General features: G+C 74.3%; 52 protein-coding genes and 1 pseudogene (2 of these 53 cut by a window edge). 27 read left to right on the top strand and 26 right to left on the bottom strand.

Translation table 11 applies throughout. The features are described 5' to 3' along the window. The 3 genes from ACN9MM_RS06690 to ACN9MM_RS06680 form a co-directional block, all read left to right on the top strand. Nucleotides 1-160 carry the end of an ABC transporter substrate-binding protein gene (locus ACN9MM_RS06690; protein ID WP_426362781.1) on the top strand. It extends 1418 nt beyond the left edge of the window, so only the last 160 of its 1578 coding nucleotides appear in the window; the start codon falls outside the window, past its left edge; it ends in the stop codon at nucleotides 158-160. Nucleotides 161-241: 81 nt separating this feature from the next. Then, nucleotides 242-925: a uracil-DNA glycosylase gene (gene ung / locus ACN9MM_RS06685; RefSeq protein ID WP_426362780.1), complete on the top strand. Its 684-nt coding sequence runs from the start codon at nucleotides 242-244 to the stop codon at nucleotides 923-925. 70 nt (nucleotides 926-995) lie between these two features. After that, entirely contained in the window at nucleotides 996-1469 is a 474-nt protein-coding gene (locus ACN9MM_RS06680; protein ID WP_426362779.1) for a hypothetical protein, read from the top strand. A gap of 49 nt (nucleotides 1470-1518) precedes the next feature. On the opposite strand, the gene ACN9MM_RS06675 is transcribed toward ACN9MM_RS06680, so the two are convergent. From ACN9MM_RS06675 to ACN9MM_RS06665, 3 genes are all read right to left on the bottom strand, one after another. After that, nucleotides 1519-2007, bottom strand: a complete 489-nt coding sequence (locus ACN9MM_RS06675; protein ID WP_426362778.1) for a hypothetical protein — start codon at nucleotides 2005-2007, stop codon at nucleotides 1519-1521. A gap of 130 nt (nucleotides 2008-2137) precedes the next feature. Further along, nucleotides 2138-2665 carry a DinB family protein gene (locus ACN9MM_RS06670; RefSeq protein ID WP_426362777.1) on the bottom strand — a complete coding sequence of 176 codons (528 nt, stop codon included), beginning with the start codon at nucleotides 2663-2665 and terminating at the stop codon, nucleotides 2138-2140. A gap of 77 nt (nucleotides 2666-2742) precedes the next feature. Continuing rightward, nucleotides 2743-3360: a TetR/AcrR family transcriptional regulator gene (locus ACN9MM_RS06665; RefSeq protein WP_426362776.1), complete on the bottom strand. Its 618-nt coding sequence runs from the start codon at nucleotides 3358-3360 to the stop codon at nucleotides 2743-2745. A gap of 119 nt (nucleotides 3361-3479) precedes the next feature. Here ACN9MM_RS06665 and ACN9MM_RS06660 point away from each other — a divergent pair, with 119 nt between their 5' ends. Together ACN9MM_RS06660 and ACN9MM_RS06655 are read left to right on the top strand one after the other, a co-directional pair. After that, nucleotides 3480-4814 carry an FAD-dependent monooxygenase gene (locus tag ACN9MM_RS06660; RefSeq protein ID WP_426362775.1) on the top strand — a complete coding sequence of 445 codons (1335 nt, stop codon included), beginning with the start codon at nucleotides 3480-3482 and terminating at the stop codon, nucleotides 4812-4814. A 60-nt stretch (nucleotides 4815-4874) separates the two neighbouring features. After that, nucleotides 4875-5780, top strand: a complete 906-nt coding sequence (locus ACN9MM_RS06655) for a Gfo/Idh/MocA family protein (RefSeq protein ID WP_426362774.1) — start codon at nucleotides 4875-4877, stop codon at nucleotides 5778-5780. A gap of 7 nt (nucleotides 5781-5787) precedes the next feature. On the opposite strand, the gene ACN9MM_RS06650 is transcribed toward ACN9MM_RS06655, so the two are convergent. Beyond that, entirely contained in the window at nucleotides 5788-6231 is a 444-nt protein-coding gene (locus tag ACN9MM_RS06650) for a nuclear transport factor 2 family protein (protein ID WP_426362773.1), read from the bottom strand. Nucleotides 6232-6462: 231 nt separating this feature from the next. Between ACN9MM_RS06650 and ACN9MM_RS06645 the strand changes: the two genes are divergently transcribed. After that, nucleotides 6463-7056, top strand: coding sequence for a flavin reductase family protein (locus ACN9MM_RS06645; protein ID WP_426362772.1), 594 nt, complete (start codon nucleotides 6463-6465; stop codon nucleotides 7054-7056). 204 nt (nucleotides 7057-7260) lie between these two features. Next, entirely contained in the window at nucleotides 7261-8055 is a 795-nt protein-coding gene (locus ACN9MM_RS06640) for an SGNH/GDSL hydrolase family protein (RefSeq protein ID WP_426362771.1), read from the top strand. Between the two features lie 87 nt (nucleotides 8056-8142). Here the strand turns inward: ACN9MM_RS06640 and ACN9MM_RS06635 are convergent, their stop codons facing one another. The 3 genes from ACN9MM_RS06635 to ACN9MM_RS06625 all read right to left on the bottom strand — a co-directional run bounded on the left by ACN9MM_RS06635 (nucleotide 8143) and on the right by ACN9MM_RS06625 (nucleotide 10194). Continuing rightward, nucleotides 8143-8412, bottom strand: a complete 270-nt coding sequence (locus tag ACN9MM_RS06635; RefSeq protein ID WP_426362770.1) for a hypothetical protein — start codon at nucleotides 8410-8412, stop codon at nucleotides 8143-8145. 55 nt (nucleotides 8413-8467) lie between these two features. After that, a complete protein-coding gene (locus ACN9MM_RS06630; RefSeq protein ID WP_426362769.1) occupies nucleotides 8468-9343 on the bottom strand; it encodes an undecaprenyl-diphosphate phosphatase in 876 nt (291 codons plus the stop codon). Between the two features lie 95 nt (nucleotides 9344-9438). Next, a complete protein-coding gene (locus ACN9MM_RS06625) occupies nucleotides 9439-10194 on the bottom strand; it encodes a TVP38/TMEM64 family protein (RefSeq protein WP_426362768.1) in 756 nt (251 codons plus the stop codon). Nucleotides 10195-10291: 97 nt separating this feature from the next. Between ACN9MM_RS06625 and ACN9MM_RS06620 the strand changes: the two genes are divergently transcribed. The 3 genes from ACN9MM_RS06620 (at nucleotide 10292) to ACN9MM_RS06610 (ending at nucleotide 12969) form a co-directional block, all read left to right on the top strand. Beyond that, nucleotides 10292-10993 (top strand): DNA alkylation repair protein, encoded by a 702-nt coding sequence (locus ACN9MM_RS06620; protein ID WP_426362767.1) that lies wholly within the window; start codon nucleotides 10292-10294, stop codon nucleotides 10991-10993. Between the two features lie 48 nt (nucleotides 10994-11041). Continuing rightward, nucleotides 11042-11911: a patatin-like phospholipase family protein gene (locus ACN9MM_RS06615; protein WP_426362766.1), complete on the top strand. Its 870-nt coding sequence runs from the start codon at nucleotides 11042-11044 to the stop codon at nucleotides 11909-11911. Between the two features lie 212 nt (nucleotides 11912-12123). Continuing rightward, complete coding sequence (locus ACN9MM_RS06610; protein ID WP_426362765.1) at nucleotides 12124-12969, top strand: spermidine synthase; 846 nt, start codon at nucleotides 12124-12126, stop codon at nucleotides 12967-12969. On the opposite strand, the gene ACN9MM_RS06605 is transcribed toward ACN9MM_RS06610, so the two are convergent. After that, a complete protein-coding gene (locus ACN9MM_RS06605) occupies nucleotides 12931-14268 on the bottom strand; it encodes an MFS transporter (RefSeq protein WP_426362764.1) in 1338 nt (445 codons plus the stop codon). The two genes, ACN9MM_RS06610 and ACN9MM_RS06605, sit on opposite strands and share 39 nt — an antisense overlap. Nucleotides 14269-14470: 202 nt before the next feature. Further along, nucleotides 14471-15631 (bottom strand): hypothetical protein, encoded by a 1161-nt coding sequence (locus ACN9MM_RS06600; RefSeq protein WP_426362763.1) that lies wholly within the window; start codon nucleotides 15629-15631, stop codon nucleotides 14471-14473. A 106-nt stretch (nucleotides 15632-15737) separates the two neighbouring features. Here ACN9MM_RS06600 and ACN9MM_RS06595 point away from each other — a divergent pair, with 106 nt between their 5' ends. Together ACN9MM_RS06595 and ACN9MM_RS06590 are read left to right on the top strand one after the other, a co-directional pair. After that, the gene (locus tag ACN9MM_RS06595; RefSeq protein WP_426362762.1) at nucleotides 15738-16190 is read left to right on the top strand and encodes a DUF4442 domain-containing protein; all 453 of its coding nucleotides are present in this window, start codon (nucleotides 15738-15740) and stop codon (nucleotides 16188-16190) included. A gap of 184 nt (nucleotides 16191-16374) precedes the next feature. After that, complete coding sequence (locus tag ACN9MM_RS06590; RefSeq protein ID WP_426362761.1) at nucleotides 16375-17025, top strand: DedA family protein; 651 nt, start codon at nucleotides 16375-16377, stop codon at nucleotides 17023-17025. Between the two features lie 93 nt (nucleotides 17026-17118). Here the strand turns inward: ACN9MM_RS06590 and ACN9MM_RS06585 are convergent, their stop codons facing one another. Beyond that, nucleotides 17119-17646 (bottom strand): gamma carbonic anhydrase family protein, encoded by a 528-nt coding sequence (locus tag ACN9MM_RS06585; RefSeq protein WP_116162174.1) that lies wholly within the window; start codon nucleotides 17644-17646, stop codon nucleotides 17119-17121. A gap of 131 nt (nucleotides 17647-17777) precedes the next feature. On the opposite strand from ACN9MM_RS06585, the gene ACN9MM_RS06580 reads away from it, so the two are divergent. Further along, nucleotides 17778-18545 (top strand): acyltransferase, encoded by a 768-nt coding sequence (locus ACN9MM_RS06580; protein ID WP_426362760.1) that lies wholly within the window; start codon nucleotides 17778-17780, stop codon nucleotides 18543-18545. Between the two features lie 8 nt (nucleotides 18546-18553). Here ACN9MM_RS06580 and ACN9MM_RS06575 read toward each other — a convergent pair whose 3' ends face one another. Then, a complete protein-coding gene (locus ACN9MM_RS06575) occupies nucleotides 18554-19417 on the bottom strand; it encodes an EamA family transporter (RefSeq protein WP_426362759.1) in 864 nt (287 codons plus the stop codon). Between the two features lie 104 nt (nucleotides 19418-19521). On the opposite strand from ACN9MM_RS06575, the gene ACN9MM_RS06570 reads away from it, so the two are divergent. Together ACN9MM_RS06570 and ACN9MM_RS06565 are read left to right on the top strand one after the other, a co-directional pair. Beyond that, a complete protein-coding gene (locus ACN9MM_RS06570; RefSeq protein WP_426362758.1) occupies nucleotides 19522-20094 on the top strand; it encodes a helix-turn-helix domain-containing protein in 573 nt (190 codons plus the stop codon). 132 nt (nucleotides 20095-20226) lie between these two features. After that, complete coding sequence (locus ACN9MM_RS06565; RefSeq protein ID WP_426362757.1) at nucleotides 20227-20793, top strand: YbaK/EbsC family protein; 567 nt, start codon at nucleotides 20227-20229, stop codon at nucleotides 20791-20793. A 34-nt stretch (nucleotides 20794-20827) separates the two neighbouring features. On the opposite strand, the gene ACN9MM_RS06560 is transcribed toward ACN9MM_RS06565, so the two are convergent. The 3 genes from ACN9MM_RS06560 to ACN9MM_RS06550 all read right to left on the bottom strand — a co-directional run bounded on the left by ACN9MM_RS06560 (nucleotide 20828) and on the right by ACN9MM_RS06550 (nucleotide 24514). Further along, complete coding sequence (locus ACN9MM_RS06560; protein WP_426362756.1) at nucleotides 20828-21268, bottom strand: CoA-binding protein; 441 nt, start codon at nucleotides 21266-21268, stop codon at nucleotides 20828-20830. Between the two features lie 112 nt (nucleotides 21269-21380). After that, complete coding sequence (locus ACN9MM_RS06555; protein WP_426362755.1) at nucleotides 21381-22958, bottom strand: carboxylesterase/lipase family protein; 1578 nt, start codon at nucleotides 22956-22958, stop codon at nucleotides 21381-21383. A gap of 68 nt (nucleotides 22959-23026) precedes the next feature. After that, nucleotides 23027-24514, bottom strand: a complete 1488-nt coding sequence (locus ACN9MM_RS06550; RefSeq protein WP_426362754.1) for a long-chain-fatty-acid--CoA ligase — start codon at nucleotides 24512-24514, stop codon at nucleotides 23027-23029. Nucleotides 24515-24715: 201 nt separating this feature from the next. Between ACN9MM_RS06550 and ACN9MM_RS06545 the strand changes: the two genes are divergently transcribed. The 4 genes from ACN9MM_RS06545 (at nucleotide 24716) to ACN9MM_RS06530 (ending at nucleotide 31292) form a co-directional block, all read left to right on the top strand. Then, nucleotides 24716-26104, top strand: coding sequence for a PucR family transcriptional regulator (locus ACN9MM_RS06545; RefSeq protein WP_426362753.1), 1389 nt, complete (start codon nucleotides 24716-24718; stop codon nucleotides 26102-26104). A 56-nt stretch (nucleotides 26105-26160) separates the two neighbouring features. Next, entirely contained in the window at nucleotides 26161-26787 is a 627-nt protein-coding gene (locus ACN9MM_RS06540) for a YigZ family protein (protein WP_426362752.1), read from the top strand. Nucleotides 26788-27078: 291 nt separating this feature from the next. Next, the gene (locus ACN9MM_RS06535) at nucleotides 27079-28248 is read left to right on the top strand and encodes an exonuclease SbcCD subunit D (protein WP_426362751.1); all 1170 of its coding nucleotides are present in this window, start codon (nucleotides 27079-27081) and stop codon (nucleotides 28246-28248) included. Further along, nucleotides 28245-31292: an AAA family ATPase gene (locus tag ACN9MM_RS06530; protein ID WP_426362750.1), complete on the top strand. Its 3048-nt coding sequence runs from the start codon at nucleotides 28245-28247 to the stop codon at nucleotides 31290-31292. Before ACN9MM_RS06535 ends, ACN9MM_RS06530 begins: the two co-directional genes overlap by 4 nt. A gap of 57 nt (nucleotides 31293-31349) precedes the next feature. Here ACN9MM_RS06530 and ACN9MM_RS06525 read toward each other — a convergent pair whose 3' ends face one another. From ACN9MM_RS06525 to ACN9MM_RS06515, 3 genes are all read right to left on the bottom strand, one after another. Beyond that, nucleotides 31350-31799, bottom strand: coding sequence for an Lrp/AsnC family transcriptional regulator (locus ACN9MM_RS06525; RefSeq protein ID WP_426362748.1), 450 nt, complete (start codon nucleotides 31797-31799; stop codon nucleotides 31350-31352). A 69-nt stretch (nucleotides 31800-31868) separates the two neighbouring features. Then, complete coding sequence (locus ACN9MM_RS06520) at nucleotides 31869-33572, bottom strand: DUF885 domain-containing protein (protein WP_426362747.1); 1704 nt, start codon at nucleotides 33570-33572, stop codon at nucleotides 31869-31871. A 49-nt stretch (nucleotides 33573-33621) separates the two neighbouring features. Beyond that, nucleotides 33622-34119, bottom strand: coding sequence for an Lrp/AsnC family transcriptional regulator (locus tag ACN9MM_RS06515; RefSeq protein ID WP_426362746.1), 498 nt, complete (start codon nucleotides 34117-34119; stop codon nucleotides 33622-33624). A gap of 59 nt (nucleotides 34120-34178) precedes the next feature. Between ACN9MM_RS06515 and ACN9MM_RS06510 the strand changes: the two genes are divergently transcribed. Continuing rightward, nucleotides 34179-35405, top strand: a complete 1227-nt coding sequence (locus ACN9MM_RS06510; RefSeq protein WP_426362745.1) for a trans-sulfuration enzyme family protein — start codon at nucleotides 34179-34181, stop codon at nucleotides 35403-35405. Here the strand turns inward: ACN9MM_RS06510 and ACN9MM_RS06505 are convergent. The 5 genes from ACN9MM_RS06505 to ACN9MM_RS06485 form a co-directional block, all read right to left on the bottom strand. Next, nucleotides 35317-36774, bottom strand: coding sequence for a GNAT family N-acetyltransferase (locus ACN9MM_RS06505; protein WP_426362744.1), 1458 nt, complete (start codon nucleotides 36772-36774; stop codon nucleotides 35317-35319). The two genes, ACN9MM_RS06510 and ACN9MM_RS06505, sit on opposite strands and share 89 nt — an antisense overlap. Before the next feature lie 76 nt (nucleotides 36775-36850). Further along, nucleotides 36851-39700 carry a DUF6493 family protein gene (locus ACN9MM_RS06500; protein ID WP_426362743.1) on the bottom strand — a complete coding sequence of 950 codons (2850 nt, stop codon included), beginning with the start codon at nucleotides 39698-39700 and terminating at the stop codon, nucleotides 36851-36853. Between the two features lie 181 nt (nucleotides 39701-39881). Beyond that, on the bottom strand, nucleotides 39882-41486 hold the full coding sequence (locus tag ACN9MM_RS06495; protein ID WP_426362742.1) for an alkaline phosphatase D family protein: 1605 nt from the start codon (nucleotides 41484-41486) through the stop codon (nucleotides 39882-39884). Nucleotides 41487-41682: 196 nt separating this feature from the next. Further along, nucleotides 41683-43092: a PLP-dependent aminotransferase family protein gene (locus ACN9MM_RS06490; RefSeq protein WP_426362741.1), complete on the bottom strand. Its 1410-nt coding sequence runs from the start codon at nucleotides 43090-43092 to the stop codon at nucleotides 41683-41685. 149 nt (nucleotides 43093-43241) lie between these two features. Then, nucleotides 43242-44315 (bottom strand): saccharopine dehydrogenase family protein, encoded by a 1074-nt coding sequence (locus ACN9MM_RS06485; RefSeq protein ID WP_426362740.1) that lies wholly within the window; start codon nucleotides 44313-44315, stop codon nucleotides 43242-43244. Between the two features lie 125 nt (nucleotides 44316-44440). On the opposite strand from ACN9MM_RS06485, the gene ACN9MM_RS06480 reads away from it, so the two are divergent. The 4 genes and pseudogenes from ACN9MM_RS06480 to ACN9MM_RS06465 form a co-directional block, all read left to right on the top strand. Next, nucleotides 44441-45400: a helix-turn-helix domain-containing protein gene (locus ACN9MM_RS06480; RefSeq protein ID WP_426362739.1), complete on the top strand. Its 960-nt coding sequence runs from the start codon at nucleotides 44441-44443 to the stop codon at nucleotides 45398-45400. A gap of 329 nt (nucleotides 45401-45729) precedes the next feature. Then, on the top strand, nucleotides 45730-46338 hold the full coding sequence (locus tag ACN9MM_RS06475) for a DUF485 domain-containing protein (RefSeq protein ID WP_426362738.1): 609 nt from the start codon (nucleotides 45730-45732) through the stop codon (nucleotides 46336-46338). Continuing rightward, on the top strand, nucleotides 46335-47954 hold the full coding sequence (locus tag ACN9MM_RS06470; protein ID WP_426362737.1) for a cation acetate symporter: 1620 nt from the start codon (nucleotides 46335-46337) through the stop codon (nucleotides 47952-47954). The genes ACN9MM_RS06475 and ACN9MM_RS06470 overlap by 4 nt, the downstream gene beginning before the upstream one ends. 135 nt (nucleotides 47955-48089) lie before the next feature. Next, a pseudogene (locus tag ACN9MM_RS06465) lies at nucleotides 48090-48926 on the top strand (EamA family transporter); the annotation flags it as partial. A 42-nt stretch (nucleotides 48927-48968) separates the two neighbouring features. Here the strand turns inward: ACN9MM_RS06465 and ACN9MM_RS06460 are convergent. After that, nucleotides 48969-49799 carry an alpha/beta fold hydrolase gene (locus ACN9MM_RS06460; protein WP_426362736.1) on the bottom strand — a complete coding sequence of 277 codons (831 nt, stop codon included), beginning with the start codon at nucleotides 49797-49799 and terminating at the stop codon, nucleotides 48969-48971. A gap of 154 nt (nucleotides 49800-49953) precedes the next feature. Here ACN9MM_RS06460 and ACN9MM_RS06455 point away from each other — a divergent pair, with 154 nt between their 5' ends. Together ACN9MM_RS06455 and ACN9MM_RS06450 are read left to right on the top strand one after the other, a co-directional pair. Then, entirely contained in the window at nucleotides 49954-50853 is a 900-nt protein-coding gene (locus ACN9MM_RS06455) for an RNA polymerase sigma-70 factor (RefSeq protein ID WP_426362735.1), read from the top strand. 259 nt (nucleotides 50854-51112) lie between these two features. Further along, nucleotides 51113-51853, top strand: coding sequence for a GntR family transcriptional regulator (locus ACN9MM_RS06450; protein ID WP_426362734.1), 741 nt, complete (start codon nucleotides 51113-51115; stop codon nucleotides 51851-51853). 147 nt (nucleotides 51854-52000) lie between these two features. On the opposite strand, the gene ACN9MM_RS06445 is transcribed toward ACN9MM_RS06450, so the two are convergent. Beyond that, a complete protein-coding gene (locus ACN9MM_RS06445; protein ID WP_382871725.1) occupies nucleotides 52001-53158 on the bottom strand; it encodes an ROK family transcriptional regulator in 1158 nt (385 codons plus the stop codon). Between the two features lie 151 nt (nucleotides 53159-53309). Between ACN9MM_RS06445 and ACN9MM_RS06440 the strand changes: the two genes are divergently transcribed. Beyond that, entirely contained in the window at nucleotides 53310-53792 is a 483-nt protein-coding gene (locus ACN9MM_RS06440; RefSeq protein WP_426362733.1) for a hypothetical protein, read from the top strand. On the opposite strand, the gene mug is transcribed toward ACN9MM_RS06440, so the two are convergent. Together mug and purB are read right to left on the bottom strand one after the other, a co-directional pair. Then, nucleotides 53789-54283 (bottom strand): G/U mismatch-specific DNA glycosylase, encoded by a 495-nt coding sequence (gene mug, locus ACN9MM_RS06435; RefSeq protein WP_426362732.1) that lies wholly within the window; start codon nucleotides 54281-54283, stop codon nucleotides 53789-53791. The two genes, ACN9MM_RS06440 and mug, sit on opposite strands and share 4 nt — an antisense overlap. A gap of 62 nt (nucleotides 54284-54345) precedes the next feature. Continuing rightward, on the bottom strand, nucleotides 54346-55580 hold the 3' portion of the coding sequence (purB, locus tag ACN9MM_RS06430) for an adenylosuccinate lyase (protein WP_382860501.1). 208 nt of this gene lie beyond the right edge of the window; only the last 1235 of its 1443 coding nucleotides appear in the window; its start codon lies beyond the right edge, outside the window; the stop codon is at nucleotides 54346-54348.

The following is a 55580-nucleotide window of genomic DNA, read 5'->3' as shown; positions in this document are numbered from 1 at the left end:
GGAGGCCCAGGAGATCATGGTCCAGGACGTCCGGCTGCTGCCCCTGTGGCAGGGCAAGCTGTACATCGCGGCCGGCGAGGACATCGGCGGCGGCGAGCGGGCCCTCGACCCGCAGACGGTCATGCAGATGTGGGAGCTGAGCCGCCGGGCCAGCTGGTAGGAGGCCTGCGGGGGCCACTGTCAGTGGCCCCCGATAGGTTCTCGGACGGAGAAACAGGAACGTCCACCGGAGGTTGTGACCGTGACCGACACCAGCATGCTGCCCGAGTCCTGGCGGGGTGTCCTCGGCGAGGAGCTGCAGAAGCCGTACTTCGCCCAGCTCGCCGAGTTCGTCGAGGAGGAGCGCGCGAGGGGGCCGGTCTTTCCGCCGAAGGACGAGGTCTTCGCCGCCCTCGACGCCACCCCGTACGACAAGGTGAAGGTCCTGATCCTCGGTCAGGACCCGTACCACGGCGAGGGGCAGGGTCACGGCCTCTGCTTCTCCGTCCGCCCCGGCGTGAAGACCCCGCCCTCCCTGCGGAACATCTACAAGGAGATGCAGGCGGAGCTCGGCCACCCCATCCCGGACAACGGCTATCTGATGCCGTGGGCCGAGCAGGGCGTCCTCCTGCTCAACGCCGTCCTGACGGTCCGCTCCGGCGAGGCGAACTCGCACAAGAGCAAGGGCTGGGAGAAGTTCACGGACGCGGTGATCACCGCCGTCGCGTCCCGCCCCGACCCCGCCGTCTTCGTCCTGTGGGGGAACTACGCGCAGAAGAAGCTGCCGCTCATCGACGAGGAGCGGCACGTCGTGGTGAAGGGCGCGCACCCCTCGCCGCTGTCGGCGAAGAAGTTCTTCGGATCGCGGCCGTTCACCCAGATCGACGAGGCCGTCGCGGCCCAGGGGCACGAGCCGATCGACTGGCGCATCCCGGACCTCGGCTGAGCCTCGGCCCGATCCGGGCCGGGGGCCGCTAGCGTCGTCACTCCCAGTGGGTGAGCGGGTGGAGATCGCGGTGACCGAGCAGCAGCAGGCGTCGGACGACGGTGTCATGACCAGGATCGGGCAGGCCATGATGCTGCTGCACGGTGGCGACCGCGAGGAGGCCAGGAACCGCTTCGGGGACCTGTGGCAGCAGATCGGCCCGGACGGCGACCCCCTGCACCGCTGCACCCTCGCGCACTACATGGCGGACGCCCAGGACGATCCCGACACCGAGCTGGCCTGGGACCTGCGGGCGCTGAGCGCGGCCGAGGGCCTCGCGGAGGAGCGGCTCGCCGCGCACGACTCGGCGGCCGCCCTGCGGGCGCTGTACCCGTCGCTCCATCTGAACCTGGCCGCCGACTACGTCAAGCTCCAGCGGCCCGACGCCGCGCGGGTCCATCTCGACCGGGCGCGCGCGGCCTCGGACCACCTCGACGACGACGGCTACGGGAACGGGGTGCGGGCCGCGATCGGGCGCCTGGAGCTGCGGCTCAGGGGCGTGTGACCCGGCCCTCGACCCGGCAGGTGACCCGGCCCGGCCTTCCGGGAGGGGCTCACCGGCCGTACGCGCCCTGGCAGATCCTCGCCTGGTCGCTGCCGGGGGTCCAGCCCCCGTACCGCTCGCCCAGGTCGCAGACGTCGACGAGCGTGACGGGCGGGTTCCTCGGCAGCCCCCTGAGCTCCGGCAGCTCGGGAAGGTCCGGCCGGGCCGCCGGGCGCGGGCGCTCGCGCCGCTCCGGTACGGACGCCGGGTGCGGGGCCTGCGCGCGGGGAGGCGTGGCCGCCCGCCGGTGCTGCCCCGAGGGGGGCGTCGTGCGGGGCGCGGGGGACGGCGGGCGCGTGGGGAGCGCCGCTTCGAGGGCCTCGCGGGCCGGGCCCTCGACGATCTGCGGTGCCACGTCCCCTGCGGGGCGTACGGTGTCGGCCACGGGCGCGGGGGACGGGGTGGGCGCCGACGGCGGGGCGTCCACCGAGACGCAGCCCGCCAGGGCGGCCACCGCCGCCCCGACCAGGATCTTCGCTGTTGTTCGGGTTCCATGCACCCGCGCAACTCTGCTGGTCCGCCGGCGATCTTCGTACCCCTACCGGCGGGGAATGCCCCGCACGGGTGAGGCGCGCGGGGCCCGGTCTTGACCGGCCGGCCGGGCGGATCGCCTCCGCCCGGTGGCGGGGTCAGTCGCCGGTCGCGCCGTCGATCCGCTCGCGGATGAGGTCCGCGTGGCCGTTGTGACGGGCGTACTCCTCGATCATGTGGAGGTAGATCCACCGGAGGTTGAAGCGTTCGCCGCTGCGGTGGTCGCCCGCGCCCAGGTCGTCGAGGCCTCGCCCGGCGGCCAGCGTGCGCGCGTGCCCGATCTCGGCCTGCCAGGTGGCGTGGGCCTCCTCGTAGGTGTCCTCGTCCGTGACGTGGAGGTCCCGGTCGTGGTCCTCCTGCGTCGAGTAGATCCACGGCGCCTCCTCGCCGGCCAGGACGCGGCGGAACCAGCCGCGCTCGACCTCGGCCATGTGCCGGACCAGGCCGAGCAGGTTGAGGTCCGACGGCGGGGCGGACAGGGTGCGCAACTGGGTGTCGTCGAGTCCCTCGCACTTCATCGCGAGGGTCGCCCGGTGGAAGTCGAGCCACTGCTCCAGCGCCTCGCGCTCGCCCGTGGTGGTGGCCGGGTCGACGCGGGTGACGGATTCGGTGCGTTCGGTGGTCATGGGCGGCATCGTCCCCCATGATCGCGGGCGGCGCCAGGGGTTTCGCGGAGAGCCCGGGCCCGCTCCGGCCGCTCGGGTCAGGGCCGGTCCCCGAGCATGCCGCGCAGCAGTTCGTCGAAGCCGGTGCGCAGTTCCGCGCGGCTCGGGACGGCCGCGTGGAAGGAGCCCGCCGCGCAGGAGAACATCATCCCCTCGGTCCAGGCGATGAGGGAGAGCGCGTGCCTCTGCGGCTCCGGCGAGCCGGCCGCCGTCATCATCGCGATCAGCGGGGTGTGGAAGGTCGCGCCGGCCGCGTCGAAGAAGCTCCGGAGCTCGGGGCGGCGGGTCGCCTCCAGAGCCAGCTCGTAGCGGGAGACGAGCAGGGAGCGGTGGTCGGTCAGATAGCGGTGCAGGGAGAGGGCGAGGGCGTCGACGAGCGCCTCGCCGCCGCTCTCCGGGCCGGGCAGCTCGTGCGGGGTGAGGACGGCGGCCTCCCGCTGGACCTGGCGCCGCACGGTCGTCTCCAGGAGCGCCTGCCGGGTGCGGGCGTGGTTGGACGTCGAGCCCTGAGGGAGTCCCGCGTGCTCGTCCACGGCGCGGTGGGTCAGGCCCCGCATCCCGCGCTCGACCAGGAGGGCGAGGGCGGCGTCGCCGATCCGCTCGGCGCGGGAGGGGGGCGACTCCGGGGCCGAGGTCCCGGCGGTGGGTGAGGTCATGGGGACAACCTACTACCGGCCCCTACCGATGCGACTACACCTGTAGTACGGTCACGGTGTCGAGCTCACTACAGCTGTAGTGAGCGGTCGATCCGTCCGTCCCGAAACGAGGAGCAGCCATGGAACAGCACCGCGCCGTCGTCGTCGGAGCCGGCATCGGTGGACTCGCCGCCGCCGTCGCCCTGCACCGGCGCGGCTGGCAGGTCACCGTCCTCGAACGCGCCGCCGACCTCACCCCCGTCGGCGCCGGCATCGCCCTCGCCCCCAACGCGCAGCGCGCCCTCGACGTCATCGGCCTCGGCGACCGCGTCCGCGGGCTCTCCGCGTGGCAGGGCGACGGCGGCATGCGCACCCCTGGCGGCCGCTGGCTCGCCCGCACCGACGCCAAGGCCGCCGCCGACCGCTTCGGCGGACCCCTCGTGCTCCTGCACCGCGCCGTGCTCGTCGAGATCCTGACGTCGGCCCTGCCCGAGGGCGCCGTCCGCACCGGAGTCTCCGCGGTCGTCACCGACCCGGGCGACGACCACCGCCCCGCCCGCGTCACGGTCACCGGCTCCGCCCGCGTCACCGTCACCAGCTCCGGCACTGGCTCCGGCACTGGCACCAGCTCCGGCACTGGCTCCGGCACTGGCACTGGCTCCGGCTCCGGCTCCGGCACCGGTGCGGGCGCCGGCGCCGCGAGCGAGCTGGAGGCCGAGCTCGTCCTCGCCTCCGACGGCATCCACTCGGCAACCCGCCGGACGCTCTTCCCCGACCACCCCGGCCCCCGCTACTCCGGCAGCACCAGCTGGCGCGTCGTCGTCCCCGCACCCGCGCGGCCCTTCGCCCCGCACGAGACCTGGGGCGCCGGCAGGCTGTGGGGCAGTCAGCCCCTCAAGGGCGGCCGGGTCTACGCGTACGCCATGGCCGTCGCCCCCGCCGGCGCCCACGCGCCCGACGACGAGAAGGCCGAACTCCTCCGGCTCTTCGGCGACTGGCACCACCCCGTCCCCGAGATCCTCGCCGGCGTCACCCCCGACCGGATCCTGCGGCACGACGTCCACCACCTGCCCGACCCGCTGCCCGCCTTCCACCGCGGCCGGGTGGCCCTCCTCGGCGACGCCGCGCACGCGATGATGCCGAGCCTCGGCCAGGGCGGGAACCAGGCGATCGAGGACGCCGTCGTCCTCGCCCACCACGCCGGGGACGCCTCCGGATTCCAGCCGGGCCGCGCGCTCGCCGCGTACACCGCCGACCGGCTGCCGCGCACCACCGAGATCGTCCGCAGGGCCGCCCGCACCGGCGCGATCACCATGCTGTCCGCCCGCCCCGCCGTGGCCCTGCGCGACGCGGCCGTCACCGCCGTCTCCCGCTTCGGACCCGGCCTCGCGCTGCGCGGCTTCGACGGCATCTGCGACTGGCACCCGCCCGTCGGCGCGGTCCCTCCGGCCGGGCGCGTGATCCACCCCGCGTAAGCTGACCGGCGCGAAAGGCCCGAACGGCCGGGTCCGGCGAACGACGACAAGGGAGACCCCGTGAAGGTTGGCTGCATCGGACTCGGCGACATCGCGCAGAAGGCCTACCTTCCGGTCCTCGGCACCCTCCCCGGGGTCGAACTGCACCTCCAGACCCGCACCCCCGCGACCCTGGAGCGGGTGGCCGACACCCTGCACCTGCCCGCCGACCGACGTCACACGGACCTCGACTCGCTGCTCTCCGCCGGGCTCGACGCGGCCTTCGTCCACGCCTCCACCGCCGTGCACGCCGAGATCGCCGGCCGGCTCATCGAGGCCGGCGTCCCCACGTACGTCGACAAGCCCCTGGCGTACGAGTACGCCGACTCCGAGCGGATCGTGGAGCTCGCCGAGAAGCGCTCGGTCAGCCTCGCCGTCGGCTTCAACCGGCGCCTCGCGCCCGGCTACGCCCAGTGCCTGGAGCACCCGCGCGAGCTGATCCTCCTTCAGAAGAACCGGATCGGCCTGCCCGAGGACCCCCGCACCTTCGTCCTCGACGACTTCATCCACGTCGTCGACACCCTGCGCTTCCTGCTCCCCGGCGAGATCGAGCACGTCGACGTGCGGGCCCGGATCCGGGAGGGCCTCATGCACCACGTGGTGCTCCAGCTCTCCGGCGACGGCTTCACCGCCATCGGCATGATGAACCGGATGAACGGCTCCACCGAGGAGGTCCTGGAGGTGTCCGGGCAGGACACCAAGCGCCAGGTCCTCAACCTCGCCGAGGTCGTCGACCACAAGGGGCAGCCGACCGTGCGCCGCCGCGGCGACTGGGTGCCCGTCGCCCGGCAGCGCGGCATCGAGCAGGCGGCCCTCGCCTTCCTCGACGCGGTCCGGGAGGGCCGGGTGCTCAGCGCCCGCGACGCCCTGCTCACCCACGAGCTCTGCGAGCGCGTCGTCCGCGAGTCGCTCGCCCAGGCCGGCTGACCGCGGGTCAGGCGCGGCGCCAGCGTTCGTCGACGACGACCGAGGCGAGCCGCCAGCCGTCCGCGGTGCGGCGCGCGCCGAAGGCGTAGCGCCCGCCGCAGACGAAGTCCTCGCCGGAGGCGAACCGCATCGGGTTGACGTAGTCGGCGCCGACGTCCGCCCGGTCCCCGGTCTCCGGGTAGCCGCCCGGCTCCCGGAACCGCACCCGCCGGTTCACGATGAGGTGCTGGCGTACGGGAAAGAGGGGCAGGGTCGAGGCGAGCCACTCCGCGACCTCCGTCGCGGGCCCCTCGATCCCGCCCGAGCCGCGGTAGTCGGCCCTGCCGTCCGGGGTGAACAGGCCCCGGTAGGCGCTCCAGTCGCCCTCGTCCACGGCCGCCGCGTAGCCGGTGATCAGGTCGTCGAGGGCGAATCGGTCCATCACGGTCGCGAGGTCCACGCGCTGCGTCATCGGCTCAGTGTCGGCCAGCGGACGCCAGGGGCCAAGGGCCGTGCGCGCCGGATGTGCGCGGGTTCGCCGGGCGCCGGGCGCCGGGGGTCGGGCGCCGGAGGCCGGGAGCTGGAGGCCGGGAGCCGGGAGCCGGGAGCCGGGAGCCCGGGGCCGGTGGGCGTCCGGGTTCGACGGGCGCCCAGGGGCCGGCGGGGGTCCGGCCGCTCCCGGGCGCCGTTCATACTGGCCGCCATGCGCGTGAACATCGATCCCGAACTGACCGACCGCACCTCCTTCTACCGGCTGCTGACCGCCACCGTCGTCCCCCGGCCCATCGCCTGGGTGTCCACGGCCTCGGCCGACGGGACGGACAACCTCGCCCCGCACTCCTTCTTCACCATCTCCTCGGTGACCCCGCCGGTCGTCCAGTTCACCTCGGTCGGGCGCAAGGACACCCTGCGCAACGTCGAGGAGACGGGGGAGTTCGTGGTGAACCTCGCCCCCGAGGGGCTTTTCGAGCGGATCAACGCCACCGCGACGGACTTCCCGCGCGGGGTGAGCGAGTTCGACGCGTGCGGCGTCGAGCGGGAGCCGAGCCTGCGGGTGAAGCCGCCGCGGGTCGCGCAGTCGCCGGTGGCCCTGGAGTGCGAGCTGCACAGCACACTGCGGATCGGGGACTCGACGGTCGTCTTCGGCCGGGTCGTGCACGCCGCCGTCGACGAGTCGGTCATGGTCGACGGCCACCCCGAGATGACCCTGATGCGCCCGCTGACCCGGCTCGGCAGGAACGAGTGGGGCACCCTGGGCGGGATCGAGGAGATCGCCAGGGTGCCGTACGGGGGCTGAGCCGCTTGCCGCAGCCGTCCGAGCCCCCTGTCGCCCGACGGGCGCAGGGGGCGGAATCGGGACGAGTCTACGCGCGGAGAACTAAACATGCGCGCAAAGCGGACGACATCCGTACCGGGGGCTACCCGTTGGTATCTCCGCCCTGCTAGAAGTGTCGCGTTCAACCAACTCACCTCCCACGCTCCGGATTTGAGGCTGATCGCCATGCTCTGGCGAAGATTCGTGCTGTCTGCGTCAACCGCGCTCGCGGTGGTCGCCGCGGCCCTCGGAACAGCCGAGCCGGCGGCCGCCGCCGGCCACCGCTACGTGGCCCTCGGAGACTCGTACTCCTCCGGCGTGGGCGCGGGCAGCTACCTCTCGGACAGCGGCGACTGCCGTCGCAGCACGAACGCCTACCCCCGCTTGTGGGCGGCAGCCAACTCCCCCTCCTCGTTCTCCTTCACCGCGTGCTCCGGTGCGACCACCGGAACCGTCCGCAGCGGCCAGCTCGGCCCTCTGAACTCGTCCACGACCCTCGTCAGCGTCACGGCGGGCGGCAACGACGTCGGGTTCGCCGACATCATGCAGACGTGCGTGCTCAACAGCGAGACCACCTGCGTCGCGGCCGTCGACGCCGCCGTCGCCAAGATGAACAGCACGCTGCCCGGTGGCCTCTCCGCCCTGTACGGAGACATCCGCGGCCGCGCACCCCAGGCGCACGTGGTGGTCCTCGGGTACCCCCGGTTCTACAGACTGTCCGGAAGCTGCATCGCCGGACTCAGCGAGACCGAGCGGGCGGCCATCAACCGGGGTTCCGACACCCTCAACGGCGTTCTGGCGAAGCAGGCGGCCAACGCGGGCTTCACCTTCTCCGGTGTCGTGGACGAGTTCACGGGTCACGAGATCTGCTCCGCGGACTCCTGGCTGCACAGCCTGACCGTACCGGTCTACAACTCCTACCACCCCAAGGCCGCCGGGCAGTCGGGCGGATACCTGCCCGCCTTCCGTTCGGCCGTCTGACCCCTGACGGCAGGCGCCCCCGAACCGGTGAAGGGACCGGACCGGCCGCTCGGCGGCTCGGTCCGGTCCCGTGTCACATCGGGTCGGTCAGCGCGCGGTCTCCTTCCCGGGCCGCTTCGCGGTCTTGTCGCGACCGTCTCCGTAGCCGTTGTCGCGGTGTCCGTGATCACTGTCCTTGCAGCCGCCGAAGCCATGGCCGAAGTCCAGGTCGACGTCGTAGCCGTAGCCCTTGGGCGGGCAGACGGCGGGGACGCGGAGCCGGACCGGCGGGCTCTCGACGGTGCCGCCGTCGGGATCGGTGCCCGTCGCCCGGGCGGTGTTGGTGACGTGTCCGGTCTGGGCTTCGGCGGCGGTCACGGGGGTCGATGTCGCGCCGGCCCCCTCGGCGCCCGTGGCCTGGGTGACGTCCTCGCTAACCGGCGGACTCGCCGGCGTGCGGGCTCAGCACGCCGGCCGAGACCAGCACGATGAGCAGGATGCCGAGCAGGATCCGGTAGATCACGAACGGCATGAACGACTTCGTCGTGATGAACTTCATGAACCAGGCGATCACCGCGTAGCCGACGGCGAAGGCGACGATCGTGGCGAAGACCGTCGGGCCCCAGGAGATGTGGCCGCTCTCGGTCGCGTCCTTGAGCTCGAACACGCCCGAGGCCAGCACCGCCGGGATCGCGAGCAGGAACGAGTACCGGGCCGCCGCCTCACGGGTGTAGCCCATGAACAGACCGCCGGAGATCGTCGCGCCGGACCGGGAGACGCCCGGGATCAGGGCCATCGCCTGGCAGACGCCGTAGATCAGGCCGTCCTTCACGCTCAGGTCCTTGAGCGTCTTGCGCTCGCGCATCGCGCGGTGCCGGCCGCCGATCTCGTCCCGGGCGGCCAGCCGGTCGGCGATGCCGAGGACGATGCCCATCACGATGAGGGTGGCCGCCGTGATCCGCAGATCGCGGAAGGGGCCCTCGATCTGGTCCTTGAGCGTGACGCCGAGGACACCGATCGGGATCGAGCCGACGATCACCAGCCAGCCCATCTGGGCGTCGTGGTCGGACCGCATCGACCTGTCGGTGAGGGAGCGGAACCAGGCCGAGACGATCCGCGCGATGTCCTTGCGGAAGTAGATCAGGACCGCGGTCTCCGTGCCGATCTGGGTGATCGCGGTGAAGGCCGCCCCCGGGTCCTCCCAGCCGGCGAAGGCCGCCGTGAGGCGGAGGTGCGCGCTGGAGGAGATGGGAAGGAACTCCGTCAGCCCCTGGACGAGTCCCAGGATGAACGATTCGAACCAACTCATGGGGCTAGGGCCGTCCCGTTATGTACGTGTGCGGTCAGAAGGTCGTGCGCAGAGTACATGCCGAAGATGACGTGCTCGTGGCGAGGAGCGTGGCGCTACGGGAGGGCCGGCTCCCGCACCGGCTCGGGCTCCGGGGCCGGCGCCTGGACCGCGGCCCGCAGGCCGTGCCGCTTGCGCCAGGCCACCACCGCCGCGCCGAGGCCCGACAGGACGATGAACCCCGCCGAGAAGAGGAACGCCGGCGAGCCCGGCTCACCTGCCCGCGCACCCGCCACCACGTACGCCGCCGTGTTCGGCAGGGAACCGAGCGCCGTCGCCAGGAGGAACGGCACGTACCTCATCCGGGAGACGGCCGCGCAGTAGTTGGCCGCCGCGAACGGCACCCCCGGGAACAGCCGGATCGCCAGCATCGAACGGAACCCGTGCCGGCTCAGCTGCCCGTCCGCCGCCGTCAGCCAGCGGCCCCGCACCAGCGGCCGCAGCGCGTCCTGCCCCAGGAACCGCCCGAGGGTGAACGCGATGCCCGCGCCGAGCACCGTCCCCGCGACCGCCCCCGTCAGGCCGGCCGCGGTGCCGAAGAGCGCTCCCGCCGCCAGATTGAGCACCGGACGCGGGACGAAGGCGGCCGCGCACACCCCGTACGCGAGACCGAAGAGCAGCACGGGACCGGCGCCGCTCGTCCGCGCCGGCCAGCCCGAGGCGAGCATCCGCTGGGGCTCGTACAGCACCACGAGGGTGGCCGCCGTGAGCAGCAGCACGGCGAGCAGCGAGAGCCGCGAGCGGGGTGCGAGCAGGGCCCGGGAGCAGCGGACGGCGAGGGAGCCCGGCGGCCGGGTGGCGGGAGCGAGCATTCGGGGAGCGTAACGGACGCGTCCGTAGGAGCGCCGTAATGTGCGTCATGTCCGTCCGGGCGCGCACCCGGAGACGCGCCGCGACCGAGAGGGCCCCATGACCGACACCGCGCCGCCCGCGAGCGCCCTCGCCGACACCGTCCTGGAGCGGCTCACCACGGTCTACCCGGCCGCCGGGAACCCCTTCCGGGCGCAGGAGATGGTCGCGTACATGAAGGGCGCGGCCCCCTTCCTCGGCATCCGCACGCCCGAGCGCCGCACCCTGTCCCGTACGGTCCTCGACGGCACCCCGCGCCCCGACGAGACCGACTGCGCGGCGATCGCCCTGCGCTGCTTCGCCCTTCCCGAGCGCGAGTACCACTACTTCGCCGTCGACTACCTCCGCCGGCACGTGAAGCGCTGCTCGTCCGGCTTCCTGCCGGTCGCCCGGCGCCTCGTCACCACCGTCTCCTGGTGGGACACGGTCGACCACCTCGCCGCCCACGTCGTCGGCGGCCTGGTGGCGGCCGACCCCGCGCTCGCCGGCGAGATGGACGCGTGGATCGACGACGAGGACCTGTGGGTCGCCCGCACCGCCCTCCTCCACCAGCTCCGCTTCAAGGAAGCCACCGACGCCGACCGGCTCTTCGCCTACTGCCTGCGGCGATCGGCCCACCCCGACTTCTTCATCCGCAAGGCCATCGGCTGGAGCCTGCGCGAGTACGGCAAGACCGCCCCCGCCGAGGTCCGGTCCTTCGTCGCCGCCCACGGCTCCCGGCTCGCCCCCCTCTCGGTCCGCGAGGCCCTCAAGAACCTCTGAGCCCACCCCGGGTGCCGGGAGGCCCAACTGCTGCGTCAGACTCGGTACATGACGCGTACGGGGAAGCGGGCGGGGGAGCGGACGGCGCTGGTGCTCGGGGCCGGTGGGCTCGTCGGGGCCGGGTGGGAGACCGGGGTGCTGCGCGGGCTCCTCGACGCGGGGGTCGACCTGACCACCGCCGATCTGGTCGTCGGCAGCTCCGCGGGCGCGGTCGTCGGTGCGCGGGTCGCCTCCGGGCGGGCCGGGGTCGACGCCCTGTACGAGGAGCAGCTCGACGGGGAGGCCGCCGAGCCCGCCGCACGGCTCGGCCTCCCGACGATCCTCCGGTACGCCGTCGCCGTCCTGCGGTCCCGTACCCCCGAGGAGTACGGGCGCAGGCTCGGCCGGATCGCCCTGGCCGCGCCCACCGTCTCCGAGGACGACCGCCGCGCGACCGTCGCCCGCCGGCTCCGCGGCGCCGGCGACTGGCCCGCCACGCCTCTGCTGATCACCGCGGTCGACGCCGCGACCGGTGAACTCACCGCCTACGACGAGGACGGCGGGGTCCCGCTGACCGACGCCGTCACCGCGAGCTGCGCCATCCCCGGCGTCTGGCCGCCGGCGACCATCGGCGGACGCCGCTGGCTCGACGGCGGCATCCACTCCACGGCCAACGCGCACCTCGCCGCCGGCTACGACCGGATCGTCGTCGTCGCGCCCAGCGCGCAGGGGAGCAAGGTCGTGCTCTCGCCGGCCCGGCAGGGCGCGGACCTCGTCGCGGGCGGCGCGCGGGTCGAGGTGATCACTCCCGACGCCGCCTCCCGCAAGGCGATGGGCCGCAACGCCCTCGACCCCGCCCACCGCGCGGCGGCCGCCCGCGCGGGTCGTGCGCAGGCCGCGTCGCACGCCGCGGCCGTCGCCGCGGTGTGGACGTCCTGACGGGCCGTCCGAGTAGGGGGGGCCGGTAGGGGCGGGCCCGCGGCGGCGGGCCCTGCGGGGGCGCGAGCGGCGGCCTGGGGGACCGGCATGGCCCGCGGGGTCCCCCCCGCAGGGTGGCTTTCCCCGGGGTGGTCCGCGGCGTTCGCCCGCAGGGGCGGCCCGCTCGGGTGGCCCGCCGCGGTCGCTCCTCGGCGTGGCGGCACAATGAACGCGTGAACGAGCACATTCCCGTCATCCGCGAGGTCGATCAGGGCACCGCGCGCCTCATGCCCGACGTGGACCGGGAGCGGGCCTGGCTGCTCACGGTCGACGGCGCGCCCCAGTCGTACGTCGACCTGGACGATCCCTCGTACCTGGAGTTCGAGTACGCGCGGCGCCTCGCCCACGTCGTCGACGGCGCCGCCGAGCCCGGGACGCCCCTCGACGTCCTGCACCTGGGCGGCGGCGCGCTCTCGCTGCCCCGGTACGTCGCCGTCACCCGGCCCGGCTCCCGTCAGGACGTCGTCGAGGCGGACCGGGGGCTGCTGGCGCTGGTCGAGGAGCACCTGCCGCTGCCCGAGGGGTCGGGGACCACCGTGCACGGCGCGGACGCACGCGCCTGGCTGGAGGCCGCGCCGGACGCCTCGGCCGATCTGATCGTGGGCGACGTGTTCGGAGGTTCGCGGGTCCCCGCGCACCTCACCTCCGTCGAGTACGCGCGCGAGGTACGGCGCGTGCTGCGGCCCGGCGGGCTCTACACCGCCAACCTCGCCGACGGGGCGCCGTTCCCCTTCCTCCGCTCCCAGCTCGCCACCTTCGCCGCCGTCTTCCCGGAGCTGGCGCTCGTCGCGGAGCCCGCGGTGCTGCGCGGCCGGCGCTTCGGGAACGCGGTCCTCGTCGCCTCCGGCCGGGAGATCGACATCGCCCACCTCGCGCGCCGCGCGGCGGCCGACGCCTTCCCCGCGCGCGTGGAGCACGGGGAGACGCTCGACCGGTTCACGGGCGGCGCGGAACCCGTCCTCGACACCGGGGCCGTACCGTCACCCGTTCCCCCTGAGGGCGCCTTCGGCATCGGCTGACGGGGCCGGGGCCTCCCCGGTCCCGGCCGGGGAGCCCGCGACCCCCTTCGTGTGCGGGCGCCGCGTCAGGTTCCGCACGTCCGGCACGAACAGGACCAGCGCGGTGACGAGCACCATGAGCGCCGCCGCGCCCCACAGCGCCTCGCTGCGGCCGAAGGCGCTCTCCGCCGGGCCCGCGAGGGCCGTGGACAGCGGCAGCAGGGCCGTCGAGCCGAACCAGTCGTACGCGGAGACCCGGGACAGCTTCTCCTCCGGGATCTCCTGGTGCATGGTCGTCATCCACGAGACGCCGAAGACCTCGATCGCGACCCCGCTCACGAACATCGCCGCCGTCAGGCCCGCCGCGTCCATCGGCACGGCGAGCGCCGCCGAGGGCAGCGCGATCGGGAAGACGCAGAGGGTTCCGACGAAGAGCATCCGGCGCGGCTTCCACCGGGTCATCAGGACCGCGCCCGCGACCGTTCCCGCCCCGTACGCGGCGAGCGCGATGCCCCAGGGGCGGGAGCCGCCCAGCTCGTCCCGGGCGACCAGCGGCCCGTACACCGACTCGACGGCGCCGATCAGCCCGACCACCACCGAGAACTGGGCGACGATCGACCACAGCCAGGGCCGGCCGACGAACTCCTGCCAGCCCTCCCGCAGATCCGCGAAGAGCCCGCCACCGGGGGCGCGGTCCGGGATGCCGCTCACGTCGAGGAACGCCCGCAGGCCGCCCGCGACGGCGAAGGCGACCGCGTCGATCGCGAGGACCCAGCCCGGTCCGACGAACGCGACGAGCGCGCCGCCCAGCGCGGCACCGCCGATGGCGGCGCCGTGCATCGCCATCCGGAAGACGGCGAACGCACGGCTCGCCTGCTCCCCGCTGACGGTGGCCATGAGCATGCCCTCGGCCGCCGGGTTGAAGAAGGCCTGGCCGGTGCCGCAGAGCGCGGTGAGCACCATCATCTGCCAGATGCGGGCCTCGCCGGAGAGCACGAGGACGGCGAACGCGGCCTGCGAGACGCAGTTGAGGGCGTTGGCCGCGACCATGACCCGGTGCCGGGGGACCCGGTCGGCCACCGCGCCGCCGATGAGCAGGAAGAGGACCAGCGGCAGGAACCGCGCCATGGCCACGAGACCCACGTCGCCCGCGTCGCCCCCGGAGTCGAAGACCGCCCAGGTCGTGGCGATCAGCGCGCCGTGCGTGCCGAGGTTGGTCACGATCGTGGCGGCCGTGAGCAGGAGGTAGTTGCGGCCCGCCCACTCGGGGCGGCGGGAGCGGGGCGGGGCCTGACGGGGGGAGGCGGCGGGTGTGGTCACCCCGGGACTATCCCTGGCTCCTCCCCGTACTGCCAACCCGATATCCGGACGGTCCGTCAGGGCGGCCGTCACGGACCCGGAACACCGGGACCCCAGGGATCACGGGACCACCGTGACCACCGGATCACCGGATCACCGGATCACCGGATCACCGGACCACCGGCCACCGGGACCGGCGTGGCCGGGCCCGGTGGCCGGAGGGTCAGGCGGAGGGGGCGAGCCGGACCGTGGAGAGGATCTGCCGGATCGTCGCGTCGGGCAGCTCGTCCTTGACGCCGTCGGCCCCGTAGAGCACCCAGGTCGAGAAGTCGCCCGCGGTGTTCTTGAAGGTGAAGGCGTAGGACTTGCCGTCCGTCTCGCACTTGTTGCGCTTCTTCACGCCCGGCGCCGTGGCGGTCGCCAGGCTGCCGGTGAGACCGGACTTCGTCGTGTACGGCACGGGCTTGGTGATCTTGATGGTGCTCTGCGGCATGTGCTGCGCGTAGCCGCCCCACACCCACGTCCCGGCCTCGCCGCGCGCCGCGGACGCGGTGTCCTTGGCGCCCTGGCCGCCCTTGGTGCCGGCCGAGGCCAGGCCCCAGGTCTCGTCGGTGCCGTTCTTGTCGACGTCGTACGTGCACCACTTGCTCTTCAGGCGCGTCGGCCCGGACATCGTGACGAGCGGGCTGCCGTCGTTCTTCTTCTCGTCCTCGAAGAAGGTGATCGCGCCCGGCTTCATCACCTCCCACTCCGGCGGTACGTCGAAGAGGGTGCCGTACTTCGGGTTGTAGACGACCTTCCAGCCAGGGACCGTCGGCTGCTGCGCCGCGCCGTCGCGCGGGTTGGAGATCCCGGACGACTGGCTCGGGGCGGGTGCCGGGTCGGACGAGGGGTCCGCGGAGGCGGTGGCCGTGACCGACGGCTTGGGGTCGTCGGCGGTGTCCTTCTTGTCGTCGTCGTTGCCGAGCACCAGGAATCCGGTGACTCCGGCCGCGACGACCACGGCGGTGGCGGCGACGATCGCCACGAGCGTCGTCTGCTTCTTCTTCCCGCCGTCGGGTCCGCCGGGTTGGCCGGGGCCGGGCACGGCGTACTGCTGCGGAACGGTCGGCTGCTGGTACGGGTTCGGGTAACCCGGCTGCTGGGCGTACCCCTGCTGCGGATACCCCGGCTGTGCGGGCGGCTGCTGCTGCGGGTAGCCCGGCTGTGCGGGCGGCTGCTGCTGCGGGTAGCCGGGCTGCGTCGGCGGCTGCTGCGGGTAACCCTCCTGGGCAGGCGGCTGCTGATACGGGTTCGGCTGCTGGTACCCCGACTGCTGGTAGGGGTTCTGACTCTGGTCCTGCGGGTTCTGCTCGCCCCCGGGCGGCTGCTGTCCTGGCCACATGGCCAGTAACCATAGAGGTGCGGGGGCCGCGCGACCACGCCCGCCCCCGGGCCGGGGCCGGGCAGGGGATGGCCAAGGCTGCTACTCGTGGGTAACATCACGGTCCATGAGCGCAGACCAGATGTCCGTCGGCGAGATGCTCGCCGCCACGGTCCCCATGGCCGGAACCCTCAAGCTGGAGTTCCTGGAGACCACCGCCGAGCGCGCCGTCGTGCGCCTCCCGGACCAGCCCGCCTACCACAACCACCTCGGCGGCCCGCACGCCGGAGCGATGTTCACGCTGGCCGAGTCCGCCAGCGGCGCCATCGTGCTCGCCGCCTTCGGCGACCAGCTGGGCCGCGCGGTGCCGCTCGCCGTCAAGGCCGAGATCGGCTACAAGAAGCTGGCCATGGGCGTCGTCACGGCCACGGCCACCCTCGGCCGCCCCGCCGCGGAGATCGTCGCCGAACTCGACGCCGGGGAGCGCCCCGAGTTCCCGGTGCGGATCGACATCACCCGCGAGGACGGCGCCGTGACCGGCGAGATGACCGTCGTCTGGACCCTGCGCCCGAACTCCTGACCCAGGACGCCGCGCACCGCCCCCGCCCCCGGACCCGCTCCGGGTGCGGGGGCGGCCGTGCTCCCGGGGGTGCCCCCTCGCATTCGTGGTCCGTCCGCCCCGACCGGGTAGGCTCCCCGGCATGCCCGCCGACCTGCGTGCCGGGCCATCGAGCAGCTGAGCAGCCGACACGGGAGGAACCGCGTTGCACGTCCAGGAGTGGCTGGAGACGATCCCCGCGGTCGCCGTCTACGTCCTCGTCGGAGTGGTGATCGGGCTGGAGAGCCTGGGCATCCCGCTCCCCGGCGAGATCGTGCTCGTGAGCTCGGCGCTGCTCGCCTCGCAGCACGGCGACATCAATCCGTACGTGCTCGGCGCCTGCGCCACCGCCGGCGCGATCATCGGCGACTCGGTCGGATACGCGATCGGGCGCAAGGGCGGACGGCCGCTCCTCGCCTGGCTGGGCCGGAAGTTCCCGAAGCACTTCAGCGAGGCGAACATCGGGCTCGCCGAGAGCTCCTTCCAGAAGTGGGGCATGTGGGCCGTCTTCTTCGGCCGGTTCATCGCCCTCCTCCGCATCTTCGCGGGACCGCTCGCCGGTGTGCTGAAGATGCCGTACTGGAAGTTCCTCGTCGCCAACGTCCTCGGCGGCATCCTGTGGGCCGGCGGCACCACGGCCGTCATCTACACGGTCGGCGTCGTCGCCGAGGCCTGGCTCAAGCGCTTCTCCTGGCTGGGCCTCGTCCTCGCCGTACTGATCGGCATCGCCTCGATGCTGGTCGTCAGGAACCGCGCCAGGAAGGCGGCGGCGCAGCGGGCCGAGGCGCCGGAGCCGGAACCGGTCCCGGCGGACTGAGCGCGGACCGCAGGTCGGCGGACTGAGCGCGGACCACAGGCGTACGCGAGAGGGCGGCACCCGGGAGACGGGTGCCGCCCTCTCGCGTACGGCTCAGTCCTCGAAGGCCTCGGCGTGACCCTTGGCGAGCAGCAGGTACATCTCGGCGTTCAGCTGGATGCCCGCCTTCTCCTCGTCGGTCAGCGGGCGGCGCACCTTCGCGGGCACACCGGCGACCAGCGAGCCCGGCGGGATCTCCATCCCCTGGGGGACGAGCGCCTGGGCGGCGACGAGCGAGCCGGCACCGATCCGGGCCCCGTTGAGGACCGTCGCGCCCATGCCGACGAGCACGTCGTCCTCGATGACGCAGCCGTGCACGGTCGCGTTGTGGCCGACGGTCACCCGGTCGCCGATCGAGACGGGGAAGCCGGGGTCGACGTGGACCGTGCAGTTGTCCTGGATGTTGGAGTCCTCGCCGATCGCGATCGGACCGCAGTCCGCCCGCAGCACCGCGTGGTACCAGATGCTGGCGCGGGCGCCGAGCGTGACCTCGCCGAGCACCACGGAGGTCGGGGCGGTGAAGGCGGTCGGATCGATCTGCGGCTCCTTGCCGCCCACTCCCTTGATCAACGCCTCTGTCATGGTTCGCTCCTGATCGTCAGCCGTCGTGTCACGCCCGGGGGTGCCCCCGGGCGCAGCCTATGCCGTGCTCATGACGGACATCACAGCGCACCGCACTGATCAGGCACGACGGCGCCGACTACGGTGGCCGGGTGCCCAGGAACAGAAACACGTTCTCCTCTCTCGCCGCCTGGCGGCGCCGGGTCCTCGCCCGTGCCGTGCAGGGCGGCTGGCGCTGGGTGCAGCAGGCCGGCTCCGTCACCGCCGAGCACCCCGGGAAGCTGCGGTTCCGCCGCCTCGGGGCGGGCACCCGGCTCGCCTTCCCGCAGGGCACGGTCTTCGGCGAGCCGTGGATCGAGATCGGCGAGTGCTGCATCATCGCCGAGCAGGTCACGCTGACGGCGGGCATGCTGCCGGACCTCGACCTGGGGACGGACACGGTCCTCACCCTCGGGGACGGGGTCGTCCTCGGGCGGGGCAGTCACGTCATCGCCGACGCGAAGGTGACGATCGGCTCGGACACGTACTGCGGCCCGTACGTCTACATCACCTCGACCAACCACAGCTACGACGACCCGGACGAGCCCGTCGGCCGTCAGTGGCCCCGCTCGGAACCCGTCTCCATCGGGCCCGGCTGCTGGCTCGGCACGGGTGCGGTCGTCCTGCCCGGCGCGCGCCTCGGCCGCAACGTCGTGGTCGCGGCGGGCGCGGTGGTACGCGGCGAGGTCCCGGACCACTCGGTCGTGGCGGGCGCGCCCGCCAAGGTCGTCCGCAGTTGGACCCGGGAGGCCGGCTGGCAGCCGCCCCTCCGCACCCCCGCCCCGATCCCGATCCCGGAACACGTCACCCCGGAGCAGCTGGCCGCGCTCGCGGCCTGGGAGGCGCAGCGCGCGGGCGAGTCGGAGTCCGTCCCGTCCTGACCCGACCGCTAGCCGGTCGCCAGCAGGACCGTGCCCACCAGGGCGAGGCCCGCGCCCGCCGCCTGGACGGCGCGGAGCCGCTCCTTCAGGACGCCGCGGGCCGCGAGAGCCGTGACGACCGGGTAGAGGCTGGCGAGGACGGCGGCGACGGTGACCGGGCCGTGCTGTGCGGCCATCGCGTACGTGCCGTTGGCGGCGACGTCCGCCAGGCCCACGAAGGCGAGGGCCGGGAGGGCGGCGCGGACGACCGCGGGGCCGCCCTCGGGGAGCGCGCGGCCCCCGCGCCGCACCGAGGCGTACAGGGCGCCGCCGCCGACCAGGACGTTGGTGACGCGCTGGACGAACAGGGCGAGGAACAGGCCCGTGACGGTCGTGGACGCCTCGGCGATGAGCGCCATCACCGAGCCGAAGCCGAAGGCCGCGACCAGGGTCAGCAGGACCGCCTGGCGCTGGACGGGCGCCCCGCGCAGCTCCGGTCCGCCCGCGAGCACCACGCCGAGGACCGCCACGCCGATGCCGGCGAACTGGAGCAGTCCCGGCCGGTCGCCGACGAGGAGGCCGACGGAGACGGGGACGACGACCCCGAGCGAGCCGAGGGGCGAGACGACCCCCATCGGGCCGAGCGCGAGCGCCTTGTAGAAGGCGAGCATGGCCGCGGGGCCGACGACGCCCGCCCCGACCGCGTACCAGAGCTGGGGCCCCGCCTCGGTCCACGCGCCGGTCGCGAGGACGACCGTGCCGAGGACGAGCACCGCGAGGGTCTGGGAGACCACGACCACGGTGAGCGCGGGGATCCGCCGGGTGAGGAGACCGCCCCCGAAGTCGGCGAGCCCCCAGAGGAGGCTGGTGGCCAGGGCGAACAGGGCGGTCATGAATCCTCGCAGGGGCGTGCGGCAGTACAGTGCAGTGAACCATCGGGTGCACCCCACCGTAGTTCAGTGCATTGAACTCTGTCATCCAGAATATTGGACGGAATGTGTCGGACCTCGACCAGCTCACGCAGTCGCTCGCCCGGAACCTGAAGCGCTGGCGCAAGGAGCGGGGATTCACCCTGGAGGCGCTCGCCGTACGCGCCGGTGTCAGCCGCGGCATGATCATCCAGATCGAGCAGGCCAGGACCAACCCCAGCGTCGGCACGACCGTGAAGCTGGCCGACGCCCTGGGCGTCTCCATCACGACCCTCCTCGACTACGAGCAGGGCCCCCAGGTCCGGCTCGTCCCGCCCGGCCAGGCCGTCCGCATGTGGTCCACCTCCACCGGCAGCCACACCACCCTCCTCGTCGGCACCGAGGCCCGCGGCCCGCTGGAACTCTGGTCCTGGACCCTCATGCCGGGCGACGGCAGCGCCTCCGACCCCCACCCGGAGGGCACGGTCGAGCTGCTGCACGTCACCGCCGGGACGCTCACCCTGGTCGTGGACGGCGAGGACCATCCCCTGCCCGCCGGCACCTCCGCCGTCTTCGAGGCCAACGTCGCGCACTCCTACCGCAACGACGGCGACGAACCGGCCGAGATGACGATGGCCGTCTCCATCCCGCCCGTCCGCTGACGCCCGCCCGCCGAGACCCGTACGCCGGCACCGTTCCGTCGACGCCCGATCGTCGGCGCCAGCCCGTCCGCCGGCGCCCGCCCGCTGAGACGGACCGCCGTTCCCCCGGCGGTGGTTGTTAGCGTGAGGCGCATGCGCGCACCCATCGGAGACTTCGACGACGCCCGGCCCGCCCCCGACTGCCTCGACCTGCTGACCGGCCCCGTCGCGGCCGCCGTCCGCGCCTGGACGGGCCCCGTCCCGGCCGACCGCCTGCTCTACGTGGACACCGATCCGGCCATCGCCGACACGGCCGTGTTCGTGGAGCACTACGGGCCCGCGCTCCTCGACGATTCCGCCAACTGCGTGGTCGTCGCGGGCAGGCGCGGGGAGGCGACGACCCTCGCCGCGTGCGTCGTGAAGTCGGCGACCCGCGTCGACGTCAACGGCGTCGTCCGCAAGCACCTCGGCGCCCGCAAGGCCTCGTTCGCCCCGATGGACACCGCGACCGGCGAGACCGGCATGGAGTACGGCGGGATCACCCCGATCGGCCTCCCGGCCGACTGGCCCCTGCTCGTCGACGCCTCCGTCGTCGACACCGAGTGGGTCCTCGTCGGCAGCGGTCGCCGCCGGGGCAAGCTCATCGTCCCCGGCAAGGCATTCGCCCAACTCCCCGGCGCCGTCGTCCTGGAGGGTCTCGGCGTCCCCGTCGGCCGATAGCCGGGCCCGACCCCTCGGCCGGCCCTCCGGCCGCTCAGCCCAGGCGCGGTATCTCGATGGCGGGGCAGCGGTCCATGACCATGTCGAGGCCCGCCTCGCGGGTGCGGGCGAACGCGTCCTCGTCGATGACGTTCAGCTGGAACCAGACCGCCTTCGCTCCGATCGCGACGGCCTCGTCGGCGACGGCGCCCGCCAGGCCGCTGTTCACGAAGACGTCCACGACGTCGACCGGGAACGGGATGTCGGCCAGCGACGCGTAGCCCTGCTCGCCGTGCACCGTCTCCGCCTTCGGGTGGACCGGGACGACCCGCTTCCCGAAGCGCTGGAGCACCGCCGCCACCCTGTACGCCGCGCGGGACTGGTTGGAGGAGAGACCGACCACCGCCCAGGTGTCGCCCGTGGACGTCAGGATCCGCCGCACCGCCTCCGACGCGGAGTACGTGCCGGGGTCCGTGGTCGTGGTGTCTGCACTCATCGCTTCTGCTGCCTCTCGTCGGCGCGGCCCGTCCTCCTGGAGAACGAGCCGCGCCGGGCCGTGATTCCCGTACGCCCGAACCCGCGGCCCTGAGATGTCCCCTACGGGCCGGTCACCCCTCCCACGCCCGGCGTTCGGCCTCCCGCGGCGCCTCGACCAGGGACGGCAGCCCCGGGCCGAAGGTCATCACCGGACGGGCCGGGTCCCACGGGCGCCAGCCCGGGTCGCCGGTCTTCGCGAACGCCACCCAGGCCGCGTGCATGGCCGTGGCCAGGGCCTGCGGAGCGTCCGGACCCGTCAGCGCGCGCGTCTCCGGCAGGTCGAGCGTGTCGAAGACGAAGCCGAGTTCGAGCGCGTGGCAGGCGCGGAGGCCGAGGACGGGGGAGGGCCAGCCGAACTCGTACAGGTACGTCGCGGCGGCCCCGCGGGTGTTCAGCCGCGCGTCCGCGAACATGTTCTGCGGGATCCGCAGCAGCTTGTCCGCCGCGAGCACGCCCAGGACCTCGCCCGGCTTCTCGTGAGACCGGCCCTCTCGGTACACCTTCGCCACGCGGGGTGATATCCGCCCTCTCCGGAGCAGGAGCCGCTGTGCCAGGGACCCCACCCGTTCGGTGTGCCCGCCCGGCACGAACCACAGCCGGTACTCGTCCGTGTTCGTGCCCATCAGCAGCTCCACGTCCGCCGAGGCGCCGTCCGCGAGCAGGTCCCCCGGATGGTCCGGCAGGACGTCGCCGTCCACGGCGATGTGGAAGGCGTGGCCGCTGAGCACCGGATTGCCCCTGCCCGTCACCGCGGTCTGCGCCGCGAGCAGCCGCTCCGGCTCCACGCGGGCGAACGCCTCCGCCGTCGCCGGCACCTTGAGCCGCGCGGCGATCGCCTCCGTGGTCCTCCGGGCGACGCCGATCGACCGGGCGCTCGGCGCCCCGCTCTGGATCACGGCCCGCCGGAAGAGCCCCTTCGCCAGCGGCGAGGCCAGCAGGGCGGCGATGGAGATCGCCCCGGCCGACTCGCCGAACACGGTCACCCGGTCCGGGTCCCCGCCGAAGGCCGCGATGTTCTCCCGTACCCAGGTCAGCGCGGCGATCTGGTCGCGCAGACCGAGATTGGCGGGCGCGTCGGGGAAGACCCCGAACCCCTCGACGCCGAGCCGGTAGTTGACCGAGACGAGGACCACGCCGTTCCGGGCGAAGGCGGTGCCGTCGTAGACGGGGACCGCCGAGGAGCCGTGGATCAGCGACCCGCCGTGGATCCAGACCATGACGGCACGCCCGCCGTCGCCGGGATCGTCCTCGCCGGGATCGCCGTCCCCGGGATCGTCCTCGCCGGGACCGCCGTCCCCGGGAACGCCGTCGCCGGGACCGTCCTCGCCGGGACCGGTGGCCGGCCAGGGAGTCCATACGTTGAGGTTGAGGCAGTCGTCGCCCGCGACCTCGGGGTCGGGGAGCAGCGCGTCGAGCGGCGGGCCGTAGGGGCGCTTGGGTGCCGTCGGCCCGAAGGCGGTGGCCTCCCGTATGCCCTCCCAGGGCTCCGCCGGTTCCGGAGCGCGGAACCGCAGCGGCCCGACGGGGGCCTGCGCGTAGGGGATGCCGAGGAAGGCCGCCACGCCGTCCTCGAGCCTTCCGCGCAGAACGCCGTTCCGCGTGCGGATCCCGGGACCGTCCTGGACGTGCTCCGCGACGTGCTCCGACATCGATTCACCTTTCCTCAGGTCGACGGTGACGCACCGTCCAGATCATGCGGTCGGGGCAGGAGCTCCGGTCAACCCCGCGACGCCAGCGCGCGCTTGAGGACCTTGCCCGTCGGGCCGAGCGGCAACTCCTCGACGAAACGCACGATCCGGGGGTACTTGTGGCGGCCGAGCCGCTCCCGCGACCAGTCCACGAGCGCCTCCTCGGAGAGCGGGGCGGCGCCCTCCCGGCGTACCACCACGGCGCACACCTCCTCGCCCCTCCTCTCGTCGGGGACGCCGATCACCGCGACCTCCGCGACCGACGGGTGCCGCACGAGGACCTCCTCGACCTCGCGCGGGTAGATGTTGTAACCGCCCCGGATCACCAGGTCCTTCTTCCGGTCGACGATCCGCAGGAAGCCGTCCTCGTCCCGGACGCCCAGGTCTCCCGTGCGGAACCAGCCGTCCACGACCGCCGCGGCCGTCGCCGCCGGATCGTCCAGGTAGCCGGCGAAGACGTTGTGCCCGCGCACCACCACCTCCCCGACCGCGCCGTCCGCGAGCAGCCGGATCCCGTCCTCGGCGGCCGCGTCCGCGATGCCCACCTCGACGCCCCACACCGGGTGCCCGACCGTCCCCGGCCTGCGGCCGATGTGCGGCTGGTTGAAGGTGGCGACCGGCGAGGTCTCGGTCAGGCCGTACCCCTCGAGGACCTGGGTGCGGAAGGCCTCCTCGAAGCGCTCCAGGACGGCGACCGGCAGCGCCGCACCGCCCGACACGGCGGCGCGCAGCGCCGCCGGACGCAGCTCGGAGACCGCCGCCGCCTCCACCAGGGCGTGGTACATCGTCGGCACGCCCATGAACACTGTCACGTCCTCGTCGACGAGCACCCGGAGGGCCGCGGGACCGCTGAACCGGGGCATCAGGACGAGCGTCGCACCCTGGCGGAGCGTCCCGTTCATCGCGCAGGTCTGGCCGTAGCTGTGGAAGAGCGGCAGACAGCCGAGGACCACGTCGCCCGCGCCGAGGCCCAGCAGGTCCTGGGAGGTCACCGAGGCGTTCATGACGATGTTGAGATGGGTCAGGAGGGCGCCCTTGGGACGGCCCGTCGTCCCGCTCGTGTAGAGGATCACGGCCGTGTCCGAGGGCTCGGCGGGCTCGGGCGCGGCCGCCGGCGCGGCGGCCGACGGCGCCCCCTGGAAGGCGCGCACCCCGGCGGCGCGCGCGGCCTCCTCGGCCACCGCCCACAGCGGCCCGCCGCTCACGACGCCGACCGCGCCGCTGTGCTCCAGGACGTACCGCACCTCGTCGGCGACGAGCAGCGCGTGCACCGGCACGACCGTCGCGCCTGCCGCGAGCGCGCCGTAGTACACGCGTAGGAACTCGATGGTGTTCGGCAGCAGCACCGCCAGCCGGTCGCCCGGCCGCACCCCGGCCTCCCGCAGTCCGGCGGCGCAGCGGAGCGCCTCCGTCCACAGCTCCTGGTAGGTGAGCCGGGTCGCGCCCTCGACGACCGCGATCCGGTCGGGGAAGTGGCGGGCGGACTCGCCCAGCACGCCGGCGACGCTCAGTGACATGACACGCTCCAGGGACACGCGGAGGCGACAGCGGAGGTTGCGGCGCTGTCGGCGATCGGCTGACACCGCACACCATCCTGCGCCGGGCCGTCCGGACGCCATGTGCAGCTGCCCATCATGTGCGCGGCCGAGCTGGGCAGCGGCCCCGCCGTCGCGCCCGCCCCGTGGCAATCGCCAAATCCCGGCGTTACCGTGCGAGCCATGACGCACAGCTCGGCCCCGGCAGGCGAGCCCGGCGGGGCGCGCTCCGGCGGCGCCCACACGCCCCTGAGCGGCGCCGGCGGTTCGGGGGCGCTCCGCCGTTCCCTCGCCACGGCGATGCTCGCGGACGTCGACCGGCTCACGGACCGCGCCGTCGACGACATCCGTGCCCACTCCGGTACGTACGCCTCCGGAGCTCCCGTCACCCTGGAGGACCTCTGGGAGATCTGCCGGGACAACCTGCTGCGCGCCCTGGAGGACTTCGGCGGCCTCGCCCCGACCGGCGGCGACTTCGAGCGGGCGGCCCGCGAGACCGGCCGCCGCCGCGCCGAGCAGGGCGTCCCCCTCGACACCGTGCTCCAGGCCTACCGGCGCGGCGGCCGGGTGCTGTGGCAGGTCATGGCCGAACACCTCCGGATCCGGGCCGGGCGGGGGTCCGACAGCCGCGACCTCGAACTCGACATGGCGAGCGGGGTCTGGGAGACCATCGACCGCTACTCGGTCGCGATGGCCGACGCGTACCGGATCGCCCAGCTGGAGCTGCAGAGCCGCCAGGACACCCGGCGCGTCGCCCTCTTCGAGGCCCTGCTCGACGGCCGCGCCGACGATCCCGCCGTCGCCTCCGCCGCGGCGGCCGCGCTCGGCGTCCCCGCCGTCGACCGGTACGTCGTCGTGGTCGCCGCCCAGGACCCGGCCGCCCCGCCGCACCCCGCGCCCGCCCTGGAGGCCCAGGGCATGTGGTCCTTCTGGCGGCCCCGCTCCGGGCGCTACGCCGGCGTCGTCCGGCTGCCCCGCCGGGTCACCCCCGCGGGACGGCCGGCGACCGTGACCGGCGGCGGCGCCGACCCGGCCGTACGGACCCTCCTCGCCTCCCTCCGGGAGCGGACCGGCGCCACCGCGGGGGTCTCCCCGGAGTTCGAACGCCTCTCGCAGGCCGGGCGCGCCCTGCGGCTCGCCGAGCAGACCCTCCGGACGCTCCCCGCCGGCAGCGGCGAGGCCGCCGTCTTCGACGACCGGCTCGCCGAGGTGCTGCTCAGCGGGCGCACCGACATCGCCGAGCGGATCGTGACCGTCCACCTGGGGCCGGTGCTCGCCACCGGCGGCGAGCGGGCCGCCCTGCTCACCACCCTCCGGGTCTGGCTCGACCACGGCTGCTCGGCCTCCCGGGCCGCCGAGCAGCTCTACTGCCACCGCAACACCGTCCTCAACCGCGTCGGTCGCGTCGCCGAGCTCACCGGCCGCTCCGCCGAGTCCGGCGAGGCCCGCCTCGGCTGGGCCCTGGCGCTCCGCGCCCTCCCGTACGCCGGACCCGGGACCGGGGCGGCCGGGCCGGAACCGGCCGCGGGACCCGCGCCCGCCGCCGGAGAGCGCGAGGCGGACGGCGCGTGAAGCGCCGGGGACGGCCGCCGGGGAAGGCCGGGCCGGACGGAACGTAGGCTGGTCGGATGCAGGAGCAGTACCGCACGCCGGCCCACGAGGGTGTGCACGAGACCGAGATCAACCGCTCGCGCTTCCTCTGCGCGCTCGCGCCCGTCGCCGACGAGCGGGAGGCGCAGGAGTTCGTCGCGCGGATCCGCAGGGAGCACCCGACCGCCAGCCACAACTGCTTCGCGTACGTCCTCGGCGCCGACGCCTCCGTGCAGAAGGCGAGCGACGACGGCGAACCCGGCGGCACGGCCGGCGTCCCGATGCTCCAGATGCTGCTGCGTCGCGAGATGCGGTACGTCGTCGCCGTCGTCACCCGCTACTACGGTGGTGTGAAGCTCGGCGCGGGCGGTCTGATCCGCGCGTACGGAGGGGTGGTCGGCGAGGCGCTCGACGCGATCGGCACCCTCACCCGGCAGCGCTTCCGGCTCGCGACCGTCACCGTCGACCACCAGCGCGCGGGCAAGCTGGAGAACGACCTGCGGGCCACGGGGCGCGCGGTCCGTGACGTGCGGTACGCCGACGCCGTCACCATCGAGATCGGCCTCCCGGACGCGGACGTCCCCGCCTTCCGCGGCTGGCTCGCCGACGCCACGGCGGGCACGGCCTCGTTCGAACTCGGCGGCGAGGCGTACGGCGACGTGTGACCTGCCGGGCGGTCGTCCGGGCCGGTGCGCGGGTGGTCGCACCCGCGGCGAGGTGTGACCGGCGGGGCGGTTCGTCCGGGCCGGTGCGCGCGCGGCCGCACCCGCGGCGAGGCGTACGGCGACGCGTGATGCGTCACACCTGACGTGCCGAGGGCCGCGCCCGCGGCGGGGATCCGTTCCCCGCGTGCGCGGACCCGCCCCGGCCACCCTCCCGCTCGGGATAGCGTGGTGGGCGCACAGCGACGGGAACCGGCGGCGAGGAGCGGGACACATGCGGGGTGGGACGGCATCGTGAGGCTCCTGCACACCTCGGACTGGCATCTCGGCCGGTCGTTCCACCGCGTCGGCCTCCTCGACGCCCAGGCCGCCTTCCTGGACCACCTCGTGGCGACGGTCCACGCGCACGACGTGGACGCCGTCCTCGTCGCCGGCGACGTCTACGACCGGGCCGTGCCCCCGCTGCCCGCCGTCGAGCTCTTCGACACCGCGCTCCACCGCCTCGCCGAGGCCGGGGTGCCCACCGTCATGATCTCCGGCAACCACGACTCCGCCCGCCGGCTCGGCGTCGGCGCCGGACTCATCGAGCGGGCCGGCATCCACCTCCGCACCGACCCCGACGGCATCGGTACCCCCGTCGTGCTCTCCGACGCCCACGGCGAGGTCGCCCTCTACGGGCTGCCCTACCTCGAACCCGCGCTCGTCCGCGAGCGTCTCGGCGCCGGGAAGGCCGGACACGAGGCCGTCCTCGCCGCGGCCATGGACCGGGTCCGCGCCGACCTCGCCCGCCGGCCCGCCGGGACCCGCTCCGTCGTCCTCGCCCACGCCTTCGTCGCGGGCGGCGCCCCCAGCGACAGCGAGCGGGACATCACGGTCGGCGGCGTCGCCGCCGTCCCCGCCGGGGTCTTCGACGGCGTCGACTACGTCGCCCTCGGCCACCTCCACGGCAGCCAGACCCTCACCCCCCGCGTCCGCTACTCCGGCTCCCCCCTCGCCTACTCCTTCTCCGAGGCCGACCACCGCAAGACCATGTGGCTGATCGACCTCGGCGAGGACGGGGCGATCACCGGCGACGTCCGCCTCGACTGCCCCGTCCCGCGCCCCCTCGCCCGCATCCGGGGCCGCCTCGACGACCTCCTCGCCGACCCCGCGCTCGCCCCGCACGAGCAGTCCTGGGTCGAGGCCACCCTCACCGACCCCGCGAGGCCCGCCGAGCCCATGGCCCGGCTCACCGAACGCTTCCCGCACACCCTCAACCTGGTCTTCGACCCCGAGCGGACCGGGGACGACTCCGGAGCCTCCTACGCCCAGCGGCTCAGGGACCGCAGCGACCAGCAGATCGCGGAGGACTTCGTGGCCCACGTGCGCGGCGGCGCCCCCCTCGACGGCGCCGAACGGGCGGTCCTGTACGGCGCGTTCGACGACGTCCGCGTCGACACGGCCGAGCGCGAGGTGGGCCGGTGAGGCTGCACCGCATGGAGATCACCGCGTTCGGGCCCTTCGGCACCACGCAGAAGGTCGACTTCGACGCCCTGTCGGCCGCCGGACTCTTCCTCCTCCACGGACCGACCGGCGCCGGCAAGACCTCCGTCCTCGACGCCGTCTGCTTCGCCCTGTACGGGAGCGTGCCCGGCGTCCGCCAGAACCCCGGCACGTCCCTGCGCAGCGACCACGCCCCCGTCGGCACCTACACCGAGGTCCTCCTCGAACTCACCGTGGGCGACCGGCGCCTGGAGATCACCCGCCGCCCCGCCCAGCAGCGGCCCAAGAAGCGCGGTGCACCCGGCTTCACCACCGAGAAGGCCCAGACCTGGCTCCGCCAGTACGACCCCGTCGCCGGCGAGTGGGCCGGACTCAGCCGCTCCCACCAGGAGATCGGGGAGGAGATCACCCAGCTCGTGGGCATGAGCCGCGAGCAGTTCTGCCAGGTCGTCCTGCTCCCGCAGGGCGACTTCGCCCGCTTCCTGCGCGCCGACGCCGAGGCCCGGGGCAAGCTCCTCGGGCGGCTCTTCGACACCCGCCGCTTCGCCGCCGTCGAGGACCGCCTCGCCGAGCTGCGCCGCACCGCACAGCAGGAGGTCGAGGACGGGGACGCGCGGCTGCTCACCCTTGCCCACCGCATGACCCAGGCCGCCGGCGGCCTCGCCGCCGCCCGTACTCCCGTGGAGGGCCGGCCCGGCGATCCCGGGCTCGCCGAGTCCGTCCTCACCTGGGCCGCCGTCGCCCGCACCGAGGCCCGCGAGGCCTTCGACATCGCGAGGGTGCGCCTCGACGCGGCCGAGGGCGGCCAGGCCGTCGCGCGCGCCGCGCTCGACGCCGAGAACGACCTCGCCGCCCGGCAGGCCCGGCACGCCGACGCCCTCCGGCGCCGCGAGCGGCTCACCGAGCAGACCCCCGAGCGCGACCGCCTCCAGGACGCCCTCGACCGGAGCCTCAAGGCCGACCGGGTCGCCCCCGCGCTCGGACTGCGCCGGGACGCCGAGCGCGAGCACTCCGCCGCGCACACGGCCCGGGAGCGGGCCCGCGCCCAGCTGCCCCCCGAGCTCGCCGACGCGGGCGCCGAGCACCTCTCCACCCTCGAACACCGCCTGCGCGAGGAGCTCGGCGGACTCGAGGCGGCCCGCCGCGCCGAGCACCGCGCCGCCGTCGTCGCCGAGGAGTACGCCGTACTCGCCCGCGAGGCGCGCGCCGACGAGGACGCCCTCCGCGACGCGGCCGACTGGCTCGCCGGCTGGGAGCCGCGCCGCACGGCCCTCACCGAGCGCGTCGAGGCGGCCCGTGACGCCGCCGCCCGCGCCGAGCACCTCGCGGGCCGCCTGGAGCCCGCCCGCCGCCGGCTCGCCGCCGCCCGGCGCCGCGACTCCCTCGCCGAGGACGCCCGCCTCGCGGAGACCCGCCTCGCGGAGGCCCGCGAGCGCCGCAACGGCGCCCACGAGAGCTGGCTCGACGTCAAGTCCCGCCGCCTGGAGGGCATCGCCGCCGAACTCGCCGTCACGCTCACCCCGGGCGACCCCTGCCAGGTCTGCGGCTCCACCGCCCACCCGGCCCCCGCCCGCACCACCGCCGACCACGTCGACCGCGCCACCGAGGACGCCGCCTACGAGGCCTACACCCGCGCCGAGGAGACCCGTACCGCCGCCGAACGCGAACTGGCCGTCACCCGCGAGTCCTGGGCCGCGGCGCGCGCGGAGGTGCTGACGGGGCCGGAATCCGCCGAGTCCAGCACCGAACCCACCGTCCGTGAACTCGCCTCCGAGGCCGAGGAGCTGGCCCGGCTGCACGCCGAGGCGCACGCGCTCGCCGGGCAGACGCACAGCGCGCGCGAGGCGCTCGCGCGGGCCGAGCGGGAGCACGAGGAACGGGCCGGCGCGCAGCGGGCGGCCGAGCGGCGGGTCGCCGCGCGGACCTCGCGACGGGAGGCCCTGGAGCGGGAGCGGGCCGCGCTCGACGAGGAACTCGCCAGGGGACGCGGCGCGTTCGCCACCGTGGCCGAACACGCCACCCTCCTGGAGCGGCGGATCGCCCTCCTGGTCGACGCCGCCGGAACCGTACGCACCGCGGAACTCGCCGCCCAGCGCCTCAAGGAGGCCGACGACCGGCTCGCCGACGCCGCCTACCGGGCGGGCTTCACCACCCCCGCCGAGGCCGCCGGCGCCCTCCTCGGCGAGGGCGAACGCCGGTCCCTCCAGCAGCGCGTGGACGCCTGGCAGGCCGAGGCCGCCGCCGTCGCCGACCGGCTCGCCGAGCCCGGCACGGCCGAGGCCGCCGCCCTGCCGCCCGCCGACCCCGCCGCGGCGCGCGCCGCGCACACGGCGGCGGAACGCACCCTCCGCGAGGCCGACGCGGCCCTCGCCGCCGCCCGCGAGCGGACCGCGGGCCTCGCCGGACTCTCCCGGCAGGCCGTCACCGAGGTCCGCCGCCTCGGGCCGCTGCGCGAGGAGTACGACAGGGTGGCCCGCCTCGCCGCCCTCACCGCCGGCACCTCCGCGGAGAACGAGCGCCGGATGCGCCTGGAGTCGTACGTCCTCGCCGCCCGGCTCGAACAGGTCGCGGCCGCCGCGAGCGCCCGCCTCCAGCGGATGTCCTCGGGCCGCTACACCCTCGTCCACTCCGACGCCCGCTCCGGCGGCAAGCGGTCCGGACTCGGCCTGCACGTCGTCGACGCCTGGACCGGCAACGAGCGCGACACGGCCACCCTCTCCGGCGGCGAGACCTTCTTCGCCTCGCTGGCGCTGGCCCTCGGCCTCGCCGACGTCGTCACCGACGAGGCCGGCGGAGTCAGGCTCGACACCCTCTTCATCGACGAGGGTTTCGGCAGCCTCGACGAGCAGACGCTCGACGAGGTCCTCGACGTCCTCGACTCCCTGCGCGAGCGGGACCGCAGCGTCGGCATCGTCAGCCACGTCGGCGACCTGCGCCGCCGCATCCCGGCCCAGCTGGAGGTCGTCAAGGCCCGGCAGGGCTCGGCGGTACGGCTGCGCACCGGAGGCGAGGCACTCAGCGGCTGAGGTGGGCGCGCGGAGGCGGGGCGCTGAGGGTTGAGGAGGCGCGCCGAGGCGGGGCGCTCAGCGGCTGAGGGAGCGCCGGGGCAGGGGCGAGGAGTAGACGACGCTGGTGGTCACGGCGCCGAGCGTGGCGACCTTCCCGGTGATCCCCTCCAGGTGCTTCATGGAGCGGGCGGCGACCTTGAGCACGAAGCAGTCGTCCCCGGTGACGTGGTGCGCCTCCAGGACCTCCGGCGTCGTGTCGAGCAGGTCGTGGAACGGCTTGTAGTTGCCGTGCGGGTAGCGCAGCCGTACGAAGGCGAGGATGGGCAGGCCGAGACGGTCCTGGTCGACGATCGCGGTGTACCCGCTGATCACCCCGGCGTCCTCCAGGCGCCGCACCCGCTCGGTCACCGCCGACGGCGACATGGACACCGCGCGGGCGAGCTCGGCGAAGCTGGCACGGCCCTCGGCCTGGAGGGCTTCGAGGATGCGCCAGTCGGTGGAGTCGGGAGTGTATTCGCTGCTCATGGGGAGAGCCTGGCGGGGAATCCCCGGCCGATCAAGTGATCGACCGGGGATTCTCGCCATCCGAACGGTTCAGAGGCGGGAGATCTCGTCCACCAGGTCGTCCAGACCGAGCGGGCCCTGCGAGAGGGCCGCCATGTGCCAGGCCTTCGCGTCGAACGCCTCGCCGTGCGCGGCCCGCGCGTTGGCGCGGCCGAGCAGCCACGCGCGCTCGCCCAGCTTGTAGCCGATCGCCTGGCCCGGCATCGACAGGTAGCGGGTCATCTCGCTCTCCACGAACGACGGCGGACGGCTGCTGTGCAGCTGGAAGAACTCCTGGGCCAGCTCCGGCGTCCACCGCTCGCCCGGGTGGAAGGGGGACTCCGCGGGGATCTCCAGGCCGAGGTGCATGCCGATGTCCACGATCACCCGGCACGCGCGCATCATCTGGCCGTCGAGGTAGCCGAGGCGCCGCTCCGCGTCGGGCAGGAAGCCGAGTTCGTCCATCAGGCGCTCCGCGTAGAGCGCCCAGCCCTCCGAGTTCGCGCTGACCTTGCCGATGGTCGCCTGGTAGCGGGAGAGCCGGTCGGCGACGTGCACCCACTGCGCGAGCTGGAGGTGATGGCCGGGCACGCCCTCGTGGTACCAGGTCGACACCAGGTCGTACACCGGGAAGCGGGTCGTGCCGTCCACGGGCAGCCAGGTGCGGCCGGGGCGCGAGAAGTCCTCGGACGGACCGGTGTAGTACGGCGCGGCGGCGCCGCCCGGCGGGGCGATCCGGGACTCCACCCGCCGTACGCGGTCGGCGAGTTCGAAGTGGTGGCCGTCGAGCGCCTCGATGGCCTCGTCCATGAGCTCCTGGAGCCAGACCCGGACCTCCTCCACGCCCTCGATGTGCGTGCCGTGCTCGTCGAGGTGGGCGAGCGCCTCCCAGGGGCCCGCGCCCGGCAGGATCCGCTCGGCCTCGGACCGCATCTCGGCGAGGAGCCGGTGGTACTCGGTCCAGCCGTACGCGTAGGCCTGGTCGAGGTCCAGGTCGGTGCCGTTGAAGAAACGCGTCCAGCGCTGGTAGCGCTCGCGGCCCACCGTGTTCGGCGCGCCGGCGACGGCCGGGGCGTACACGTCCCGCATCCAGTCCCGCAGCGCCTCCACGGCCGCGGTGGCGCCCCGCGCGGCCGCCGCGAGCTCGGCCCTCAGCTCCTCCGGGAGCGTGCCGGGGCCGGTGGCGGCGAACTCCTCGAACCAGCCCGGCTTCCCGCTCTCGCCGCCCGCCCACTCGGTGAGCTGCTCGACGAAGGTGGCGGTGGGGCGCGGCCCGGCGAAGAGCTTGCGTTCCAGGCCCAGCGCGAGCGCGGCGCGGTAGCCCTCGAACGCCCCCGGGACCGCGCGCAGCCGGGCGGCGACCGCCGTCCAGTCCTCCTCCGTCTCCGTCGGCATCACCGTGAAGACGATGCGGACGGAGTGCGCGGGCGAGCGCATGTTGCTGACCGTGCAGAGGTTCTCCTCGGCCTCGTGCATGGCGAGCTCCGCCGTCAGCCGCTCCCGCAGCAGCCGCGCGCAGCGCCGCTCGGCGTCGCTGTCCGCACCCGGCTCACGCTCCGCCGCGTCGAGCCGGGCGAGCGTGCGGCGGGCGAGGCCGGCCACCTCGCGCTGCCCGGCGGGCGAGAAGTCCGGCAGCCGTCCGGCGCTCTCCTTGACTCCCAGGTACGTACCGGTGATCGGGTCGAGGGCGATGAGTGCGTCGACGTGGTCGTCGGCGACCTGGCGGGGCAGCGGGCTGCTGGAAGTGTCTGGCATGGGGGTCATCCTGGCGCCTCCGGCGGGCCCGCGTCACCCTCGTCGGGGCTCAGTCGGCTGACAAGGAAGGGCTGGGGGAAGGCGGTAGAAGCGGTCCGCACTCCCACTGCTGGAAGATCAGCCGCGTCTCCACGCGGGCCACCTCGCGGCGCGAGGTGAACTCGTCGAGGACGAGACGCTGCAGGTCGGCGGGGTCCGCCACGGCCACGTGCACCAGGTAGTCGTCGGGACCCGTCAGGTGGAAGAGCGCCCGGGACTCGGGCAGGGCCCGGATCCGGTCGACGAACGGACCGATCAGTTCACGCCGGTGGGGGCGGACCTGGACGAGAAGCAGCGCTTCGAGCCCCCGTCCGAGTTTGGCCGGATCCAGTCGTAGCTGGTGTCCGAGGATCACGCCCGTGCGGCGCAGCCGCGCCACCCGGTCGAGGCAGGTGGAGGGTGCGACGCCGACCTCGGCGGCGAGTTCGCGGTACGTGCTCCGGGCGTCGTTCTGCAGGAGGCGAAGAATGTGCAGATCGACCGTGTCCAGTACGACAGAATCGGCCATTCGGCGAACGTAGCACGGCGATTTCCCGCTACTTCCCGGTATCCGTTCACAGTGCCGCCATGGACGCCATGGATCACGGCCTCTCGGTCACCCCGAGGGCCCTTGCCACCGAAGCCGTGCACGCAGGCCGCGAAGACCTCGCCGGACTCGGCGTGCACGCCCCGCCGCTCGACCTGTCCACCACCTACCCCTCGTACGACGCCCGGGCCGAGGCCGCCCGGATCGACGAGTTCGCCACCACCGGCGCCCGGCTCGACGGCCCGCCGGTCTACGCCCGGCTCGACAACCCGACCGTGGCCCGCTTCGAGGAGGCCCTCGCCCGTCTGGAGGGCGCCGAGGCCGCCGTCGCGTTCGCCAGCGGCATGGCCGCCTTCACCGCCGTGCTCCTCGCCCGGGCGAGCCAGGGCCTGCGCCACGTCGTCGCGGTCCGCCCGCTGTACGGCTGCAGCGACCACCTCCTCGACGCCGGGCTGCTCGGCACCGAGGTGACCTGGACCGACCCGGCCGGCATCGCCGACGCGATACGCCCCGACACCGGGCTCGTCATGGTCGAGTCGCCCGCCAACCCGACGCTCGCCGAGGCCGACATCCGGGCCATCGCCCACTCCTGCGGCTCCGTCCCGCTGCTGGTCGACAACACCTTCGCCACGCCGGTGCTCCAGCGCCCCGTCGAGCAGGGCGCCCGCATCGTGCTGCACAGCGCGACCAAGTACCTGGGCGGCCACGGCGACGTCATGGGCGGGGTCGTCGCCTGCGACGAGGAGTTCGCCCGTACGCTCCGGCAGGTCCGCTTCGCCACCGGCGGGGTGCTCCACCCGCTCGCCGGATACCTCCTCCTGCGTGGTCTCTCCACCCTTCCCGTACGGGTCAGGGCGGCGTCCTCGACGGCCGCGGAGCTCGTCCGGCGGCTGGCCACCGACCCCCGCATCGCCCGCGTCCACTACCCGAGGATCGGCGGCGCGATGATCGCCTTCGAGGTGTACGGGGACCCGCACGACGTGATCGCCGGGGTGCGCCTGATCACCCCGGCGGTCAGTCTCGGCAGCGTCGACACCCTCATCCAGCACCCGGCCTCCATCAGCCACCGGATCGTGGCCGAGGGGGACCGGCGCTCGGCGGGCGTCAGCGACCGGCTCCTGAGGATGTCCGTCGGCCTGGAGGACGTCGAGGACCTGTGGCGCGACCTGACGCAGGCGCTCAGCGCTCCGCCCGCCGCGCCCCTTCGGACGGCTGCCCCTGTCGCGTCCGGTCGGCCGGTCGCGGTGCCGGGGCCAGTCGTGCGGTGATGACCAGGGTGCCCTCCTCGATCTGGTAGTCGAGGGGCAGGTTCAGCGCCCGCATCGCGGCCACCATCCCCGTGTTGGAGGACTGCGTCACGGCGTACACGCTGTCGCAGCCGGTCTCCTCGGCCATCGCCACGAGCCGGCCGAGGAGTTCGGAGCCGATGCCGCGGCGCTGCCAGTCGTCCTCGACCATGAGGGCGACCTCCGTCTCGTCGCCGTCCCACAGCAGATGGCCGAGGGCGACGAGACGGCCGGAGGCCGTCTGGACGGCGAGGGTGCGGCCGAAGCGGGGGCTGAGCAGATGGTCGAGGTAGCGGTCGGCGTCCCCGACCGGCCCGTGGTAGCGCAGGCCGAGGGTGCGTGCCGAGCAGCGGTCGTGCATGGCGCGCGCGGCGGGCAGGTCGCGCTGGTCGGCGCGGCGGACGGTGATCTCGTTGCCCTCGGGCAGGGTCAGCACGTCCTGGCTGCGCGGGACGCGCGGGCCGAGCCGGGCGTCGAGCTCGACGAGGGCGCGGGCCCGGGCGAACTCGGTCGGGGTGAAGGGCAGATGAGGCCGCTCGATGATCAGGGTGCCGCCGTGCGGGTCGCGCAGCCGCATCACGGTCTCCTCCAGGACGCCTTCGACCGGGGCCTGTTCGCCGGTGGGGCGGCCGGTGAGCGAGACGGCCGGCACGGAGTGGAGCGTGCAGCGGCCCAGGAGCTGGCGCAGCGCGAGGGGTAGTTCGGCCGCGTCGAGCGCGGTACGGGTGGCGAGGCCGAGGACGCGGGTGGGGGTGTCCACCAGGTCGTGGGTGTCGGCGCGCTCGGTCCAGGTGTCGCGGCCGCCGGCCGCCGCGGTCTCGCGGGCGAGGGCCCGCGCCGAGAGGTCGGCCGGGGCGCGCAGCAGGAACTCGTCCACGGTGCCGTCGCCGAGCGGGTGGGTCTGGAGGGTGAGGATGTCGACGCCGAGGCGGGCGAGGACCGTGCACAGCGCGGCGAGGCTGCCCGGGGTGTCCGCGACGGTGGTCCGCATCCGCCACAGCGTCGTCTCGACGGGCGGCCCGGACTCCGGACCGGACTCCGGCCCGGTGTCGTTCCGCGTGGTTGCCGTCACGGCCGCCGGCTCCGCGGTGGGGCGCCCGCCGGTGTCTCCGGCGGGCGGTGCATGGCTGGTATGGCCGTGCCGCCGCGCCCACCAGGTGTGGAACGCGGCGGTGGCGGCCAGCGCGATCGCCGAGAAGACCAGGAGGTAGGGGCCGTCGGGGCCCTTGACGACGGTCTTGGCGATCGTGTCGGCCACCACCACGGCGGTGAACAGGGCCGCGAGCTCGATCAGGTCGTGCCGCCAGTGGTGCGGGCGGCGGGTGCTCTTCGAAGACGTCACATCGGTCATGGCTTCACTGTGACCCAGCGGTGTTGCGTGATCACGAACGCTTTGTGACTGACGGGTTAAGCGCCGATCTGGTGGCTTAGCGGCCGATTCGGACACTTTCTGTCGGAGGGTGATCGGCCCCCTGGCGGAGTGCGTTCCGCAGCCGCTTGGCCTGTACCACCAGCTGCGTGGACGACCGCTCCGAGGCGAGCGCGTCGAGCCCGGCGACCTCGCCCCCGGCCCCGCAGCGCTCCACACAGTCGGCCGCGACCGCGAGGACCTCGCCGAGCCCCCGCACCGGCCGCGCCGTTGCCTCCGTCCTCGTCTCCGCCCTTCTCTCCGCCCTTCTCTCCGTCTCCGTCTCCGTCTCCGCCGCCGTCCCCGTCTCCGCCGCGCCGAGCAGCCGCGGAAGCATCGCCGCGAGGATCGCCCAGACCGTCCCGTACGCCCCCGTGGCGGCCGCCGTCCGGGCCGCGTCCGCCAACCGGTTCGGCTTGACCGAGCCCCCGGCGACCAGCCACGCCAGCTCCCCGCCGAGCCGCCGGGCGTCCAGCTCGCCCCGCGCCGCCAGGACCAGCACGGCGTCCACCGCGCGCAGCCGGTCGTCCGCGTCCACACAGCCGAGACCGAACGCCAGGGTCAGCAGGACCGCCCGCCCGACCGGGCCGTCGGCCTCCACCAGCGCGGTCAGCGGCTCCGTCGCACCGCGCGCGTCCCCGTCGACGCCGTGCGCGAGGGTCGGCAGCAGGCAGGCCGCGAGCAGCTCACGGTCGGCCGGCAGCACCGGAGCCCACTGCGCGCGGCCCTCGACCCAGTGGTGGCAGCGGCGGGGCGCCGGCTCCAGGGCGCCGCCGAGCCACTGGAACGCGGGCGGGAACTCCGCCCGCACCGCCCGGTGCTCGCCGAGGTCGACCACGAGCCGGTCGATCAGGGAGTACCTCCGCACCGCCCTGTCGTCGTCCCGCCCGAGGAAGCGCACGGTCGCTCCCACGGCCGCCTCCTCCCGCAACCAGGTGGCGAGCCGGAGGCCGGCCGGGGTGCCGAGCGCCACCGCCTCCTCGGCCGCCCGCCCCGCCGACGGGTCGGCCCGCGACACCCGGACCAGGGCCTGGGCGAGATCGGCCGGAGCGGGCTCGACGCCCGCGTCCCGGTACTCCCGCAGCCGCTCCACCAGGACCGGCGGGTCGATCGCCCCCGTGAACCGGGTCGGCGCGGCGAGGAGGAACGGCAGCGCGTCCGTGGCGACGAGAACGGCGGCCTCCCACAACCGGGCGTCGAGGACGCCCGAAAGGGCCTGATGGAGACAGGAGTCCGCGATGTGTCCCTTCGTCCGGTGGAAGTCGGCGAGCGTCGGGTTCAGCACACCGAGGAGCCCCGCCAGCACCACGTGGATCCCATGCGCCTCATGGGTGAAGTAGTGGGTCTCCTGCTCCCACCCGGGCGACGGGAAGGCCTCCCGCACCGCCGCCGCGACGCCCGCCCGGTCCCGGTGGGCGTGCCGCACCAGCCCGTCGAGCGCCCGCTCGAACGCGACGGGATCCTCCGGCAGCCGCTCCACCAGCAGCTCCGCCACCAGCTCCTCGACGGTCGCCGCCGGGGGCGCCACCCGCTGCGCCTCGGGCACCGGCGGCAGGATCTCCTCGTACGGAAGCACCGCCTCCCGCGCCAGGTCCGCGCCGAACAGCTCCTCGGCGGCCCGCCGGTGCGCCGGGCCCAGCAGCGCGGCGGCCCCGGCCAGCTCGCGCCGCACCTCGGGGTCCACGGCCGCCAGATGACGGCCCACCAGCTTGAGGGCCCGCTCCTGCAGCCCGGTGTCCTCGTTCCCGAAGGCCTCCGTCACGGCGGGCAACAGCTCCCCGGCGGCGTCCGGCTCCCGCGCCAGCACCTGGCCGACCAGCGCCAACTGGGCCCGCACGAGCTTCTTCTCGGTACGGAACAGCACCCCGGACGTCATCTCCGCCAGCGCCCCGACGGGCAGCGCCCCCGCCGAGGCCAGCTCCACCATGACGTCCTGGGCGTACCCGGCGACCAGCGACGGGGCGTCGGCCGCGATGCCGACCCAGTCCGGGATCCGCGCCCGCAGCTCCTCCGCGTCCGGGGCGAGCAGCCGCACCGTCTCCAGCGTGAGGCGCACGTTCCGGAGCGGGCCGCCGCGCAGCAGCCGGGACACACACGTGTCCAGGACATCGGCGCGGTCCAGGACCCCCTCCTCGACGAGCGTCCTCAGCGCCGGGGGCCAGTGCTCCTCCGGCCGGTGGCCGACCGGCCGGGTCAGCCGCTCGGGAGGCTCCGCCATCGCGAGGGCGTGCATCACCAGGACCGGCGTCTGCGGGTCCTCCCGGAGCCGCTCCACGAGCCGGTCGCCGCTGAGGTGCCTGGTCCAGCCGGTGACGTAACCGTCGGTCGGGGGAACCGTGTATCCGGAGCGGACCACGAGACCGTGGAGCAGCGGGTAGCTGTCCTCCGCCACGGCCCGGCGCCTCGCCAGGCGCCGCGCCAGGTCCGCCGCCCACTCCGGGGCCGGGTCGCCGAGCGCCGCGAGCGCCAGAGCCTTGTCCTCCTCATGGACCGGCAGGTCCCGCGCCCCGAGCCAGCTCGCCGCGGCCTCGGGCGTCGTGAGACAGCCGGCACCCGCCACGTACAACGCGCCCCGGATGCGGCTCGGTACGTGGGGAGGGACCGCCCACTTCCCGGCACGCACCTCGGCACGCAGCGCCTTCAGGCGCGTGAGCGCGGCCTTGCGCGCGGCGGAGTCCAGCGGTTCCAGGAGCCCCGGCACCACACCGGACTCCCCGGCGAGCACCGCCGCGAGCAGCCTCTCGACGCCGGCGGGCCCACCCCGCGCGCCCGCCCCACCGGTGTCGGTCCCGCCCCCGCTGTCCTTCGCGCCGCCCGCCCCGACGGCGTCCGTCGCACCGTCGTCCTCCGTGCCCTCGACCTCACCCATCCCGGTCACCACGCCCTCCCCGTCCCGTTCCCCACACCGTCCGGCGCCCCCCGTACAGAGCCCGACCCTCCGCGCCGGAGCCCGTGGGCCCAGGCGCGGAAGGGCGGACGGAGACCACCCGCACGGATCGCGTCACGGAAACGACGTTAGGCGCCCCCACTGACACTCACCCGACCGGCGGCTACTGCCCGACCCGGCCAGGCTGGAGCACCTTGCTGAACAGCACCGTCCCGCCCTCGGCGCGGAGCCGTACCGTCAGCTCGCCGCTGTGCCCGTCGATGTCGACCTCGCCGAAGTACTGCGGGCTCTCCATCGGCGACAGGTTCGCCCGCTCCGGCGCCCGCACGAACACCCGCTCCGGACCGAAGGTCGCGTCCAGCGCGTTCGCCGGGAACCCGCCCGCCGCGAGCGGCCCGGACACGAACTCCCAGAACGGGGCGAAGTCCTGGAAGGCGGCCCGCTCCGGCGCGTAGTGCTGCGCCGAGGTGTAGTGGACGTCCGCCGTCAGCCACACCGTGCCGGTGATCCGCCGGTGCTTCACGAACCGCAGCAGCTCCGCGATCTGGAGCTCCCGGCCCAGCGGCGCACCCGGGTCGCCCTGCGCGATCGCCTCGAAGTTCGCGGCGCCGTCCGGGACGACCAGACCGATCGGCATGTCCGCCGCGAGGACCTTCCACACCGCCCGGGACGCGGCCAGCTCCCGCTTCAGCCACGCGAGCTGCTCGGCGCCGAGGATGCCGGTGGTGTCGTCGGCCTGCCGGCCGGGCGAGTTGGCGTTCCGGTACGAGCGCATGTCGAGCACGAACACGTCGAGCAACGGCCCGTACCGCACGACCCGGTGCATCCGCTGCTCGCGCCGCTCCCCGTGCCCGTCACCGCGCGCGTGGAGCGTGGAGACCGGGAAGTACTCGCCGAACGCGCGCGAGGCGCGGGCCGCGAGGACGTCCACGTCCTTCTCCGTGTAGCGGGGGTCGTCCAGGATCTGCCCCGGGTACCAGTTGTTCCGCACCTCGTGGTCGTCCCACTGCACCACCGACGGCACCTGCGCGTTGAACGCGCGGACGTTGTGGTCGAGGAGGTTGTAGCGGAAGTTGCCCCGGTACTCGTCGAGGGTCTCGGCGACCTTCGCCTTCTCCGGCGTCGTGACGTTCCGCCAGATCCGCCCGTCCGGCAGGGTCACGCTCGGCTGGATGACCCCGTCGGCGTAGATCGTGTCGCCGCTGCACAGGAAGAAGTCCGGGTCGAGCCGGCGCATCTCCTCGTACGCGCGGAAGCCCCCGATGTCCGGGTTGATGCCCCAGCCCTGCCCCGCGATGTCCCCGGACCACAGGAAGCGGACGCCGTCCCGGCGCCGGTCAGGGGCCGTACGGAAGGTGCCGGACACCGGCTCGCCCGTCCGGCGCGGATCGTCCGGGTCGACGAGCGTGACCCGGTAGTGGATCTGCTCGCCCGAGGGCAGGCCGCGCAGGGCGGTGGTGCCGGTGAAGTCGGTGCCCGGGCCGATCAGCGGCCCGAGGTGGCGGCGCGCGTGACGGAAGGACTCGGTCGCCGAGGTCTCGACGAGCATCCGCGCCGGCCGGTCCGCGCGTACCCACACCAGTCCGGAGGAGGCCGTGACGTCACCCGCCTGCACGCCCCACTCGGCCCGGGGCCGCCCCGAGAGCGCGAACGCCGGTGCGGCGAGGCCGGTGCCGCCGAGGGTGAGCGCCGCCGACGCGGCCAGGGAGCCGCGGAGGACACTGCGCCGCGCGGGGGAGGGGCTGGAGCCGGGCACGGGAAGGGACATGAAGGGACCTCCGGGGTCGGGTCGTTCAGGTCGTGGTCGGTGCGCCGCCCGAACCTGACGGCCGGGTGCGCCGCCCCATGCCTAGCGGCCGGGTGCGGCGCCCGCGCGAACCCCGCGTGAACAGATCGCCGCCCCCGGCCGCGCGCCGCCCCCGACCTCGCGCCGCCTCCTGCCTCGCGTCCCTCCCGGCCTCGCGTCACTCCCGGCCGAGCGCCTCCGCCGCGAGCCGGATCCCCGTCGTGACGGCCGAGGGCGTCAGGTGCGCGTACCCGATGACGAGCCGCACGTCACCGTCCTCCGGCCGCGCGGTGCCGTACTCCTCCAGCGGCCGCAGGGCCACCCCGGCCTCCGCCGCCCGCGCCAGGAACCGCTCCGGCGGCCCGAACCTCGACGGTACGCGCGCGATGACGTGGAGTCCGGCCGCGATCCCGCTCACCCGGGTGCCGGGCAGGTGCTCCGCGAGCGCGGCGAGCAGTGCGTCCCGCCGCTCCCGGTAGGCGCGTTGGCAGCGGCGCAGCTGCCGGTCGTAGCCGCCCCGCGTCACGAACTCCGCGAGGACGGCCTGGTCGAGTACGGGATTTCCGAGGTCCATCGTCCGCTTGCGTTCGACGACCTCGCCGAGCAGCGCCTCCGGCACCAGCATCCAGCCGAGCCGCATCCCCGGGGCCAGTGACTTGCTGACCGAACCGGCGTACACGACCCGCTCCGGGTCGAGGCCCTGGAGCGCGCCGACGGGCGCCCGGTCGTAGCGGAAGTCGCCGTCGTAGTCGTCCTCCAGGACGTAACCGTCCACCGTGCGCGCCCAGTCCAGGAGCGCGGCGCGGCGCGCCGCCGACCAGCTGATGCCCGACGGGAACTGGTGCGAGGGCGTCACGACCACCGCCCGCACCCCGGAGCCGGCGAGCGGCTCCGGACGGAGCCCTTCCTCGTCCAGCGGCAGCCACACCGTCTCCAAGCCGGTCGAGGCGAACAGCCGCCCGTGCTCCGGGCTGCCGGGGTCCTCGATCCCGACCTGGCGCAGCCCGCGCGCGTGCAGCACGAATCCGAGCAGCGTCGACGCCTGGGCCACGCCCGAACAGACCACGAGCCGCTCGGGATCCGCGACCACGCCCCGCCGCCGGGCCAGCATCGCGGCGAGCGCCTCGCGCAGCGCGGGCAGCCCGCGCGGGTCCGGGTAGCCGAGCGCCGGGTGGGGGAGCCGCGCGAGCACGGACCGCTGCACCGCCGCCCACGCGCTCCGCGGGAACAGCGACAGGTCGGGGGTCCCCGGCCGGAAGTCCACCCGCACCCCGGGCGCCCCGGCGGCCAGGTCACGGGCCCCGCGCACGGCGGCCCGGGCCGCGCCGCTCACCCAGGTCCCGGCACCCCGGTCGCTGCGCAGGTACCCCTCGGCCGTCAGCTGCTCGTACGCCTCGGTGACGAGCCCCCGCGAGACCCCGAGGTCGGCCGCGAGCGCGCGGGTCGACGGCAGCCGCGTCCCGGCCGCGAGCCGCCCCGCGCGCACCGCCTCCCGCAAGGCCTCCTGCAACGCCCGTCCGCGCCGCCGCGCCGGAGCACCGGCGGCCGGCAGAAGCAGCTCCCAGGCCGCCTGCCCCTGACTCGTCATGTCACCTGGCCCTTCTCGCGCCGCCGGTACGGGAGTTCGCCGGCCGCTCCCGTGCGGGACGTGCGTCGAGCCGTCCCCGCACGGGAGGCGCGTCGAGCCGTCCCCGTAAGGGAAGTGCGTCGGTCGGTCCCGTACGGGAAGCGCGTCGGTCAGTCCCGTTCGGCGTCCATGATGCCGAGCCCGTCCGCGGGTTCGTGCCGCACGTCCAGGGACAGGTGCCCCGACAGGGCGCGGAGGAAGTCCGGCGCGTCGAACATCGCGCCGGCCGAGGCGACGCCCGTCGTGCGGGTCCGGCCCGTGAGGATCCGGTGGACCGCCTCCACCGCGAGCGGTGCGGTGACCGCGTAGATGTCCTGTCCGGTGGCGACGGCCCGGCGTTCCGTGCCGCCGGAGCGCACGACGACGTCCACGAGGAAGGTCTGCGCCGACCGGCCGCGCGCGTCGACGGCGGTCGGTGCCGCCGCGTCCGGAGCCGACAGGTCCCGGGCCGCGTCGACGGCCATGTACGTGCGCACCTCGGGAACCTTCAGATGGCTGGGCACGGTCACGACGTCGGCCATCGTGAACTCGCCGATGACGGGCCGGGGCCCCAGGGGCGCGGGGAAGTGCCACTCCACGACGGAGAAGGCGTCGTCGTGGTACTCCAGCCGGCCGCCGGCGTAGCGGACGTGCCGGCCGTCCCGCCGTTCCCGGGAGACCTTGCCCGCCGCGAGGGTCCCCGCCGTGGGGTGCCAGCTGCTCAGCCCGTACGCGACGTGCACCTCGTCGGCCGCCGTCCAGTCGCCCATGGCCGTGGTGGCGAGGAGGTCCCCGAGGCCGCCGTAGAAGGCCATCGCGGGGACGATCGCCGTTCCCGCGGCGCGGGCCCGGTCCGCGAAGCGCGCGAACGTGTCGGCGTTGGCCTCGATCTCGGCCGCCACGTCCACGTACGGGATCCCGGCGCGCAGGGCGGCCTCGATCACGGGCGCGCCGGTCACGGCGAACGGCCCGGCGCAGTTGATCACGGCCGCGGCGCCGTCGAGCGCGCGGTCGAGCGAGGCCGGGTCGTCGGCCGACGCCGGGCGGACGGCGAGCCCCTCGTGACGCGTGGCGAGTGTGCCCAGCCTGTCGGCGTCGCGGCCGGAGAGCACCGGCGTGAAGCCCCGGTCGAGGAGCTCCGCCACCACGAAGCGCCCGGTGTGACCGTAGGCGCCGAACACCACGACCTTCTGACCCGATCCCATGACTTCTCCCGCCGTTCCCGGTCACCGAAGGCGCCCGGTTGTCGAATGTTGAACTACCTCCATCCTGGCGGCCGGTGGAGCGGCCCGCGAGTGTCCGGAACGACATCCCCCGTACAATTACGGACATGCGTACGCTCGCACTGGCCGTCACCGACGGCATGCTGCACTTCGAACTCTCCCTCGCGCACGAGGTGTTCGGCTCCGCCCCGGACGCCGTGGACGTCCCCTGGTACGACGTGACCCTCTGCGGCCCCGGCCCCGCGCGCGTCGAGCGGTTCCGCCTCGAACCCGACCACGGGCTCGACCGGCTCCGGTACGCGGACACGGTGATCGTCCCCGGCTGGGCCGACGTCGACGCGGAACCGCCCGCCGACCTGGTCGACGCGGTCCGCGCGGCCCACGAGGCGGGCGCGCGCGTGGCATCCCTCTGCACGGGAGCGTTCGTCCTGGCCGCCGCCGGCCTCCTCGACGGCCGGCGCGCCACCACGCACTGGGCGCACACCGAGGCGCTCGCCGCGCGCTACCCCCGGGTGGAGGTCGATCCCGACGTCCTCTACGTCGACAACGGCCAGGTGCTCACCTCCGCCGGCAAGGCCGCCGCGATGGACCTCTGCCTGCACCTCGTCCGTCTCGACCACGGCTCGGCGGTCGCCAACACGGTCGCCCGCCGCCTGGTCGTGCCGCCGCACCGCGACGGCGGCCAGGCCCAGTTCGTCACCGCCCCCGTGCCCGTCCGCGAGGACCACCCGCTCACCGAGCTGCTGCCCTGGGCCGTCGAACGGCTCGGCGAGCCGCTGACCGTGGAGGACCTGGCCCGCCGGGCCCGGATGAGCTCGCGCCACCTCGGCCGCCACTTCCGGGCGGCGACCGGCACCACCCCGCTGCAATGGCTGCTCACCCAGCGGATCCGCCGCGCCCAGGAGCTCCTGGAGGCCACCGACGACAGCGTCGACGCCATCGCCGAGGCGACAGGCATGGGCACGGCCACGACCCTCCGCCGGCACTTCCACCGCACGGTCGGCGTGCCCCCGGACACATACCGCCGCACCTTCCGCTCCCGGACCCGCCCCGCACCGGGCGGGTGAGGGCCGGGGTGCGGGACCGCACCACATCACCGGCCCGCCCGGCGCATTCGCCGGCCCCGCCGTGTCGAGCGGCCCGCCCGGCGCATTCGCCGGCCCGGCCGTGCCGAGCAGCCCGCCCGGCCCCAGGGGTGGCCCGAGACTCACCCGTGACCTGCGGAAAGATCCACGACGGGGTTTCCACCGGTTTCGTCGCGACGCGCACAGGATCGTCACCGAACCGACATACCGATCGGTCGGAATCCCCTTACGCGGGAGCTGTACCGATGAGTAACGTACGCGGACCACCAGCGCCACCCGCCCGTTCCCCGGGGCGGCAAGGAGCAAGATCGATGTCGTACCACCAGCCTTTCCCCGGCCCACCCCCCGTACCCCAGCACCAGAATGCCGGGCGGCACCGCCATGAGGCGGCGTCGCAGTCCTGGGAGGGTGGATCGCCGTCCTGGGGCACCGATCCACAGGCGGACTGGGACTCGTCCCCGCGAGCGTGGGACTCCTCGCCGCAGGGCCGGGACTCCGCGCAGCAGCCCTGGAGCGCGTCCCCGCAGCCGCAGCCGCAGCCGCAGCCGCCCGCCGCCACCGGCGATCGTGATGATCTGCACCGGCTCGGATCCGCCTACCGCCGCCTCCGCCGCGTCGCCACCTTCACCGCGCTCGGCTACTTCGGCGTCTTCCTCCTCCTGTCCGGCTACGCCCCCTCGATGATGACCGGCAGCATCACCGGTGGTCTCACCACCGGTCTGGTCCTGGGGCTCCTCCAGCTGCCCGTGGCGCTCGCTGCGATCGCGCTGTACGAGCGGATCGCGCGCCACCGCGTCGACCCCCTCGCCGCGGCGATCCGCGAACGCGCCGAGCAGACGGCCGCGGCGGCCGCGCCCCGTCCGGAACGCCAGAGCCGCTCCGGACGTCCGGCATGGCCCAACGGAGGTGCGCGCGCATGACCAGCTTCAGCTCCGAGGCCCAGACCATGTCGCTGATCGCGTTCATCGCGGTCATCACCGTCACGCTGCTGCTGTGCGTGATGACCGGCCCCGATCGTGACGACCTGGGCGATTTCTACACCGGCTACCGCTCGCTCTCCCCCGTGCAGAGCGGCCTCGCGATCGCCGGCGACTACATCTCCGCCGGCACCGTGCTCGGCACCATCGGCATCATCGCGCTCGTCGGCTACGACGGCGTCACGCTCGCCCTGAGCACCGCGCTCTCGCTGGTCCTGATGATGTTCCTGCTCGCCGAACCGCTGCGCAACGCCGGACGGTTCACCATCGGCGACGTCCTCACCCGTCGTCTCCCCGGCCCCGCCGTGCGGATCACCACGGCTGCGGTCACCCTGACCGCGCTGCTGCCCCTGGTCGTCTTCCAGCTCGCGGGCGCCGGCGATCTCCTCTCCGTCGTCCTCGGCTTCGACTCCGACGGCTTCAAGACCGGGGCGATCGTGTTCCTGGGCCTGCTGATGATCGCGTACGCGGCGATCGGCGGCATGAAGGGCACCGCCTTCATCCAGATCGTCAAGACCGTCGCCCTGTTCGGCGCGTCCCTCGCGATCGCCGCGCTCATCCTCCACCGCTTCGACTTCAGCCTGCCCTCCCTGCTGGACGCGGCCAAGCGCGGCAGCGGCGCGGGAGACGCCTATCTCACCCCTGGTCTGCAGTTCGGCGGCAACGAAGTCGACATGATCAGCACTCAGCTGACGGTCGTGCTCGGCGCCGCGGTGCTGCCTCAGATCACCATGCGCATGTTCACCGCGCGCAGCGCGGCGGCCGTGCGGCGCTCGATGTCCTGGGCGGTGTCGACCGTCGTCGTGACCTGTCTGCTGATCGCCGTCATCGGCTTCGGCGCGGCGGCGATCGTCGGCCGCCAGGGGATCGTCGAAGGCGACCCGCAGGGCAAGACGGCGTTCCTCATGGTCAGCCAGGCCATCATGGGCGCGGACCAGACGGCCTTGGAGACGCTGCTGTTCACCGCCGTGTCGACGGCCATCTTCCTCACCCTGCTGGCCTCGGTCGCCGGGATCACCCTCGCCTGTGCCAACACCCTGGCGCACGACCTCGTCACGCACGGGTTGCGCCGCAAGGCGCAACTGAAGGGTTCCACGGAGATGGCCATCGCCCGGACCGCCGCTGCGGGCGTCGGGTTCGCGGCGATCGCGATCGCCGCCGGTGCGCGGCATCTGAACCTTCAGGCACTGCTCACCCTGTCGTTCTGCATCGGCGCGTCCGCGGTCGCACCGGCCCTCGTCTACAGCCTCTTCTGGCGCCGCTACTCCCGTACGGGACTTCTCTGCACCCTCATCGTGGGAAGCGCCTCCGCGTTCCTCCTCATGACCGGCAGCAACCTGGTGTCCGGATCGCCCCAGGCGATCTTCCCGGACGAGGACTTCAACTGGTTCCCGTTCACGACATCGGGCATCGTCTCGGCCCCGCTGGGCTTCCTGGCGGGCTGGCTCGGCACGGTGCTCCGCGAACGTGACCCGGCCGACGAGCACCTGCGGTACGAAGCGGTGGAGGAGATGATCCTGGCCGGCACGCCCGCGGCGAACAGCCCCTCCGCGCCCTGACGCGTAGGCCCGACGAAAGGGCGCCCGGCCCGACGTACGGGGCCGGGCGCCCTTCCGGCCGTCCCGAAGTGGTCCCCGATGACGTGACGGAAGTGGACCTCAACGCGGACCGCCCCGCTTCCTAACGTCGGAGGCATGAACGCGAACGCCCTGCGCGGGGTCCTCCTGGTGACCCTCGCCTACGCCCTCGTCGGCGCCTCCTTCACCGCCAACAGCCTGCTCGGCGCCTACCCGTACGCGGGTGGTCAGGCGCTCCGCTACGGCGCCGCCTGCCTGCTCCTCCTGCCCCTGCTCGGCCGCGGCGGGCTCGCCCCGCTGCGGCTCCTGACCCCCCGACACTGGCTGCGGCTCGCGGCCCTCGCGGCGGTCGGCATGGTCGGCTTCAACCTCGCCGTGCTCGCCGCGGAACGGACCGCGGAGCCCGCCGTCCCCGGTGTCCTGGTCGGCTGCGCCCCGGTCGTCGTCGCCGTCCTGGTCCCGCTGACCGAGGGCCGCAGGCCCGCCCCCGCCGTGCTGTACGGTGCACTGCTCGTCGCCGCCGGAGCCTTCACCGTCCAGGGCTGGGGGCGTACGGACCTGGCCGGGATCGGCTGGTCGGTGGCGGCGCTCGCGGGCGAGGTGGGCTTCACCGTCCTCGCGGTCCCGGTCCTGCGGCTGCTCGGGCCGAAGCTGCTGACGGCCGCCGTGTGCGGGGTGGGCGCGGCCGAGGCGGCGCTCGTGGGCCTGGTGGTGGACGGCGCCGGGCTCGTGCGGATGCCGACGGCCGTGGAGGCGGGCGCCCTGGTCTGGCAGGCCGCCCTGGCCACGGTCGTAGGGTTCGTCCTCTTCTACATGGGAGTCCAGCGCGTCGGCATGGAGAGGGCCACTCTCTACACCGGGGCCATCCCGGTCGCCGCCGCGCTCAGCGCCGCCCTGGTCGGGGGCGCCGCCTTCGGTCTCCCGCAGGCGGCCGGCAGCCTCCTCGTGGGCGCGGGCGCGGCCCTGGGCACCGGCCTCTTCACGCGGCGGCGGGGTTCAGCGGCTGCCGTCCAGGATCACGCGCGCGACCAGGGCCGGGTCGTCGTTCATCGGCACGTGGCCGCAGCCGGGCAGCCGGACCAGGCGGGCGGCGGGCAGGGTGTGCTTGGCGCGGACGCCCTGCCGGCGCAGCAGCAGCCGGTCGCGGGTGCCCCAGGCGACGGTGACGGGGACCGCGGGGACGTCGTCGCGGAAGAGGGCGGTCCGGCCCGCGGCAAGGGTCTGGTGGAAGCCGGTGGCCTCGCGCAGCGCGAGCGTCTCGGCGACGACGGCCTCGGGTGACCGGCGGCCGGGCCGCGCGTAGATGGTGCTGGTGAGGGCGGTGCGCCCGGCGGCGGTGCGCGAGAGGCGTTCGATCACCGGCACGGGCAGCGACAGGGCGGCGCCGCGCATGGCCCGCAGCGTCCCGAAGGCGTACCGCCGCTCGCCCTCCGACCAGAAGCCGGCGGGGGAGAGGGCGGTGACCGAGCGCACCAGCTTCTCCCGGCCGAGCTCCAGGGCGAGCAGCCCGCCCAGCGAGTTCCCCGCCACGTGCGGCCGGTCGAGGCCGACGGCCCGGCAGAACGCGCCCAGCACGGGGACGACCGTGGACAGGTCGTACGGGACGCCCTCCGGCAGCCCGTCGGAGGCCCCGAAGCCGGGCAGGTCGACGGCGATCACGTCGCGTTCGGCGGCGAGCACGTCCAGGACGGGTTCCCAGGCCTGCCAGTGGTGCCCGATGCCGTGGAGCAGCAGCAGGGGCTCGCCCGCGCCCCGGCGCTCGTACGTCAGGGACGCGGTGCGGGGACCCGCCGGGGTCTCGATCGTGAACGCGGTCCGTGCGGGCATGCGGGCTCCTCGGTTCCTCGTGCGGCGCTTCGTGAACACCGGCGGGTGCCACCTTTTAGACGTCTCGTCAGTAAGAATTACCGCTCGGTAGCCAGGAGTTCAAGACGGGAGCCGGAAACTGGACAGAGCCGGTGACGTGGGCTGGGATGGACACGTGCCCACCGACACCGACACCCTCACCGAACTCTTCGAGGAGCACCGCCCGATGCTCCTCGGCGTCGCCTACCGGATGCTCGGCCGCACCGCCGACGCCGAGGACGTCGTCCAGGAGGCCTGGCTGCGCTGGACCGCCGCGGACCGCGCCGCCGTCCGCGAGCCCCGCGCCTTCCTCGTACGGATCACCACCCGGCTCGCCGTCGACCGGCTCCGCCAGGCTCAGGCGCGCCGCGAGTCCTACATCGGCCCCTGGCTCCCCGAACCGCTCGTCACCGACTTCGGCCCCGCCGCCCCCGACACCGCCGAGCGCGCGCTGCTCGCCGACTCGGTCTCGCTCGCCGTCCTCGTGGTGCTCGAATCCCTCTCCCCGCTGGAGCGGGCCGTCTTCGTGCTGCGCGAGGCCTTCGGCTTCCCGTTCGGGGAGATCGCCACCGCCCTCGACCGCTCCGAGGCGGCCGTGCGCCAGCTCGCCGGACGCGCCCGGCGTCACGTCGACGAGGGCAGACCGCGCTACGACGTCGACCCGGCCGAGCGCCGCGACCTCACCGAGCACTTCCTCTCCGCCGCCACCGGCGGCGATCTCGGCGCGCTCCTCGCGCTCCTCGCGCCGGACGTGCGGCTCGTCGGCGACAGCGGCGGCAAGTCCAAGGCGCCGCTGCGGATCATCGAGAGCGCCGACAAGGTCGGCCGCTTCCTCGCCGCCGTCACCCAGGGCGGGGAAGCCCTGTACGAGGTGCGCTTCCTGGAGCTCAACGGCGCCCCGGCCGTACTCGTCCTCGCCGACGGGAAGCCCGACTCCGTCTTCCAGGTCGAGACGCGCGACGGACGCGTCCAGTGCGTCTACATCATCCGCAACCCCGACAAGCTCCAGGGCCTCGGGGGCCCCGCCGACGCCTGACGGTGATCACGCCATTCGGCGCGATCTCGCCCCGCCTCCCCGCCCGGGAAGCGGGGCGTTTTGCTGCGCGGGGCTCACGGGGGCGCGAACGTCCTGTGAACGATCTAGGTCAGAGGGTCACATTCAGGGGCGTTCGACGGAGGATTGGTCTTGACCAAGGGGGTGGCTCGCCTTATGGTCGCAGAGTTAGTGCAGGAACCTTTAATAAACAAGGGCGCGGAAAAACGCCGCGGGACACGGCGAATTGCGGAGGATCAGGGTGGGGACCACGCAGCTGGCATCGGTACCGGAGCCGAAGTACCAGCACCTCAAGACAGTCATCGGTGAAGCGCTCGACTCGGACTTCGCCGTCGGCGAGATCCTGCCCAACGAGCGCGAGCTCGCGGCACGCTTCGGCGTCGCCCGCGCCACGCTCCGCCAGGCCCTGGAGCAGCTGGAGCTGGAAGGGCGCCTGCAGCGCCGCCGCGGCGTCGGCACCACGGTCGCCCCGCCGCGCGTCGGCGTCGACGTCTCCACCACCCAGCACGCCTGGCCCGGTGTCGGCGACGACGCCTGGCAGCCCCAGGACTCGGCAGCGGACGTGGCTCCGGCCGCCGTCGCGCGCGTCCTGGAGACCGGCGCCGACGAGCAGGTGCACGTCGTCCGCCGCCTCCGCATCAGCCAGGGCCAGCCGGTCGCCGCGGAGCTGCTCTACGTGCCCGCCGGCTCCGTCCCCGGCCTCAGCGCCATCGACGCCCCCGCCGGTCCCCCCCGCGCCCGCGCGGTGCTCCGGGAACTGCAGCACCTCGCCCTCGACGGCCAGGACCGCTCCGTGGAGCTCGGCTCCGCCCGCGCCGACGACGCCAAGGAGCTCGACCGGCTGCCGGGCGCGCCCGTCCTCGTCGTGACGACCCGCTATCTCTCCGCCGGGCGCACCGCCGCCGTCTCCGTGGCCACCTACCGCGCCGACACCTGCCGCCTCACCTTCGGCGACTCGGTCGACCTGGTGATGGCCTCGTAGGCTCCCCCGCACCCGCGGACAGCGGCCCGTCGCCGGGAGACCACTCCCAGGGCCTGTCGTCACCTTCCCGTCTGCCCCGCGACGCCTGGCACGCGCTCTCGCCGCAGGGCCGCCCTTCGGGCGACGACGGGAAGGTGACGACAGGCCCTAGCGGCGGGCCGTCACCGTGCCGTCGACGGCGAACAGCTGCTCCTCGACGTGGTCCAGCGCGAGCCGCAGGGCGCCCGTGCCCACCGCCGCCTCGCCGAGCAGGGACAGCACCACCCGCGGCGGACGCAGACAGAACCGCGCCAGCTCCTCGCGGAGCGGCTGGAGCACCCCGTCGAGACCCGCCGCCCAGCCGCCCACGACCACCAGCTCCGGGTCGATGGCGAGGACCAGGGCCGCCACGTCGTGCACGAGCCGCTGGATGAACCGCTCCACCGCCGCCTGCGCCCGCGCGTCTCCCTCGCGGGCCAGCGCGAAGACCTTCGCCACCGCCTGCTCGTCGAGCGGGTGCAGCGGCTCGTCCGTCGTCGACAGCAGGTGCTCGGGGGTGACGCCCCGGCCGAGCAGGTGCAGGGCGCCGATCTCCCCGGCCGCCCCGCCGAAACCGCGGTGCAGCCGGCCGCCGATCAGCGACCCGGCGCCGGGGCTCAGGCCGGCCAGGACGAAGACGATGTCGTCGGAGTCGGTCGCGGCACCCTTCCAGTGCTCCGCGACGGCCGCCGCGTTGGCGTCGTTCTCCACGATCACCGGGCAGCGGAAGGAGCGCCTCAGCCGCTCGCCGAGCGCGAGGCCCGTCCAGCCGGGCAGCGCCGTGCCGAGCCGCACCGTGCCGTCGGCCTCCACGATGCCGGGCGTGCCGACGCCGACGGCCCGCAGGTTGGACCGGGCGACCCCGGCCCTGCGCAGGACGTCGGCCACGACCGTACGGACCCGGTCCAGGCGCTCGTCCTCGGGCGCCGTCTCCGACACCTCGCGGGACCCGGCGCCGATGATGCGCCCGTCCAGGCCGGAGAGCAGGGCGGCCACGCGGTGCGGGCCGATCTCGATGCCGAGCAGATGACCGGCCTCGGCACGGAAGCGGAACCTCCGGGCCGGACGCCCCTGCCGACGGGCCTCGCCCTCCTCGGGCGCCGACTCGACGACGAGACCGCCCTCCATGAGGCCCTCGACGACCCCCTCGACCGTGGGCCGCGACAGGCCCGTGATCCGGGTCAGATCCGTGAGCGTGGGCGCGTCGGCGCCCCGCAGGGCATGGAGTACCACCGCGGAGTTGATCCGCCGCAGCAGAGACGGATCCCCGCCGGTCAGCCGCCCCACCGTGTGTCCTCCCAGCTCGTGCACTTCTCAGGCGGATGGTACTCAATGGGTCCGGATGCGGCGAGTGCCGCCCCCGCGGCGCGACCGCGGGGGCGCCGCCCCGCCTCCTGACGGAACGCCAACTGTCAGTGGCGGCCGCTTTACTGGTCCCATGACCACGGCACAGCACCTGGCGACGATCGACTTACTCCGGACGCGCGCCTTCCCTGCGCGACCGGAGCCGTCCGGACCCGTCGACAGCGGTCCGGGCTTCCACGTCGGGACGCTCGCGAGAAGCGAGGACTTCTGGGAGGACGACGGCACCCGCAGGCCGCTGGTCGAGGAGCAGTACGAGGCGGAGCGGGACGGGCTCGCCGCCCTGCTCACCGCCCGCTGGGGCCCGCCACAGGTGCTGAGCCTCTGGTACGTCCTGGAGCGGACCCTGGACGGCGAGGAGATGCCGGAGCCATGGGCCGCGCTCAGCGGCCACACGCCGGACCTGCGGCTGTGGCGGGTGGACGGACGGTGGACAGGACTCGGCGTCTCCCAGCACGACAAGGAGCTGGCGTACGAGCTCCTCGTCGTGATCACCGAGATCGACCCGCCCCAGGGCCTGTCGTCACCTTCCCGTGCGCCCCGCGACGCCTGGCCTTAGAACCTCTCCTCCGCCGCCTCCCGCAGCCGGGCGAACTCCTCCGCCATCGTCGCCGCCGTCCAGTGCGCGTTGAGACCGCTCGGGTTGGGCAGCGCCCAGATCCGGGTCGCTCCGATCGTCCGCTCCTGCGGCCCGATCGCCGCCTTCGGCTCGCCGAAGGCCGTGCGGTACGCCGTGACGCCGACCACCGCGAGCCAGCGCGGTGCGAGCCGTTCCACCTTCTCCACGAGCAGCCGTCCGCCCTCGCGGTACTCCTCGCGGCTCAGCTCGTCGGCCCGCGCGGTGGCCCGCGCCACCACGTTTGTGATGCCGAGCCCGTACGTCAGGAGCTCCTCCTGCTCGTCCGGCCGCAGCAGCCTCGGCGTGAACCCGGACAGGTGCAGCACCGGCCAGAAGCGGTTGCCCGGCCGGGCGAAGTGGTGGCCCGTCGCCGCCGTCATCAGACCCGGGTTGATCCCGCAGAAGAGCACGGAGAGGCCGCCCGCGACCACGTCGGGAACGACGCAGTCGCGGGCGGCCTCCAGCTCCTCCTGGGTGAACCGGGGAGTCCGGGTCAGAGGATCGCCCCGGGGGTGTACGCGGCGGCCTCCGGGTGTTGCTTGAGGATCTCCTCGATGCGGGAGACCACGGACGCGACCTGGTCGGCGGCGGCGCCCGTGAAGGACAGCTTGTCGGCCATCAGCTCGTCGAGCTGCGCCCGGTCCAGCGGGATCCGGTCGTCGGCGGCCAGCTTGTCGAGGAGCTCGTTGCGCTCGGCGCCCTGCTCGCGCATGGCGAGGGCGGAGGCGACGGCGTTCTCCTTGATGGCCTCGTGGGCGACCTCGCGGCCCACGCCGGCGCGCACGGCGCCCATGAGGACCTTCGTGGTCGCCAGGAACGGCAGGTAGCGGTCGAGCTCGCGGGCGACGACGGCCGGGAAGGCGCCGAACTCGTCGAGCACGGTGAGGAAGGTCTCCAGGAGGCCGTCCAGCGCGAAGAACGCGTCCGGCAGCGCGACGCGGCGGACCACGGAGCAGGACACGTCGCCCTCGTTCCACTGGTCGCCCGCCAGCTCACCGGTCATCGAGGCGTAGCCGCGCAGGATGACCATGAGGCCGTTGACGCGCTCGCAGGAGCGGGTGTTCATCTTGTGCGGCATCGCCGAGGAGCCGACCTGGCCGGGCTTGAAGCCCTCGGTGACCAGCTCGTGGCCCGCCATCAGGCGGATCGTCTTGGCGATCGAGGACGGCGCGGCGGCCAGCTGCACCAGCGAGGTGACCACGTCGTAGTCGAGCGAGCGCGGGTAGACCTGGCCGACCGAGGTGAAGGCGTGCGCGAAGCCGAGGTGGCCGGCGATCCGCTGCTCCAGGTCGGCGAGCTTGCCCGCGTCGCCGCCGAGCAGGTCCAGCATGTCCTGCGCGGTGCCGACCGGGCCCTTGATGCCGCGCAGCGGGTAGCGGCCGAGCAGCTCCTCCAGGCGGGCGTACGCCACGAGCAGCTCGTCCGCCGACGTCGCGAATCGCTTGCCGAGGGTGGTCGCCTGGGCGGCGACGTTGTGCGAGCGGCCGGCCATGACCAGCTCCGCGTACTCGGCGGAGAGCTTGCCGAGGCGGGCGAGGACGGCGACCGTACGGTCCCGCATCAGCTCCAGGGAGAGCCGGATCTGCAGCTGCTCGACGTTCTCGGTGAGGTCGCGCGAGGTCATGCCCTTGTGGACGTGCTCGTGGCCGGCGAGGGCGTTGAACTCCTCGATGCGGGCCTTCACGTCGTGCCGGGTGACCTTCTCGCGCTCGGCGATGGAGCCGAGGT

Origin of the sequence: Streptomyces sp. E-08 (genome assembly GCF_049913095.1) — a bacterium.
Taxonomy (GTDB): Bacteria; Actinomycetota; Actinomycetes; order Streptomycetales; family Streptomycetaceae; genus Streptomyces.
Note: the sequence above shows the minus strand (reverse complement) of the source record. Positions and strands in the feature narration are given on the sequence as shown.

What these genes read in the sequence shown, in the direction of transcription:
- ACN9MM_RS06665 (WP_426362776.1), bottom strand. Translation starts at nt 3,360, where the DNA reads ATGACCTCACCCACCGCCGGGACCTCGGCCCCGGAGTCGCCCCCCTCC.
- ACN9MM_RS06670 (WP_426362777.1), bottom strand. Translation starts at nt 2,665, where the DNA reads ATGACCACCGAACGCACCGAATCCGTCACCCGCGTCGACCCGGCCACC.
- ACN9MM_RS06630 (WP_426362769.1), bottom strand. Translation starts at nt 9,343, where the DNA reads ATGAGTTGGTTCGAATCGTTCATCCTGGGACTCGTCCAGGGGCTGACG.
- ACN9MM_RS06520 (WP_426362747.1), bottom strand. Translation starts at nt 33,572, where the DNA reads ATGCCAGACACTTCCAGCAGCCCGCTGCCCCGCCAGGTCGCCGACGAC.
- ACN9MM_RS06480 (WP_426362739.1), top strand. Translation starts at nt 44,441, where the DNA reads ATGCGTACGCTCGCACTGGCCGTCACCGACGGCATGCTGCACTTCGAA.
- ACN9MM_RS06475 (WP_426362738.1), top strand. Translation starts at nt 45,730, where the DNA reads ATGTCGTACCACCAGCCTTTCCCCGGCCCACCCCCCGTACCCCAGCAC.
- ACN9MM_RS06595 (WP_426362762.1), top strand. Translation starts at nt 15,738, where the DNA reads ATGAGCGCAGACCAGATGTCCGTCGGCGAGATGCTCGCCGCCACGGTC.
- ACN9MM_RS06615 (WP_426362766.1), top strand. Translation starts at nt 11,042, where the DNA reads ATGACGCGTACGGGGAAGCGGGCGGGGGAGCGGACGGCGCTGGTGCTC.
- ACN9MM_RS06470 (WP_426362737.1), top strand. Translation starts at nt 46,335, where the DNA reads ATGACCAGCTTCAGCTCCGAGGCCCAGACCATGTCGCTGATCGCGTTC.
- ACN9MM_RS06555 (WP_426362755.1), bottom strand. Translation starts at nt 22,958, where the DNA reads ATGTCGGAGCACGTCGCGGAGCACGTCCAGGACGGTCCCGGGATCCGC.
- ACN9MM_RS06620 (WP_426362767.1), top strand. Translation starts at nt 10,292, where the DNA reads ATGACCGACACCGCGCCGCCCGCGAGCGCCCTCGCCGACACCGTCCTG.
- ACN9MM_RS06600 (WP_426362763.1), bottom strand. Translation starts at nt 15,631, where the DNA reads ATGTGGCCAGGACAGCAGCCGCCCGGGGGCGAGCAGAACCCGCAGGAC.
- ACN9MM_RS06565 (WP_426362757.1), top strand. Translation starts at nt 20,227, where the DNA reads ATGCGCGCACCCATCGGAGACTTCGACGACGCCCGGCCCGCCCCCGAC.
- ACN9MM_RS06585 (WP_116162174.1), bottom strand. Translation starts at nt 17,646, where the DNA reads ATGACAGAGGCGTTGATCAAGGGAGTGGGCGGCAAGGAGCCGCAGATC.
- ACN9MM_RS06545 (WP_426362753.1), top strand. Translation starts at nt 24,716, where the DNA reads ATGACGCACAGCTCGGCCCCGGCAGGCGAGCCCGGCGGGGCGCGCTCC.
- ACN9MM_RS06490 (WP_426362741.1), bottom strand. Translation starts at nt 43,092, where the DNA reads ATGACGAGTCAGGGGCAGGCGGCCTGGGAGCTGCTTCTGCCGGCCGCC.
- ACN9MM_RS06440 (WP_426362733.1), top strand. Translation starts at nt 53,310, where the DNA reads ATGACCACGGCACAGCACCTGGCGACGATCGACTTACTCCGGACGCGC.
- ACN9MM_RS06495 (WP_426362742.1), bottom strand. Translation starts at nt 41,486, where the DNA reads ATGTCCCTTCCCGTGCCCGGCTCCAGCCCCTCCCCCGCGCGGCGCAGT.
- ACN9MM_RS06645 (WP_426362772.1), top strand. Translation starts at nt 6,463, where the DNA reads ATGCGCGTGAACATCGATCCCGAACTGACCGACCGCACCTCCTTCTAC.
- ACN9MM_RS06640 (WP_426362771.1), top strand. Translation starts at nt 7,261, where the DNA reads ATGCTCTGGCGAAGATTCGTGCTGTCTGCGTCAACCGCGCTCGCGGTG.
- ACN9MM_RS06485 (WP_426362740.1), bottom strand. Translation starts at nt 44,315, where the DNA reads ATGGGATCGGGTCAGAAGGTCGTGGTGTTCGGCGCCTACGGTCACACC.
- ACN9MM_RS06560 (WP_426362756.1), bottom strand. Translation starts at nt 21,268, where the DNA reads ATGAGTGCAGACACCACGACCACGGACCCCGGCACGTACTCCGCGTCG.
- ACN9MM_RS06660 (WP_426362775.1), top strand. Translation starts at nt 3,480, where the DNA reads ATGGAACAGCACCGCGCCGTCGTCGTCGGAGCCGGCATCGGTGGACTC.
- ACN9MM_RS06515 (WP_426362746.1), bottom strand. Translation starts at nt 34,119, where the DNA reads ATGGCCGATTCTGTCGTACTGGACACGGTCGATCTGCACATTCTTCGC.
- ACN9MM_RS06550 (WP_426362754.1), bottom strand. Translation starts at nt 24,514, where the DNA reads ATGTCACTGAGCGTCGCCGGCGTGCTGGGCGAGTCCGCCCGCCACTTC.
- ACN9MM_RS06575 (WP_426362759.1), bottom strand. Translation starts at nt 19,417, where the DNA reads ATGACCGCCCTGTTCGCCCTGGCCACCAGCCTCCTCTGGGGGCTCGCC.
- ACN9MM_RS06510 (WP_426362745.1), top strand. Translation starts at nt 34,179, where the DNA reads ATGGACGCCATGGATCACGGCCTCTCGGTCACCCCGAGGGCCCTTGCC.
- ACN9MM_RS06525 (WP_426362748.1), bottom strand. Translation starts at nt 31,799, where the DNA reads ATGAGCAGCGAATACACTCCCGACTCCACCGACTGGCGCATCCTCGAA.
- ACN9MM_RS06625 (WP_426362768.1), bottom strand. Translation starts at nt 10,194, where the DNA reads ATGCTCGCTCCCGCCACCCGGCCGCCGGGCTCCCTCGCCGTCCGCTGC.
- ACN9MM_RS06540 (WP_426362752.1), top strand. Translation starts at nt 26,161, where the DNA reads ATGCAGGAGCAGTACCGCACGCCGGCCCACGAGGGTGTGCACGAGACC.
- ACN9MM_RS06460 (WP_426362736.1), bottom strand. Translation starts at nt 49,799, where the DNA reads ATGCCCGCACGGACCGCGTTCACGATCGAGACCCCGGCGGGTCCCCGC.
- ACN9MM_RS06650 (WP_426362773.1), bottom strand. Translation starts at nt 6,231, where the DNA reads ATGACGCAGCGCGTGGACCTCGCGACCGTGATGGACCGATTCGCCCTC.
- ACN9MM_RS06505 (WP_426362744.1), bottom strand. Translation starts at nt 36,774, where the DNA reads ATGACCGATGTGACGTCTTCGAAGAGCACCCGCCGCCCGCACCACTGG.
- ACN9MM_RS06500 (WP_426362743.1), bottom strand. Translation starts at nt 39,700, where the DNA reads ATGGGTGAGGTCGAGGGCACGGAGGACGACGGTGCGACGGACGCCGTC.